We start from the raw sequence: 55,173 nt of genomic DNA on the forward strand, positions 1-55,173 counted from the left end.
CCCTCCAGCTCCAGGATGTACGGGCCCCCGCTGTGCCGGTCGGCGTTGGTGACCAGCTCGCTGACGACCAGCAGCAGCTCTCCGCCGGTGCGGCTGTCCACGGTGGCACACCACTCGGTCCGCAACTGCTCCAGGAAGCGCTTGGCGAAAGCGCGCGCGTCGGCGATGCATCCTGGTTCCCCGGTGTAGTGCGCCGCACGCCGAAGGGGTTCCACGGGTACGTCGAAACCACTCGGTATCACTGCCACTGCCACGCCCAGGTGTTCGGTCATGGTGTCTCTCTCGAAATGCCCGGTACGGCCTGTTGCCTGTGTTGCTCGTACCCCGGCTCGGCCCGCGCATTCCCCCGAATGCGTTCGCTGTGCGCGGCCCTGTTCCCGGCGTGCCACGACCGGGCCGGGCCTGCGCTTTCACGCTCAGGCCACGGGGACGACGAAGGCGGGCACGGTGCGCTGCATGCGCAGCGCGTCGACCGACTCGGCGAGGAGTTCGTACTCGGTGGTGTCGTCGCTCGCGGCGATCCGCACCAGGCGTCCGCCGGCCAGTTCGTCCGCGACCAGTTCCTGCCGTACGTCGTCCGAACACCAGGCGCGCAGCAGGGTGGGGACGTCGGCCACGGTGTCCGCGACGGGGACGAGGGCGCCCGCCGGGATCTTCTCACCCTCGGGGCTGGGGTCCAGGCGTTCGGCGATCCAGGAGGCGCGGTCCCTGAGCCACCACAGGGCGAGCGCGAGGGTGGGCGCGCGGTAGGTGCCGAGCGGTACGCCTACCCGCCGGCCGCCGCAGATCCCGTACGCGGTGACATGGCACAGGAATTCATCGTGCACGATCACTCCCCCGTTGCCTCGCCGGTGTGCCGACCGGTCCCTCTCTTTTCCGTGCGGCTCCTGTGCGGTGAAGTGCCACTGGCATTTCGAGTATCGCCACATCGGAAACACTGTCACCATGTCTTTCCGGCCACTCTCCTGGCATATGCGATGCCCCGATTCTGGCCGGATCATGTGACGCGTGGGAGTACCCCGCATTAGTTGGCGGATTATCGACCGTGGGCGGCGCATCGAGGCCCTGCTCGCCAGTCCCCACAAGGCAAGAGCCCAGGGGTGGAGGTCCCCTGGACTCTGTCGCGGCACCGCTTCGCGGGCGTGGCAGGAATTCAGCGCCGCCCGCGCCGGAATACGCGAAGAAATTGTGAAGGCGGAAAAAACCTCCGCCTCCCGCCGCTAGCGTTCCGGCGAGTTCAAGTCTGCACGGCGGCGTCGATACGGGCCACGGTGTCCGCGTCGAATTCCAGATTCCGGATGGCGCCCACACTGTCTTCCAGTTGCCGGGCGCTGCTCGCCCCGACAAGAGCGGAAGTAACCCGTCCGCCCCGCAGCACCCAGGCGAGGGCCATCTGGGCCAGGGTCTGGCCGCGCGAGGCGGCGATCCCGTTCAGCGCGCGGAGCCGGCCCACGAGGTCCTCGGTGACGGCGTCGGACTTCAGGAACGGGCTGTCGCCCGCCGCACGGGAGTCCTCCGGGATGCCGTCCAGGTAACGGCCCGTCAGCAGCCCCTGCTCCAGCGGGGAGTAGGCGATCGAGCCGACCCCCAGCTCGTCCAGGGTGTCCAGCAGCCCCTGCTCCTCCGGGCGCCGGTCGAGCAGGGAGTAGCGCGGCTGGTGGATGAGGAGCGGGGTGCCCAGCTCGCCCAGGATGCGTGCCGCGTCCCGGGTCTGCTCCGCCGAGTAGTTGGAGACGCCGACGTAGAGCGCCTTGCCCTGCTGGACCGCCGAGTGCAGCGCGCCCATGGTCTCCTCGAGCGGGGTCTCGGGGTCGAAGCGGTGCGAGTAGAAGATGTCGACGTGGTCCAGGCCCAGCCGGGTCAGGCTCTGGTCGAGCGAGGACAGCACGGACTTGCGCGACCCCCATTCCCCGTACGGGCCGGGCCACATCAGATAGCCGGCCTTGGTGGAGATGACGAGTTCGTCGCGGTACGGCGTGAAGTCGGCCTTCAGCGCCTCGCCGAGCGCGGACTCGGCGGCGCCGGGCGGCGGCCCGTAGTTGTTGGCCAGGTCGAAGTGGGTGATCCCGAGGTCGAAGGCGCGGCGCAGGATCGCGCGCTGGGTCTCCACCGGCCGGTCGGGCCCGAAGTTGTGCCACAGGCCGAGCGACAGTGCGGGGAGCTTCAGTCCGCTGCGTCCGGAGCGCCGGTAGGGCAGGCCGGTGTAGCGGTCGGGGTGGGCGGTGTACAACGCGACTCCATAAGGGGTTGGCACACGGTCTTCCCGGCGCCGGACGCGTAGGTGTCCGGCAGCCTCCTCCACTCTTCACCGGAGGCCGGTCAGCGGTCCAACAGAAGAATCCGATGGATTTCAGCGGCTAGGCTTCTCAATCATGGAACTGCGTCATCTCCAGCACTTCGTCGCGGTCGCCGAGGACCAGCACTTCACCCGGGCTGCCGAGCGGCTGATGGTCTCCCAGTCGGGGCTCTCGGCGTCGATCCGCGCCCTGGAGCGGGAGCTGCGGGCGCCGCTGTTCGTGCGCACCACCCGCCGGGTGACGCTGACCGAGGCCGGGCGGGCACTGCTGGTGGAGGCCGAGCGCATCCTCGCCCAGGTGCGCTCCGCGCACGAGGCGGTGGCGGCGGTGCAGGGAGTGCTGCGCGGCACGCTGGCGCTGGGCGCCGAGCAGTGCATCGCCGGGGTGCATGTGGCGGGGCTGCTGGCCGCCTTCCGCCGGGAGCACCCGGACGTGGAGATCCGGCTGCGGCAGAGCGGTTCGGGCGCGCTGGCGGAGGGGGTGTCGGCGGGCCGGCTGGACCTCGCCTTCGCCTACCGCGTCCCGGCCGACGGCGACCAGTTGCGCTCGGTGCCGCTGACCAGCGAGCCGATGACCGTGCTGTGCCATCCGGAGCACCGGCTCGCCGCACTCGGCGCGGTGCCGGACCCCGCCGCGCTGGCCGGTGAGGTGTTCGTGGACTTCCACCCGGACTGGGGGCCGCGCCGGGCCACGGACGCGGCCTTCGCGGCCGCCGGGGTGCGCCGTACGGTCGCCCTGGAGGTCAACGACGTGCACAGCCTGCTGGACCTGGTGGACGAGAACCTCGGCATCGCGGTCGTCCCCCGGCACTTCCGGCACAAGCGGACCTCGCTCACCGCGCTCCCGCTCAAGGGCGTCGACGAGGCCGCGTACGAGACGGTGGCCCTGCTGCCCCCGGAGCGCGCCACCAGCCCGGCCGCCCGCGCCCTGATCACCCTGCTGGGCACCCCGGAGACGGAACCCGGCGAAGCGGAGTGACGTCACGCTCTCGCGCCGGGGGCGGGGATGCGCGAGGGTGGGAACATGTACGCGAAGGAGATCCTCATCGAGGGCTACGACCGTATCCGGGACGAAGTCCACACCGTGCTCGCCGGACTCGGCACCGACGACCTGGACCACTCCCCCGCGCCCGGCGCGAACTCCATCGCCTGGCTGCTGTGGCATCTGAGCCGGGTGCAGGACGACCACATCGCCGACGCCTTCGGGCTGGAGCAGGTGTGGCTGGCCCGGGACTGGGCGGACCGCTTCGACCTGGAGCTGCCGCACCACGACACCGGCTACGGCCACACCCCCGAGCAGGCCGCCAAGGTGCGGGTCCCCTCGACGGTGCTGCTGGCCGGGTACTACGACGCGGTGCACGACCAGACCCTCGGCGTGCTGCGGGCGCTGGCCGCCAAGGATCTGGAGCGGGTGGTGGACGAGCGCTGGGAGCCCCCGGTGACGCTGGGCGTGCGCCTGGTGAGCGTCCTGTCCGACGATCTCCAGCACGTCGGACAGGCCGCCTACGTCAAGGGCCTGCTTCAGAGCGCCGAGGCGTAACCCGGCAGGATGACGTCCTCGATGAGCGCCTTGCGCTCGTCGAACGGGATGAAGGCGCTCTTGACCGCGTTCACGGTGACCGTGCGCAGGTCCTCGGCCGTCCAGCCCGCCTCCTCGACCAGCAGCGCCATCTCCCGGGTCATGGTGGTGCCGGAGACCAGGCGGTTGTCGGTGTTGAGGGTGACCCGGAAGCCGAGGTCCTTCAGCGCGGTGATGGGGTGCTCGGCGATGGAGGTGGCGCAGCCGGTCTGGAGGTTGGAGGTGGGGCACATCTCCAGCGCGATCCGGCGGTCACGGACCCAGCCGGCCAGCCGGCCGAGCTTGCCGTCGACGATGTCCTCGGTGATGCGGACGCCGTGCCCGAGGCGCTGGGCGCCGCACACCTGGACCGCCTGGTGGATGCTGGGCAGGCCGTACGCCTCGCCCGCGTGGATGGTGAAGGGCACGCTCTCGGCGCGCAGGTGCTCGAAGGCGGCCAGGTGGTCGGCGGGCGGGAAGCCGTCCTCGGCGCCCGCGATGTCGAAGCCGACGACCCCGGCGTCGCGGTAGGTGACGGCCAGCTCGGCGGCCTCGCCGACCCGGTCGAACATCCGCATGCCGCACAGCAGGGTGCCGACGCGTACCGGCGTACCCGCGGCGGCCGCCTTGGCCATGCCGGCCGCGAGGCCCTCCTGCACGGTCTCCACGACCTCGGCCAGGGTCAGCCCGGCGCGGGTGTTCAGCTCGGGGGCGTAGCGCACCTCGGCGTAGACGACGCCGTCGGCGGCGAGGTCGAGCACGTACTCCTCGGCCACGCGCAGCAGGCCCTCGCGGGTCTGCATCACGGCGAGGGTGTGCTCGAAGGTGCCTATGTAGCGGACCAGGTCACCGGAGCCCGCGGCCTCGACGTACCAGGCGGCCAGCTCGTCGGGGTCGGTGGTGGGCAGCGCGTGGCCGACCGCGGCCGCGAGTTCGATGACGGTGGCGGGGCGCAGGCCGCCGTCGAGGTGGTCGTGCAGGACGGCCTTGGGAAGCCGGCGGAGGGTCTCGGTGTCGATGCGGGGCGCGGTCATGGCGTGCTTCCTCGGCGGGTCGTGCGGATGGGATCGCGGACGGGGTTCAGGCGGCGGGCTGGAGCAGGTCCCAGCGGTTGCCGTAGAGGTCCTGGAAGACGGCGACCGTGCCGTACGGCTCGTGGCGGGGGTCCTCCAGGAAGGTCACCCCGTGGGCGGTCATGCGGGCGTGGTCGCGGGCGAAGTCGTCGGTGTGCAGGAAGAAGCCGACACGGCCGCCGGTCTGGTCGCCGACGCGGGCGCGCTGGCCGTCGTCCTTGGCGCGGGCGAGCAGCAGGCCGGTTCCGGCGCCCTGTTCGGTGCCGGGCTCCACCACGACCCAGCGCGAGCCGTCCGGGCGGGGCTCGTCCTCGGCCAGCCGGAACCCGAGGGCCTCGGTGTAGAAGCGGATGGCGTCGTCGTAGTCGTCCACGACGAGGGTGACCAGGGCAACGCGGCGCATCGGAGCCTTCCGGTGGGGGTGGTTAGCGGGAGAGGTTATACGTAAAACTACCGGGGCGCCAGTCTCCTCCGGAGAGGGGCCCGCCGGGGTGCTCCGCTACTGGTGGATGGCGTTCAGGCGGCCCAGTTCGCCGTCGCTGAGCCTCAGGGCGCCCGCCGCGATGTTCTCCGTCAGATGGGCGGGGTCGCCGGTGCCGGGGATGGCGAGGACGTGCGGGCCCTGGTGGAGGGTCCAGGCGATCCGGACCTGGGTGGGGCCGGCGCCGTGCGCCTCGGCGATCTCCGCGACCACCGCGTCCGCGTCGGCCGCGACCCGCTCGTGGGTGCCCCGTTCCCCGGTCTCCCCGGCGACGGAGAAGTACGGCACGAAGGCGATGCCGCGCTCCCCGCACAGCCTGAGCAGCTCCTGCCGCTGCGGGCCGGGGGTGTCGAGCCCGTACCGGTTCTGCACGGCGACCACCGGCGCGATGGCCGACGCCTCGTCCAGGTGCCGGGGTTCGACCGCCGAGACGCCGAGGTGCCGGATGAGGCCCGCCTCCCGCAACTCCGCGAGGGCGCCGAAGTGTTCGGCGATGGAGTCCTGGCGCATCCGGCGCAGGTAGACGAGGTCGAGGTGGTCGCGGCCGAGCTGGCGGAGGTTCTCCTCGACATGGCCGCGCAGCTGGTCGGGGCGGGCGGCGGTGCCCCAGGAGCCGTCCTGCTCGCGGAAGGGACCGACCTTGGTGGCGATGACCAGGTCGTCGGCGTAGGGGGCGAGGGCGGTGTCGATCAGTTCGTTGGCGGAGCGGAGGGAGGAGAAGTAGAAGGCGGCGGTGTCGATGTGGTTCACCCCGAGTTCCACGGCCCGGCGCAGGACGGCCAGCGATCTGGCCCGGTCGCCGGGGGTGCCCAGGTGGAAGGCGGCGTTGCCGGTCAGCCGCATCGCGCCGAGGCCGATACGGCGGACGGTGAGGTCGCCGAGGGTGAGGGTGCCGGAGGCTGCCGCGGTGATCGTTTCGGGGACCATCGACGGAGTGTGCCACAGGTGCCGGGCGGGGCGGCCGGGGTAGGAAAGGACGCATGACGATCACCGATCACCCGCTCGTCGCCCGCGCCCGTCTGCTCGCCTCGGAGCTGTTGGAGCCCGGGGCGGAGCGGGTGGACCAGGAGGGTGTGCCCGCGAGCCACATCGAGGCCGTGAAGCGGTCCGGGCTGCTGGGTCTGACCGCGCCGACCGAGTACGGCGGTTCGGCGGCGCCGTCCGCCGTGGTGCGGGAGGTCTCGGAGATCCTGGCCGGCGCCTGCTGCTCGACGTGGTTCGTCCAGTCCCAGCACCACACTCCCGTCCAGGTACTCGCGCGGGGTGAACCGGCCGCCCGCGAGAGCCTGTTGGGCCCACTGGCCCGGGGCGAGCTGCTGTCCGGCGTGGCCTACGCCCAACTGCGGGCCCACCCCAGGGCACCCGTGCGGGCCCGCCGTGACGGCACGGGCTGGCGCTTCGACGGGAGCGTCCCCTGGTGCACCGGCTGGGGCCTGAACGACGTACTCCTGCTGGCCGGCCTGACCGACGACGGCGAAGCGGTGTTCGCCTTCGTCGACGCCCGCGACCAGCCGGGCCTGCGTCCCTCGGCACCCCTGCGCCTGGCCGCCCTGACCGCCGCGCACACGGTCTCCCTGGAACTGGACGGCCTGCGCGTCCCCGGCGACGCGGTGGCCCTGCGCCTCCCGTACGCCGACTGGGCCCCCACCGACCGGGCGAAGACCCTCAACACCAACCCGGCGGTCTTCGGCATCGCCTCGGCGGCCCTGTCCCTGCTGGACGAGAGCACAACGGCCCCGCTACGGACCCACCTGGCGGACCTCCGCACCCGCGCCTACGCCCTCGCGGACCACCCCTCCCCGCTGGAGCGGGTGGCGGAACGCCTGGCGGTGCGGGCGGAGGCGTACGCGGCGCTGAACACCGCCACCACCGCGGCGGTCGTGGCGGGAGGCGGCCGCTCGATGTCCCTCACGTCCAAGGCCCAGCGCCTCGCCCGCGAGGGCATGTTCCTGCTGATCCAGGGTCAGACGACGGAGACCCGGCAGGCGCATCTGGAGGCGCTCACCCGGTGACGCGGAGTCCTAGTCGTCCGCGCGGCCCTCGACCACGACCAGGAAGGCGTCCGACTGGAGGTCCATGACCACCGTCGCGGGTTCGCCCTCGGCGCGGCGGGCGGCGGCGTACTCCTCGGCGGGCCAGGAGCCGCGCGGTGAACCTGCGGGGAAACGCTCCAGCACGGTCGAATTCATGGCGGCCACCTCCGGCGGAAGGTTCGGGCGGGTCACAAGACCTGTACCTCGTCGGCTGCCCGGCTATCGCGCCGACATGCCGGTGTACGCCGTCCGCCGCAACCGCATCCACTTGTGGCGCAGAGCGGGAAGGGATCACGGGGAGCCCGTGGCGGACCGCGGGCGGACACCGACGCCGAGGAGCCCGAGACGATGAACGACGACGAGCCCGAGGGCGGCCTGCGCTGCCTGGTGACCGGGGCGACCGGCTACATCGGGGGCAGGCTCGTGCCGGAGCTGCTCGCCGCCGGACACCAGGTGCGCTGTCTGGCCCGTACGCCGAACAAGCTGCGCGACCTTCCGTGGGCCGGTGACGTGGAGGTGGTGCGCGGCGATGTGACGGACCCCGACTCGCTGGCCGAGGCGATGCGGGACGTCGACGTGGCGTACTACCTGGTGCACGCGCTGAACAGCGGGGACGGCTTCGAGGAGACCGACCGGCGCGCGGCCCGGTACTTCGGCGAGCAGGCGAAGGCCGCCGGGGTGCGCCGGATCGTGTACCTCGGCGGGCTGACCCCGGCCGGGGTGCCGGAGAGTGAGCTGTCCCCGCATCTGCGCTCCCGGGCGGAGGTCGGGCACCTCCTGATGGCGTCCGGGGTGCCGACGGCCGTCCTGCGCGCGGCGATGATCATCGGCTCCGGCTCGGCCTCCTTCGAGATGCTGCGCTACCTCACCGAGCGGCTGCCGGTGATGGTGACGCCGAGCTGGGTGCACACCCGTATCCAGCCGATCGGCGTCAGGGACGTGCTGCGGCTGCTGGTGGGCTCGGCGACGCTGCCGGACGACGTGAACCGGGGCTTCGACATCGGCGGCCCGGACATACTGACGTACCGGCAGATGATGCTCAGGTACGCCCAGCTCGCCCATCTTCCGCGCCGGCTGATCGTGTCGGTGCCGATGCTCACACCGGGTCTGTCCAGCCACTGGGTGGGTGTGGTGACCCCGGTGCCCGCCTCCATCGCCCGTCCGCTCACCGAGTCGCTGCGGTACGAGGTGGTGTGCCGCGAGCACGACATCAGGCGCTATCTGCCCGACCCGCCGGGGCATCCCTTCGGCTTCGACGAGGCGGTGCGGCTGGCGCTGCGCCGGGTGCGGGAGGCGAAGGTGGTCACCCGCTGGTCCTCGGCGTCGGTGCCGGGCGCGCCGAGCGACCCGCTGCCGACCGACCCGGACTGGGCGGGCGGCAGCCTGTACACCGACGAGCGCGAGATGGTGGTGGACGCGCCGCTGGACCGGCTGTGGCGGGTGATCGAGGGGGTCGGCGGGGACAACGGCTGGTACTCCTTCCCGCTCGCCTGGAGCCTGCGCGGCTGGATGGACCGGGCGATGGGCGGGGTGGGCCTGCGCCGGGGCCGCCGGGACGCGGAGCGGCTGCGGGTGGGCGACTCGCTGGACTTCTGGCGGGTGGAGGAGATCGAGCCGGGCCATCTGCTGCGGCTGCGCGCCGAGATGCGGCTGCCGGGCCTGGCCTGGCTGGAGATGTACGCGGAGCCGTACGGCGAGGGCCGGAGCCGGTACCGGCAGCGCGCCGTGTTCCATCCGCGCGGGCTGGCCGGCCAGGCGTACTGGTGGTCGGTGTCGCCGTTCCACGCGATCGTGTTCGGCGGGATGGCCCGCAACATCGCGCGGGCCGCGGTCCATGGTCCGGTCCCGACGATGAAGAACCGGGGGCTCCGGAAGCGGGGCGTCAAGAACCTGGGGCTCCAGCACCGGAGGCTGAAGAAGCGGGCGCGGCGTTGACGTCCGCGTCCGTCCGGGGCGCTCGCCCGGAAGAGTCCACCGTTAGCATCCCCTGCTCCGGAGCCGCTCGATGAACACCTCGGTCGTCCTCTTCACCGCCGACCTGCGTCTGCACGACCATCCGCCGCTGCGCGCGGCCCTGGACGGAGCCCGGCGGGTGGTGCCGCTGTTCGTGCGCGACGACGGCATCGACGGCGCGGGATTCACCGCGCCCAACCGGCTGGCGTTCCTCGCCGACTGCCTGCGGGACCTGGACGCCGGGCTGCGCGAGCGCGGCGGCCGGCTCGTGCTGCGCTCCGGGGACGTGGTGGCGGAGGTGCTGAAGGTGGTCGCGGAGGCGGACGCCGACGAGGTGCATCTGGCCGCCGACGCCAGCGGCTACGCGCACCGCCGCGAGCACGCCCTGCGCGAGGCGCTGGAGGCGGACGGCCGCAGGCTGCACGTCCACGACACGGTGACGGCCGCCGTGGAGCCGGGCGCGGTGACGCCGACGGCGTCGGACCACTTCGCCGTGTTCACCCCGTACTTCCGCCACTGGTCGGGTCATTCGCAGCGCGACCCGATCGGGGCGCCCCGGAAGGTGAACGTGCCGGACGACGTCAAGTCCGAGGAACTCCCGTCCCGCGACGCGGTGTCGGGCACCTCGCCGGGGCTCGCGGAGGGCGGCGAGGCCGAGGGGCGCCGGATGGTGGCCGACTGGCTGCGCTCGGGGATCGAGGCGTACGAGGACCAGCACGACGACCTGGCCGGTGACGGTACCTCCCGGCTCTCCCCGCATCTGCATTTCGGCACCGTCTCCCCGGTGGAACTGGTGCACCGCTCCCGGCTGGCGGGCGGTGCGGGCGCGGACGCGTTCGTACGGCAGGTCGCCTGGCGGGACTTCAACCGGCAGTTGCTCGCGGTGCGTCCGGAGGCGTCGCACGCCGACTACCGCACCCGGCGCGACCGTTGGCGCACGGGCAAGAAGGCCGAGGCGGACATCGAGGCGTGGCGTCAGGGGCGTACCGGCTATCCGATCGTGGACGCGGCGATGCGGCAACTGCGGCACGAGGGCTGGATGCACAACCGGGGCCGGCTGCTCACCGCGAGCTTCCTGACCAAGACGCTGTACGTGGACTGGCGGGTGGGCGCCCGGCACTTCCTGGACCTGCTGGTCGACGGGGACGTGGCCAACAACCAGCTCAACTGGCAGTGGACGGCCGGAACCGGCACCGACACCCGCCCCAACCGGGTGCTGAACCCGACGGCCCAGGGCAGGCGGTACGACCCGGACGGCGCCTATGTCCGGCGCTGGGTCGAGGAGTTGGCGGACGTCGAGGGCAAGGCGGTGCACGAGCCGTGGAAGCTGAGCGGGTCGGAGCGGGCCAAGCTCGGGGACTACCCGGACCCGATCGTCGACCTCAAGGACGGGCTGGACCGGTTCCGGCACGCGCGCGGGCTGGAGTGAGGTCCCGGCCGGGCCCGGTGCCGTAGGCGGCGGTCAGGGTGTCGAGGGCGTCGGCGAGCCCGGTCGGACGGAGCATGCCGTGGCAGGAGCGGCCCGCCCAGCCGGGGCCGCCGAGCATCATCAGGGTCTGGCTCCGGGCACCGCGTACGCCCCACTCGACGTCCGCGATCTGCCTCGCGAGGGGCAGGCTCGCGGTGGCGCGGGACTGGGACCACAGCACGACGGCGGCCGGGCCGAGGCGCCGTACGGCGGCGGCGAGCGCCTCGGCGGGGACGGCGCTGCCGAACATCCTGGTGGGGACGCCGTGTTGGACCAGTGCGGCGTTCAGCGCCTCCAGCGGGAGGGTGTGCTGTTCGCCGGGGGCGCAGGCGAGCAGCACGGGTCCGGTGACGGGGGTGCCGGCCGGGCCGAGGCGGGGGGTGTGGCGGCGCAGGGTGGTGGAGACGTGCCAGGACAGCAGGTGCTCCACCTCGATGTAACGGTCCCCGGAGGAGACCCACTTGCGGCCCACGGCGTGCAGGGCGGGCGCCATCACGTCCTGCCAGGCGACGGTGATGCCGTACTCGGTGACCACGCCGTCGAGTTGCTCCTCCACGGCCGGGGCGTCCAGGCGGACGGCAGCACGGGCCAGCCCGCGGCACTCCTGGCGCACGTCGCCCAGCGGCAGGGCGCCGGGCGCGCGGGAGCGGGACGCGGGGGCCGGGGTGCGTCCGGCAGGGGGGCGGGTGGCGTCGCGCGCGGTGCGGGCGGCCTCGGCGGGCGGCACGCCGGAGGAGGTCAGCCGGCACATCGCCTCCAGCACAGCAACGTCGTCCGGGGTCCAGCGGCGGTGTCTGCCGTCGGCGCGGGCGGCGGGGCCCAGGCCGTAGCGGCGGTCCCAGGAGCGCAGGGTGGTGGGCGACACCCCGAGCCTGCGGGCCAGGGCGCCGGTGGTCAGTCCGGCGCCGGCGGATTCGTCGTCCATACCCCGACAGTACGCCAGGAACGACGCAGAAACGATGCGAGTTGTCGGCGTCCGGCGCCGGCTCGCACGATGTCCTGACCGTCCCACCCGAGGAGCCAGGTCATGACCTCCCACCCGTCCCCGCCCGCCACCGCCGCGCCTCCCGTGGCCCCGGCCGGGGACGGGTGCGGCGACGAGGAGCTGGCGCGGGGCCTGGTCGCGGGGGACGAGGACTGTCTCGCGGCCGTGTACCGGCGCTGGTCCTCGCTGGTGTACGCCCTCGCCCGCCGCGCGCTGGGGAACGCCGGTGAGGCGGAGGACGTGACCCAGCAGGTGTTCCTGGGGGTGTGGCGGGGCCGTGCGGGCTACCGGCCGGAGCGGGGCCCGCTGGGCGGCTGGATCGTCGGCATCACCCGGCGCAAGATCTTCGACGCGCTGGCGGCGCGCGCCCGGCGCGGCGAGCTGGTCGCGGCAGCCGCGTCCCTGTCCCGCACCGAGACCGCCGCCGACCCCGAGACGGTGCTCGACCGGCTCCTGGTCCGCCGCGAACTCGGCCGGCTGCCCGCCGCCCAGCGCCGGGTGCTCTACCTCGCCTTCTACGAGGACCTCACCCAGCCGCAGATCGCCGCCCGCACGGGCTGGCCGCTCGGCACCGTCAAGAGCCACGCCCGCCGGGGCCTGCACCGGCTGCGCTCCGGGATCGAGCGCCGGGAACCGCTGGAGGCGGCCGTCTGAGCGGGGGGCGAATCCCGGTCGAATTACTGCCCGAACCCCCCTACACATACGGGAATAAAAGGCGCAGTATGGATGGATACGCGATACGCGGCACTCCACCGCAGGCCCACCGGACGCGGTCGAGTCCGCTCGGTTCGACGGAAGGAGGACCGTACGCAGACTCCCACCGACAACGAAGGACGCGAGGCCGGTCCGCCGGAGCGGGCCGGCCTCCTCGTGCGCGCGGGCGGCGCGTCCTGGCCGGAGGTCTTTGACACGGTTCGCGGCGCTTTCTAGCTTGAGCCGGGCCATAGCGTTCCTTGACCTCTCGAGGCTGGAGACCGCCCTGTCCGCTCGCCCCGCCCCCGGCCGCCGCCTCGCGACGGCCGCCGCGCTCCTCGGTCTGATCGGCACTCTCACCACCACCGCCTGGGCGGCCCCGAAGGACCGCGCCGCCGCGCCGCTCCCGGCCGCCGGAGCGACACACGTCCCGGACACGGCGGGCTCCGCCACCCCGCTCACCTCCTTCGCGCTCCAGTCCACCGCGAAGGTCGGCGACCCGGCGGCCACCGTCTCCTCGCCCGGCTACCCGGCGCGCGGCTGGCACCACGCGGGCCCCCGCTCCACGGTCCTCGCGGCCCTGCTGGCCGAGGGCCGCTACCCGGACCCGTTCCGCTCGACCAACCTGAGCAGGATTCCGAAGGCCGACTTCAAGGTGCCCTGGTGGTACCGCTCCGACTTCACCGTGGACGACACCTCCCGGCGCACCCGGCTCGACTTCAGCGGGGTCGTCCCGGCCGCCGAGGTGTACGTCAACGGCCACCGGGTGGCGACGGACGCGCAGGTCAAGGGCGCGTACACCCGGCACGAGCCGGACATCACGCCGCTGGTGCGGCCCGGCCGGAACACGGTCGCCTTCCGGGTGCGGCCCAACGATCCGAACCGGGACCTGAGCATGGGCTGGCTCGACTGGCTCCAGCCGCCCCCGGACCAGAACATGGGCCTGGTCCGCGACGTGCTGGTCCGGCGCGGCGGGCCGGTCTCGCTGGGCGACGCCCATGTGGTGACCAAGCTGGCCGTGCCCTCGCTGGCCACCGCCGACCTGACCGTGAGGGCACGCGTCCGCAACGACACCGGCCGACCGGTCACCGCCCTGGTCACCGGCAGCGTCGCCGGGACCACGCTCACCCGCCGGGTCGCCCTCGCCGCACACACCTCGCGCGACCTCGCCTTCTCCCCCGCCGACACCCCGGGCCTGCGTCTGCGGTCCCCGCGCGTGTGGTGGCCCGCCGGAATGGGCGGCCAGCCGCTGTACGGCCTGCGGCTCACCGCCTCCGTCGCCGGTGCCGTATCCGACACCGCGCGCCAGAGCTTCGGCATCCGTGACGTGCGGGCTCCCCTGGACAAGGACGGCGCCCGCCAGTACCGGATCAACGGACGCCCGCTGCTGATCCGGGGCGGCGGCTGGTCGCCGGACCAGTTCCTGCGCTGGGACCGGGGCTATGCGGAGGACCGGCTGCGGTACGTCCTCGACCTGGGGCTGAACACGGTCCGGCTGGAGGGGCACATCGAGCCGGACGAGTTCTTCGACCTGGCCGACCGGCTCGGCGTGCTCACGCTGCCGGGCTGGGAGTGCTGCGACAAGTGGGAGGGCCAGACCAACGAGGACGGCTCCGGGGAGAAGTGGGACGCGGACGACCACGCGGTGGCGAAGGCGTCCATGGCCGCCGAGGCGGCCCGGCTGCGCGCCCACCCGAGCGTCCTCTCCTTCCTGATCGGCAGCGACGCGGCACCGGACGCCACCATCGAGAAGAACTACCTGGACGCGCTGAGGTCCGCCGACTGGCCCACCCCGGTCGTCCCGGCCGCCTCCGACAACTCCTCGCCCAAGCTCGGCAGTTCGGGCATGAAGATGAGCGGCCCCTACGACTGGGTGCCGCCCGCCTACTGGTACGCCAAGCGCGAGGGCGGGGCCACCGGCTTCAACTCCGAGACCAGCGCGGGCCCCAGCATCCCCACCCTGGACACCCTGCGCCGGATGATGACCCCGGCCGAGCTGGACACCCTGTGGCGCACCCCGGCGGCCAAGCAGTACCACCGCTCACCCTCGGCGGTCTTCTCCACCCTCAAGCTCTACAACGACGCCCTGACCGCCCGTTACGGCGCCCCGGCCGGCCTCACCGACTACGTGCGCAAGGCGCAGCTCGCCCAGTACGAGAACGTCCGCGCCGAGTTCGAGGCGTACCGGCGCAACGCCCACGACGCCGACAAGCCGGCCACCGGGATCGTGCACTGGATGCTCAACAGCGGCTGGACCTCGCTGCACTGGCAGCTCATGGACCGCTATCTCGACCAGAACGGGGCCTACTTCGGCGCCAAGAAGGCGGGCGAGCCGCTGCACGTCCAGTACTCCTACGACGACCGCTCGGTGGTCGTCGTCAACGACCGCCACTCCCCCGCCACCGGCCTCACCGTGCGGGCCACCCTCACCGACCCGGACGGCACCCCGCGCCACGACCGCACCCTGACCGGGCTGCGCGTGCCCGGAGACGGCGCCCACGGCACCGCGTTCACGCTGCCGAAGGACCTCGGCGGCACCTCCCGGACCCACCTGCTGCGCCTGGTGCTCACCGGCCCGGACGGCTGGGAGGTGAGCCGGAACGTGTACTGGCTCTCCACCCGGCCCGACACGCTCGACTGGGCGCACACCGACTGGTACTACACCCCGACGACCGCCTCCGCCGACCTCAAGGGCCTCTCCACCATGGCGCGGGTACCGGTGTCGGCCACCGCCGCCACCCGCTCCTCGGGCGCGCTGTCGACCACGACGGTGACCCTGCGCCGTACCGGCGGCGGCCGGACGCCCTCAGTGCTGACGGACGTCCATCTGGTCGACGCGAAGGGCCGGCCGGTACTGCCGGTGCGCTGGTCGGACAATCAGGTCGGCCTCTGGCCGGGCGAGTCGGTGACGCTCACCGCCACCTACCGCACGGCGGACCTGCGCGGCTCGTCGCCCCGGGTGCGGGTCTCCGGCTGGAACACCCCGGAACGGACGGTCCCCGCGTCCTGAGATCCCCCTCCCCGGCCGCGTCGACGATCGCCGCCCCGGGCACTCTCCCGGTGGGAGTTCCCAGGGGCGGCGCCGGAGTGGACTGGCATCGTCCGCAGGGGGCATCCGCCAGATCAGCAGGGGCCGAGACCACTAGGGGTGGACATGGAGATTTCAGGACTCATCAGCGCCATCATCATCGGCATAGTGATCGGCGTGCTGGGCCGGCTCGTCGTGCCCGGTCGCCAGCACATCGGTGTGATCGTCACCATCCTCGTCGGCATCGTGGCCGCCCTGCTGGGCACGGCGATCGCGGCGGGCCTGGGGGTCGCGGACACCGACGGGCCGGACTGGATCGAGTGGCTGATCCAGATCGCGCTGGCCGCCGTCGGCATCGCCGCGCTGGACCGGACGGTGGGCCGCCGCCACTGAGGTCACCTCTTGTACAGGTACGGCGTCGTGGTGGTCAGGGCGTGCAGCCCGAGGCGTTCCAGAACCGGGCGGCTCATGGCGGAGGCGTCCACCTGGACATGACGGCAGCCGTGGGCGGCGGCGACGCGGGTGCGGTGGGCGACCAGGGCGCGGTACAGGCCCCGGCCCCGCCACTCCTCGACGGTGCCGCCGCCCCAGAGTCCCGCGAAGTCTCCGCCCGGCACCAGTTCCAGCCGGGCGGAGGCCACCGGCTCCTCCCCGGCCAGCGCGACCACGGCGAGGACCGTGCCGGGGCCGGCCGCGAGCCGGGCCAGCAAATGGTCGCGCAGGGCGGTGCCGTCGGTGCCGAAGACCCTCTCGTGCACCGCCACCACGAGGCCGACGCCCGCCGCGTCGGCGGCCCGGACCAGGCGGACGCCGTCCGGGAGCCGTTCCTCCAGGGCGAGTCGTGCGATCTCGCCGACCATCAGCGTCTCGGGCTCCTCGGCCCGAAACCCCGCCGCGCTCAGCCGCTCGCCCAGATCCTCCGGCCCGTCGTGGCCGTAGAGCTTCCACTCGAAGTCCCGGCCCAGGCCCGTGAAGTACGCGATCTGCTCCTCGATCGCGCGATCCGCGCCGGCCGCGTCGAGGCCGGACCAGACGACACCGTTCCAGCCCCGCTCGCCCGCGACCTGGCGCACCACGGCACCCGCCCGCTCGATCCGGGCGCCGGGCGCGTCGGGTCGGGCGCCCTGCCGCATGTCCAGGTCGTAGCGGGCGAGTACCGCGGCGTGATCCATGCGGCCACTCCAGCATCCGGGCCGGGTCCGGACAACGGGATTACCCCGAACGAGCCCTGCGGTCAGCCCAGTTCGAGCGTGGCGATGCCGAACACCCGCTCGGCGGCGTGCTCGCGGACGGGCCCGGTGTACATACGGGCGGTCTCGAAGGACGGGGTGAGGCCGGCCGCGAGGACCATCTCGACGCCCGCCTCGTTCGGTTCGGGCACGTCGATGGCGATCTGCCGGCCGGCGTGGTCGGCGGTGAGCGCGGCGAACAGGGCGCGCGCGTCCTCGGGGGTGTCTGCGAAGAGGGGGCCGATGCGCAGGCAGTCCGCGCCGGGACGGATCACGCCGTAGCCGGTGAGGTGCTCGCCCTCGTGGCGTACGTAGGTGTGGTGGCCGGGGGCGGTGAGCCACTCGGCGAGGAAGCGGGGACGGTCGGCCGGGGTGCACGCACCGTCGTAGCGGGTGATGGCGTCGAGGTCGCCGGGCTGGGCGTGACGCACTCCGAGGGGCGGCTCGGCGGCCGGGGCGGGGCCGGTGTAGCGGGCGGTGCGGTGGGCGAGTTCGAAGCCGGAGCGACGGTAGTTGTCCTGCTGGTCCACGACGCCGTCCAGGCCGACGGTGCGCTCCTCGGCGTGGGCGAGCGCGGTCTTCCAGGTGGTGAGGCCGTAGCCGTGTCCGCGCAGGTCGGGGCGGACGAGGTAGCAGCCGAGAAAGGCGTAGTCCGTGCCGTAGTTGACGACGGAGATCGCGGAGACCGGCTCGCCGTCGATGCGGCCGAGGAAGAAGCCCTCGGGGTCCTGGGCGAAGAAGGCGGGGCCGTCGGAGAGTCCCGGATTCCAGCCTTCGGCCGCCGCCCAGCCGCTGATCACCGGCCAGTCGTCCAGGGTGGCCTGGGTGACGGTGAACTCCTGAGGGGCCGGTGACGTCATCGCTGCGCTCCGTTTCCGGGGGGGGCGGGGGGTCGCTCGCGCCGCATCCTTCCTGATCGGGCGGCCTCGCGTCACGCCGGGACCGCCCGGGTGCCGCCCGTACCGTGCCGAGGCACTACAAAGGCCCCACCGAGTGGTGCTGGGTCGGTGGGGCCGTGTGGTGGAGCGGGATCAGACCCTGCTGCCCGGGCGGTTGCGCCGGTACAGGGCCGCGCCCGCCACCAGGAAGGCCGCGCTGCCGGCCAGCGCCGGGGCCGCGAAGTCCGCTCCGGTGTGCGCCAGGCTGGGCGGCGTCTCGTGGGTGGGCGGCACCACGGTCTTCGGCGGCGCCGGGGGCTGGTGCTTCGGCGGGGCCGGGGGCTGGTGCTTGGGCGGCGCCACCGGCGGCGGGGTCGGCGCCTCGGAGTGGTTCTCGCAGTTGTTGCCGAAGGCCGGGTTGAGGGCCCCGACGACGTCCACGCTGTTGCCGCAGGCGTTCACCGGGATGTCGATCGGCAACTGGAGGCCGTTGCCGGAGAGCACGCCGGGCGAGCCCTGGGTGACGCTGTGCGCGGTGGCGCCGCCACCCCCCACGTTGCCGGCCCGGGTGCCGCCGGCCTTGCTGCCACCGGTACCGCTGCCCCCGGCCTTGCTGCCGGAGCCGCCGCCGCTCACCGCGCCGCCGTTGTCGGAGCCGGTGTTCGCGCAGGAGTTGCCGAAGGCCGGGTTGAGGAGTCCGACCACATCGACACTGTTGCCGCACACGTTCAGCGGGACGCTGACCGGGGCCTGGACTGTGTTGCCGGAGAGCACCCCGGGCGAGCCGACAGCGGCGCCGTCGGCGGTGGCACCACCAGCCGCGAAAGCGGCGGAGACGGGCATGGCCATGGCCATCGCACCGGAGGCGGCGGCGACGCCGATCACACCGTTTCGGGTAGCCCGTTTCATAGGTTCCCTGCCTTCCAGAAGTCGTAGCGGGCAGCCACCCGCACCACATAGAACGCGCACGGACCGTTCGGGTTATGGCCTGTGCGGCTTTCACCCGTTCGGGGGGCACGATCGTTCGAACCGCACGTCAAGCCGTTGTCGCGCCATCCACGCGGATAGGTGGACCGTTCACCCGGCCGGAGGAGGTGATCCCGCTCGCCCCGGACCGGAGGTGACGCCCGCACGGCCGGGAGGCGGCCGGTGCGGGGCCCGCTTATGGTGAGGACGGCGCCGCCCCTGTTCAGTGCGGTGGCGCCCTGGGAGGCGAGCGATGCCGGCCAAGGTGAAGCAGCAGTCCAGACGGTCCGCCGTACGGCGTGGCGCGGGTGCGGGAGTGCTCGCCCTGGCGCTGGTCGGCGCGAGCCTGCCCGTGGCGGTGGCCGCCGAGTCCCGGTCCGGCCAGGCCGACCGGCCCGGCATGGCCCGCTTCTACGAACAGAAGGTCGCCTGGGGCCGCTGCACGGGCCCGGACATGCCGAGGGATCTCCAGTGCGGCAAGGTGACCGTCCCGCTGGACTACGCGCACCCCACGGTGGGCACCCTCGATCTTGCGCTGGCCCGCTACCGGGCGACCGGCTCCGGGCACCGCGCGGTGCTGCTGAACTTCGGCGGGCCCGGCGCCTCGGGGGTGAACCAGCTCGCGGCCGGCGGCAAGGAGTTCATGGACCTCACCAACGGCTCCGACGTGGTCTCCTTCGACCCGCGCGGGATAGGCCGCTCCTCCCCCGTGAGCTGCGGCGTGGGCGAGGAGCCCCCGTCGGACTCCTCGGGTTCGTCGGACTCGGCGGATGCCGGTGTCGACGTCAGCAGCCCGCAGCAGCTCATGACCCTGCTCCGGCAGTCCGCCCAGTTGTGCGCCAAACACTCCGGACCGGTGCTCAAGCACATGGGCACGGTGGACGCGGCCCGCGACATGGACGTCATACGCCAGGCCCTCGGCCAGAAGAAGCTGGACTACCTGGGCTTCTCCTACGGCACCCGGCTCGGCGCGGTGTACGCGGCGCAGTTCCCGCACAAGGTCGGCAGGATGGCCCTGGACGGCGTGGACACGCTGACCGAACCGCTCTCGGAGCAGGGCCTCGCGGGCGCCCAGGGACAGCAGACGGCGCTGGAGGGCTTCCTGGACTGGTGCGTGACGGACATGGGCTGCCCGTTCGGCCAGGACCGGCGGGCGGCGGAGGGCCAGGTGCTCCAGCTCGTGCGCTCGCTGGACGCGAACCCCGTACCGACCGACTTCGGCGGCACCCTCTCCGGGCAGGATCTGGTGGGCGCCATCGGGCAGGGCCTGTACAGCAAGGAGCTGTGGCCGTCGCTGGAGCGGGCGCTCGCCTCGCTGGTGGAGGACGGCGACGCGCGCCGGGTGCTCAGCTTCGCCTCGGGCGGCGCCGGGCTGCCGACGCGGGCGAGCGGGTCCGGCAAGAACGACGGCGGGCTCACCGATCCGGGACAGGTGCCGATCGACAACCTCACGGCCGCGCTGATGGCGGTGAACTGCGCGGACGACCCCGACCGGCCCTCCGCCGCCCGCCTCACCAAGGACCTCACCGACCTGCGCGCCTCCTACGACGCCGCGTCCCCGGTCTTCGGCCGCTACCGGCTCACCCAGCTGCTGATGTGCTACGGCCGCCCCAAGGGCACCGACTACATCAGGGACTCGGTGAAGGACGTACCGTCCTCGCGGATACTGCTCGTCGGCACGCGCGGGGACCCGGCGACGCCGTACCGCTGGGCCGAGGAGACGGCGCGGCGGCTGGGGTCCTCGGCCGTGGTGCTCGACAACAAGGGCGACGGGCACACCGGTTACGCCTCGTCCAAGTGTGTGCACCGCAAGGTCGACGACTTCCTGATGTACGGCACCCTGCCGCCCAACGGCAGCTCGTGCCCGGCGGACGGGAAGGCGTGGAGCTCCACCGTGTCGACGGACCCGTGAGCGGCGGGACCCCTGAGCGAAGGGTGACGGCGCAACTGCGCGGTCATGTCCGGCGTCACACCGGGTAGGCGCGGCCCCAGCCCGCCGACCGGACCCGATCACGACAGGGGGACCTCGCTCATGCGTATCCGTACCGTCCACACCGTGCCCGTCCTGGCCGCCTCGGCCGCGCTGCTGCTGGCCGCCGCGCCCGGCCAGGCGGCACCGCGGCACCAGGCCGCGCCCGCCCGCTGCGCCGCGAAGGCGCTCGACATCCAGGCCAAGGCGGTGAAGGGGAAGACGACCGTCGTGCGTTTCTCGGTGACCAACACCGGCTCGCGCGCCTGTCTCGTGGACCGGGTGCCGACGATCACCTTCGGTGAGCTGGACGGCGCCGCGCTGCCCACGCCCGAGGGCGGCCGGGGCACCTACCGGCTGGACGCCGGCAAGACCGCCTACGGGGCGGTGCGCACCATCGGCAACCCGTCCGACCCGGAGGCACGGCGCTCCCCCTCGCTCGGGGTGTCGGCCTCGGCGTCCCAGTACGGCCGTGACTTCACGGCCGCGCGACTGGGCACCGGGAGGGACGTCCGGGTCTGGGAGCCGGTGACGACGTGGTGGCAGCCGACGCGCGCGAAGGCGGACAAGGCGATCGGCCTCGGCTGACCCATAGGAACAGACGAGCGGCGAACACCTGCCCGAGCACCGCGCCGGGTCAACACATATGGACCAAATCCCTTACGGAGAATACGACTTGACCGACGCGGCGCTTGGCCTCCGGGACCACACGGACCACTCTCGGAAGACTCTGGCATATGCCCGAAGCACCCTCGTATCGCGTGTTGCCAAATGCCTTACGGGGCATCGCGGGCTGTGCCACAGTCGTAGCGGTTCTTCCCTTCCCCTGGTCCCACCGCCCCCTCGGAGTGCGTCATGCCGCCCCCAGTCTCCGCGGACAGCCCGCCCGCAGGGCATCCCGAGGGCGTGCCGTCCGGCCGGGCGGAGTGGGGACTGCTGACCGACGAGGCCGACTGGTCGGTGGAGCTGTACCGCATACTCGGCCTCGACCCGTCGGTGCCCGCGCTCAGCCTGGACGAACTGCCGGTGCTGGTCCACGAGGAGGACCGTCCGCGCCTCACCGCGATGGTGACGGGCTGCCTGGTGGACGCCCGGCCGATCGACGGCGAGTTCCGTGTGCGGCGGCCCGACGACTCGGTGCGGACCGTGCACATGAGGGGCGAGCCGGTGCTGGGCACGGACGGCGGCGCGGTCTCCATGCGGGCCGTGATCCGGGACGTGAGTGAACTCCGGTCTCACAGAGGGTCGTTGAGCGCCGTTGCGTCGGCTCTCGATCTCGCGACACAGCACACGCCCGGCGCACCGCCCGTCACGGTGGCGGCGGCCCGGTCCGGGTGGGCCGTCCCGCTGCTGTTCCGCGACGGGACGGGCCGCCGGCTCACCGCACCGGACGACCCGCCACCGGGCGCGAACTGCCCTTACGGGCAGGCCGAACTCACCCTGCGACCGGGCGACTTGCTCCTGCTGCCCACCGAGCGGCTCAGTGAGCCGGACGTGACACGCCTGCTCGGCCTCGGTCCACGCCTGAGCACGGCCGGTACCGCGCGGGAGTGCCTGCGCATGCTGGCCGGGGAACTGGGCGCGGGTCAGGACGGCGACGCCGGTGTGCTCGTCGTCAGGGTCTCCGGGTGACGCGCGGTCCCGTGACTACGCCGGTGCCGAGCCCGTGTTGCGGCTCCGGGGCCTGGGCAGGGCCTGCCTGATCTCCTCCCGCAGTTCCCCGACCTTCGGGTAACTCGCGTACTCGGCGGTGAGCCGGTACATCTCGCGCAGACGGTCCCAGGTGCGGCGGGAGGAGTTGGCTCCCATCGCCATGAGTGCCAACCGGGCGTACCGGTCGGCCTGTTCGGGGTCGTCCGCTATGAAGCAGGCCGAGGCCATGGAGAGATGGTCGAAGATCTTCGACCGCTCCCGCCCGTCGACCCTGAGCGCCAGTGCCTTCTGGGCGTAGTGCTGGGCGTGCACGGCAGCGCTCGGGTCGTGCTCGGCGAGCGTGCGGTAGGCCAGGGCCTGCATGCCGTACAGATCCTCGTCCTTGAAGGTCTGCATCCAGTCCGGCTGCCGGCTGTCGTGGCGGTCGGAGACGAACAGGTCCTCGGCCTGGCCGAGGGTGCGGCGCATGGCCTGGCCCTTGCCCATGGCCGCCTGCGCCCACGCCTCGATGGTGTGGAACATGGCCTTGGTTCTGGGCTGGAGCTCCTCCCCCGAGCCGGACTGGGCCAGCTTCATCAGGTCCATGGCGTCGTCCGGGCGGCCCAGATGCACCATCTGGCGGGCCGCCCGCGACAGCGCCTCCCCGGCGCGGGGGCGGTCGCCGCCCTCGTGCGCGGCGTGCGTGGCGATGACGAAGTACTTCTGCGCCGTGGGCTCCAGACCCACGTCGTGGGACATCCAGCCCGCCAGGACGGCGAGGTTGGCGGCGACGCCCCACAGGCGCCGCTGGAGCTGGGGTGGATGGTGGTAGGCGAGCATGCCGCCCACCTCGTTGAGCTGGCCCACGACCGCCTTGCGCTGGAGGCCGCCGCCGCGGGCGGCGTCCCAGGCCCGGAACACCTGGACCGAGCCCTCCAGTTCCTCGACCTCCTGAGACCCGATGGGGGCGGCCTCGTAGCGGTCGAATCCGGCGGGTTCCGCGTGCAGTGGGTTGTCGAGGACGGGGGCGTCGGCCCGGAGCGTGGGGTCGGTGTGCAACCAGTCGTGCATGGCGCTGCTGAGTGTGGCTCCCGCGGCGAGCGCGGCACCCGCGCCCACCAAGCCGCGTCGGTTGAGCATGAGGTCCATTCCCGTGAATTCGGTGAGGACCGCGGCGGTTCGTTCGGGCGCCCACAGCACGCCGTCGGGATCTTCTCGTTTCCCGTCGCCCTGCCGTTTCCCCGCACGCCCGTGCCGTACCAGACCGAGATCCTCCATGGTCACGACACGGCCGAGACGCTCGGTGAACAGAGCCGCCAGCACCCTCGGCACCGGATCGCGCGGGATCTCTCCCATGTCGATCCAACGCCGTACCCGCGAGGTGTCCGTCGACAGTTGGGGGTGGCCCATGGCCGCCGCCTGCCGGTTGACCATCCGCGCGAGTTCGCCCTTGGACCAGCCGGCCATGCCGAACAGGTCCGCAAAGCGGGTGTTGGGTTGTCCGCTCACGTCAAGCCCCCAGGTTCTCGGCTGAGTTGACAGTAGCCCCGTGCAGGTTGCCGGGCGACTATTCGCCAGGGTTCGCCAGGGTGCGCCAGATGGTGTGCCAGTGGACGTCGGGTGTCAGGTAGGAGTGCGCCACCCCGGCCCGGCCGCCCAGGGACACTCCCCAGGGTGTGCCAGGGACGGACGGGACCGGGTGGGCGCACGGCTCGTGACAAGCGACGCACAGGCAGGCACAGCAGGCACACGAAGGGATCTGTATCTCCCATGTACGCAGCATCGTCCTCCGTGTCCGCCCCGCCCCGGCCACCACGTCCCCGCCCCGTGGGCGGCGGACCGTATCTGGACCCGGCGGCGCGACCCGGAACACCCCTCCTGGGCGTGGGCCGGGCACCACGCGTTCCCGGGCAGCCCGGCTCACAGCCGCTCAGCGGCAGGCTGGACCTGTCCGGCCCCCAAGGCACCCAACTCCGCACCGCCATCGCCTCGGTGCAGCGGATCTGCCCGGAGTTCGCCCCGGTGCAGGTACTGCGCCGCAGCCCACGGTCCGTCACCTTCGTGGGGACGACCGGCCGCAGTACGGCGGTGGCCAAGTGCCTGCTGGACCACACACCCACGGCGGCGGAGCGGGTCCGGCACGAAATAGCTGCCTACCGCTCCTTCGTCCGGCACCGCCCGCCGGTGCGCGTGCCGCGGCTCATCGCGGCCGACCCGGACAACTGCACGCTGGTGATCGAGCGGATGCCCGGCCGGGTGGCCTCGCACCGCCGCCACCCGCTGGAGGCACCCCCGCGCGGGGACATCCGGGCCGCGCTCGGCGCGATCTGCCGGCTGAACGCCTGGCGGCCCCCGGCGGGCACCTTCGGCGCGCCGCTGGACTACGCGGACCGCCTCTCCCGCTACCACGAGCTGGGCCTGCTCACCGACCGCGACCTGGGCGACCTCCAGAAGCTGCTGCACGGCATCGCGCACACGGCCGGCCGCCAGGGCATGGGCCAGTTCTGCCACGGTGACGCGCTGCTCTCCAACATCCTGATGTCCCCGGCCGGCCCGGTGCTGGTCGACTGGGAGCACGCCGGCTGGTACCTGCCGGGGTACGACCTGGCCACCCTCTGGCTGGTCCTCGGAGACGCCCCCGAAGCGCGCCGCCAGATCAGCCAGCTCGCCCAGTCGGGCGGCCCGGCCTCGCGCGACGCCTTCCTGGTCAACCTGATGCTGGTACTGACCCGGGAGATCCGCGCCTACGAGACCGCCGTACAGCGCTCGATGCACGGCACTCCGCCGGCCCCGGTCCCCTCGGGTGCGGCTCCCTCCGGCGAGGAGCAGCGGCTGCTCCTGCGGAGGCTGCACGACGACTGCCACATGGCCCGCCGGGCGGTGCGCGCGGCGGTCGGCACCCGCTGAGGCGGGACTTGAGCACCGCGGTGCGCCCGAGCGGCGGCGCATCGCGGTTCCGGGTGCCGGGCCTGTGGGGCGGGGGGTCACTGGTATACGCCACTGACGCCCCGCAGGCCCGCGCCCCATCAGCGCGAAACTCGCCCGAAACCCTGTGTGACGTGGGAAATCATTCTCCCGAGGGCATCATTGACGGATCGTCGGCAAGCCGGTACCACTGACCCAGCTCGGCGCCGCCCGTCCCGCCACGCCCCGCCCGTCACAGGAGGCCGCATTGCGAGGATTCGCCCCCGACCCGTCGTCCGCACCCGGCGTCAGACGCCTGAAGCGGACCGCCGGAACGCTCGCCACGGCCGCCCTGGTGCTGCCGCTGCTCGGCGCCGCCCCGGCCGCGCCCACCACTCCCCCGGACGGCCGGCTCCAGCGCGCCTTCGGCAGCGCGGCCGCCGAGTACCGCGTGCCGCGGAGCATCCTGCTGGCCGTCTCCTACCTCCAGTCCCGCTGGGACGCACACGCCGGGGCGCCCAGCGTCAGCGGCGGCTACGGCCCGATGCACCTCACCGACGCGCGTACCGCGCTGGCCGCGACCGAGCACCACGCGGAGGGCACCGAGGACGCCCGGGGCGACGACGCCCGCCCCGCGCTGCACCCCAAGGCCGGGGCGCCCGCTCTGGAGAAGCTGCCCGCCCGGCTCACCACCCTGCGGCGGGCGGCGGAGCTGACGGGCCGTCCGGCGGCCGAGCTGCGTACCGACCCGGCGGCCAACATCGCCGGCGGCGCCGCGCTGCTCGCGTCCGCGCAGCGCGAGCTGGGCGAGCCGCTCAGCGCCGACCCGGCGGCCTGGTACGGCGCGGTGGCCCGCTTCTCCGCCGCCGACGACACGGCGACGGCGGCCGCGTACGCGAACGACGTGTACGAGGTGCTGCGCACCGGCGAGCAGCGCACCACGGACGCCGGCCAGCGGGTCGAGCTGAAGGCGAGCCCGCAACTCAACCCCGACACATCCCAGTTGAAGCGGACCGGCCTGCGCACCGCGCCCGCCGGTGACGTCGAGTGCCCGAGGTCGGTGTCCTGCGTGTCGGTCCCGGCGCCGTACGAGGAGTTCGGGGACGCCGACTACGGCAACCACGACCTGGGCCTGCGTCCGGCCGCCCAGCGGGTGAAGTACATCGTCATCCATGACACCGAGGGCGGCTGGGACGGGGTGATGAACCTGATCCAGGACCCGACCTATGTGTCCTGGAACTACACGATCCGCTCGACCGATGGGCTGATCGCCCAGCATGTGAAGGCGAAGGACGTCGCCTGGCATGCGGGGAACTGGGATGTGAACGCCCGCTCCGTGGGCATCGAGCACGAGGGTTTCCTCACCGCCCCGGACACCTGGTACACGGAGGCGATGTACCGCTCCTCGGCCCGGCTGGTGAAGTACCTGTCCCGCGCGTACGGCGTGCCGCTGGACCGGCAGCACATCCTGGGCCACGAGAACGTGCCCGGCCCGACCGCCTCCACCATCCCCGGCATGCACACCGACCCGGGCCCGTACTGGGACTGGCGGCACTACTTCCAGCTGCTCGGCCACCCCTTCGAGCGCACCGGCACCAGCCGCTCCGGCCTGGTGACGATCCTGCCGGACTACGCGGCCAACCAGCCGGTGTACACGGGCTGCACGACGAAGGGCGAGCCCTGCCCGGCGCACGGTTCGGGCGAGGTGCGGCTGTACTCCGACCACGACGTGAACGCGCCGCTGATCAAGGACATCGGCCTGGGCACCGAGCCGACCGACGGGGTCAACGACCTGTCCTCGCGGGTCTCCACCGGCCAGCAGTACGTGGTCGCGGACCGCTGGGGCGACTGGACGGCGATCTGGTACCTGGGGCAGAAGGCGTGGTTCAGGAACCCGCACCGCGAGCCCACCGCCGTGCCCGCGTCCGGGTTCACGATCACCCCGAAGGCGGGTCTGGCGAGCGTCCCGGTGTACGGCCGTGCCTACCCCGAGAAGGAGGCGTACCCGGCGGGTGTACCGGCGCAGTCGGTGGTGCCGCTGCCGTACACGATCCCGGCCGGGCAGAAGTACGTCGTCGGTGACCGGATGCCGGGCGAGTACTACTACTCGGTCACCTTCACCGAGGACTCGCACCGGGTGATCACCGGCAAGGACCGGTACTACGAGATCCAGTACGGCCACCGGGTCGGGTTCGTCCGCGCGGCGGACGTGGACCTGGCGGCCGGCCGCCGCTAGCGGGACGAGCGGGGCCTCAGCCCTGCTGGAACAGCTCCGCCGGGAGCGGCTTCAGCAGGGCGTACAGGTCGTCGGTGATGGGGCGGTCCCAGGCGGCGATGGTCACCAGGACGCCGTCGCTGCGGTCGAACTGCACGCAGGAGATCCGGCCCTCGGAGAGCTTGAGGCGGCGGACGATCAGCAGGTTGTCGCCCTGGAGGACGGGGGTGTCCTCGGAGCCGACGACGGTGACCTCCTCCTCGTTGTCCAGCGCCAGCAGGAGCTGGGCGACCTCGAAGGGGATCTCGCCCTCGGTGGTCTCACGGGCCGGGGAGCCCTCGGGGAGGTTGCCGATGATCATGGCGGGGCCACGGCCGCCGAACAGGTCGTAGCGCAGGAAGACGCCCTGGCAGCTTCCGTCGGGGGCGGGCAGCAGGCCCGCGCCGAGGTTGCCGGGCCAGTCGCCGGGGTCCATGGCCAGCACGTCGAAGTCTGGTCCGGCGGGAGTGGCGCTGCGGCGGCGGAGGAACGACATGCCGCCAATGGTACGTGCCCGGAGGGCCCCGGCGGCGTGCGGGAGCCCTCCCGGCACGGCCCGGCGCGGGCTCATTCCTCGACGGGAGCGGAGGGTACGACGGCGACGGGGCTCGCCGCGTGCAGCAGGACCGCCTGGGTGACCGAGCCGAGCATGCGGGTGGGTGCGAGCAGCCGGCGCCGGTGGCGGCCGACGACGACCAGATCGGCGCCCGCCGAGAGGGCGACGAGGTGTCCGGCGGCGTCGCCCGGCAGCGCCTCGGCCGCCGCGTCGACGCCGGGGTACTGGGCGCGCAGCGGGTCGAGGAACCCCTCGGCGAGGACACGGGTCTCGCTCTCCACGGCGACCTGGTCGATGGGCGGCGGCACGAGCTGGCCGGGGGCGGACCAGGTCTGTACGGGCCACGGGTAGGCGGCGACGACCTGGAGGCGGGCGCCGAGCAGTGACGCCTCGGCGAAGGCGAAGCCGAGGACGCCGTCGTCGGGGCTGTCGACGTGCAGTCCGACGACGACACGGGGGCCGGGCTCGGCCGGGGGTTCGGCGTGCACCTCGCGGCCGGGGCGGGGGACGACGACCACCGGGCACGGGGTGTCGCGGGCGGCGGCGACGGAGTTGGAGCCGAGCAGCAGGCTGGCGAAGCCGCCCCGGCCGCGCGAGCCGAGGACCAGCAGCTGGGCGTCGGCGCCGAGTTCGGGCAGGACCGCGCCGGGTACGCCCTCGACGGCCACGTACTCCACGGTGGGCAGGTCGGGCAGCGCGGCGAGCCGGTCGCGGACCTCGTCGAGCACGGGGTCGCCGCTGTCGTCGGGCGGGCCGGCGACGAGGATGTCGGCCTGGCCCCAGGCGGCGTACTGGCGCACATGCACCACGCGCAGCGGTGCGACGCGGCGGCGGGCGGCCTCCAGGGCCCAGTCGAGGGCGCGCAGGCTGTCCTCGGAACCGTCGACCGCGGCGATGACCGGCACAGCGCTCATCGTTCCTCACCTCCCGGGACGCGGCCTCCCCCGTGCCGGGTCGGGCCTCTTGTCGGGGCCAGCCTCGCTCAGGCGACGCCCGGCTGCGGGCGCGGCGGGGCGCGTGTTGGGCAATAGCGGCCGGAACACCCCCGGTCGGCTCCGGTCCCGGGCGGTCCGGTCCCGTCAGGTGAGGTCGAACTCGCCCTCGCGGGCCCCGGAGACGAAGGCGCCCCATTCGGCGGGGGTGAAGATCAGGGAGGGGCTCTCGGGGCGGCGGCTGTTGCGCATCGCGACGAAGCCCTCGACGAAGGCGATCTGGACATCGCCCCGGCCCCCGCTGCTGGACTGCCAGTCGGCCCCGCTGAGGTCCAGGTCCGGCTTGTCCCAGCCCGTGAGCGACTGCTGCTGGATGGTGCTCTCGGCCACGTCCGTGCTCCTCCCATTACGTCGTCCGCGGCCAGCCTAGCGACCGGCCAGGACGCCGCACAGGCCACGTGAGGGGGACCTTGTGGCGGGTGGGTGTACGCGGCCGCCGGGTCGCGCACGGAAAAATCCCGGCCCGCCTCTTGCCCGGGGCCCGGCGGCCTGAATTACTGGCCTCGGCAAGATCGACCGAATGATCGGTCGTCCGTATTGCGTGTCGTGCCGCGTGCCGGATCGCGTGTCGTGCCACGTGTCGCGAGCGAAAGGAAGCCCCGATGGCGGAGAAGACGGACCTGCTGGACGCGGGCGAGCGGCTCGGGCCCGAGGAACTGCGGGAACTCCAGCTGGAGCGGCTGCGCGCCTCGCTGCGGCACGCCTACGCCCATGTGCCGTTCTACCGCGAGTCCTTCGACAAGGCGGGGGTACGCCCGGAGGACTGCCGCTCGCTGGCGGATCTCGCGCACTTCCCCTTCACCACCAAGGCGGACCTGCGGGCGAACTACCCGTACGGGATGTACGCGGTGCCCCGCGAGCGGGTGCGGCGGCTGCACGCGTCCAGCGGGACGACGGGGCTGCCCACGGTGGTGGGCTACACCGACAACGACCTTTCGGTGTGGGCGGACATGGTGGCCCGCTCGATCCGGGCGGCGGGCGGGCGGCCCGGTGACATCGTCCATGTGGCGTACGGCTATGGATTGTTCACCGGAGGACTGGGCGCGCACTATGGCGCCGAGCGCCTGGGGTGCACGGTGGTGCCGGCGTCCGGGGGCATGACCTCCCGGCAGGTGCGGCTGATCCAGGATCTCGGGCCGGGCGTCATCATGGTCACCCCCTCCTACATGCTGACGCTGCTGGACGAGTTCGAGCGGCAGGGCGTGGACCCGCGCTCGACCTCGCTGCGGGTGGGGGTGTTCGGGGCGGAGCCGTGGACGGAGAGCATGCGGCGGGAGATCGAGGAGCGGTTCGCCATCGACGCCGTGGACATCTACGGCCTGTCGGAGGTGATCGGTCCGGGCGTGGCGCAGGAGTGTGTGGAGACCAAGGACGGTCTGCACGTGTGGGAGGACCACTTCTATCCGGAGGTGGTGGACCCGATCACCGGTGAGGTGCTGCCGGAGGGCGAGCGGGGCGAGCTGGTGTTCACCTCGCTCACCAAGGAGGCCATGCCGATCGTCCGTTACCGGACGCGGGACCTGACCCGGCTGCTGCCGGGGACGGCGCGGGTGTTCCGGCGGATGGAGAAGATCACCGGGCGCAGCGACGACATGGTGATCCTGCGCGGGGTCAATCTGTTCCCGACCCAGATCGAGGAGATCGTGCTGCGCACCCCCGGTGTGGCGCCGCACTTCCAGCTCCGGCTGACGCGGGAGGGGCGCATGGACGCGCTCACCGTACGGGCGGAGGCGCGTCCGGGTGCCACGCCGGAGGTGCGGGAGGCGGCGGCCCGGTCGATCGCGGCGGCGGCGAAGGACGGCATCGGGGTGTCGGTGTCCGTGGAGATCGTGGAGCCGGAGTCGCTGGAGCGCTCGGTGGGCAAGATCCGCCGGATCGTGGATCTCCGCCCGCGCTAGCCGAGCCGGTCGCGCAGCTCCCTCTTCAGGATCTTGCCGCTGGCGTTGCGCGGGAGGCCGGGCACGAAGTGCACGCGCTTGGGGGCCTTGAAGGCGGGGAGCCGCTCGCGTACGTGGGCGATCAGCGTCTCCTCGGTGACCTCGCCCCGGGGCACGACGACGGCGGTGACGGCCTCGATCCAGCGCTCGTCGGGCAGCCCGATCACGGCGGCCTCGGCGACCGCGTCATGCGTGTAGAGGGCGTCCTCGACCTGCCGGGAGGCGACCAGCACGCCACCGGAGTTGATGACGTCCTTGACCCGGTCGACGATCGTGAAGTAACCGTCGGCGTCGCGTACCGCGAGGTCGCCGGAGTGGAACCAGCCGTCGCGGAAGGCGTCGGCACTCTCCTCGGGCTTGTCCCAGTAGCCCTCGCAGAGCTGGGGCGAGCGGTAGACGATCTCGCCGGGGGTGCCGGCGGGCACCTCCGCGCCCTCCTCGTCGACCACGCGGGCGTCGACGAACAGCACGGTGCGGCCGCAGGAGTCCAGGCGGCCCTTGTGTTCGTTCGGGGCGAGGACGGTGGCGAGCGGGCCGATCTCGCTCTGTCCGAAGCAGTTGTAGAACGCCAGCCTGGGCAGCCGTTCGCGCAGCTTCTCCAGAACGGGCACCGGCATGACCGAGGCGCCGTAGTACGCCTTGCGCAGGCCGCCGAGGTCGCGGTCGGCGAAGTCGGGGCGGCCCGCGAGCGCGATCCATACGGTGGGCGGCGCGAACAGGCTGTCGCAGCGGCCCTCTTCGATCAGGCCGAGCAGGCGGTCCCCGTCCGGGGCGTCGAGGATCGTGTTGGTCGCGCCGACGGCGAGGTAGGGCAGCAGGAAGACGTGCATCTGCGCCGAGTGGTAGAGCGGCAGCGCGTGCACGGGGAGGTCGCCGGCGCTCAGGTCGAGGGCGGTGATGGCGCTGAGGTACTCGTGGACGAGCGCCCGGTGGGTCATCATCGCGCCCTTGGGCAGCGCGGTGGTGCCGGAGGTGTAGAGCAGCTGGACGAGGTCCTCGGTGCGCGGCTCGGGCCCGTCGTACGGTTCGGCGCCGGCCAGTTCCGCGAGCAGGGAGCCGTCGGTGTCGCGCAGCGGGAGGGTGCGGGTGCCGGCCGGGAGCCGGCCGGCGAGGGCCGGGTCGGTGAGGGTGAGGGCGCTGCCGGACTGGTCGAGCAGGTAGGCGAGGTCGGGACCGGTGAGGTTCTGGTTGACCGGCACGTGGACGAGGCCCGCGCGGGCGCAGCCGAGGAAGGCGATGAGGTAGGCGTCGGAGTTGTGGCCGTAGGCGGCGACCCGGTCGCCCTTGTCCAGGCCCTGGGCCAGCAGCAGGGCGGCGGCGCGGGAGACGGCGTCGTCGAGTTCCGCGTAGGTCCAGGTGCGGTCGCCGTACTTCAGCGCCACGCGTGCCGGGGTGCGGCGGGCGCTGCGGCGCAGCACTCCGTCGACGGTGCTGCCGTGTCCCTGTGTCATGAGAGCCGATCCTCGGGCCGGCCGCTCCCGAGGTCAAGATCTTCGGCTGCCGGGGTCACTCCCCCAGCACGGCCATCGCCGCGTTGTGTCCCGGCACCCCGCTGACCCCGCCGCCGCGCACCGCGCCCGCGCCGCAGAGCAGGACGCCCGCGTGCCGCGTCTCCACGCCCCAGCGGCCGGTGCCCTCGTCGGCGTAGGGCCAGGTGAGGGGGCGGTGGAAGATGTTGCCGCCGGGCAGGCCGAGGTCGCGGTCGAGGTCGAGCGGGGTCTTCGCCTCGATGCAGGGGCGGCCGTCGGCGTCGGTGGCCAGGCAGTCGGCGAGGGGTTCGGCGAGGTGGGCGTCGAGCTGGGCCAGAGTGGACTTCAGGAGTTCCTCGCGTACGGCGTCGTTGTCCTGGGCGAAGAGGCGGGCGGGGGTGTGCAGGCCGAAGAGGGTGAGGGTCTGGTAGCCGCGCTCGGCGAGATGGGGGCCGAGGATGGTGGGGTCGGTCAGGGAGTGACAGTAGATCTCCGAGGGCGGCGCGCTGGGGAGTTGGCCCGCCGCGGCCTGGGCGCGGGCGGTGGCGAGCTGCTGGTAGCCCTCGGCGATGTGGAAGGTCCCGGCGAACGCCTCGCGCGGGTCGACGGAGCTGTCCTTCAGCCGGGGCAGCCTCTTGAGCAGCATGTTGACCTTGAGCTGGGCGCCCTCGGCGGGCTCGGGCGCCGGGTCGCCGGTGAGGGCGGCGAGTTCGCGCGGGGAGGCGTTGACCAGGACGTGCCGGGCGGCGACGACACCCTCGCCGTCGGCGGTGCGGTAGGTGACCTCGGCGGTGCGGCCGTCGGTGTCGACACGGACGGCCTCGTGCCCGGTGACGATCTCGGCTCCGGCCGCGCGGGCCGCGTCCGCGAGGGCGTCGGTGAGGGCGCCCATGCCGCCGACGGGCACGTCCCAGGCGCCGGTGCCGCCGCCGATGACGTGGTAGAGGAAGCAGCGGTTCTGGGCGAGGGAGGGGTCGTGGGCGTCGGCGAAGGTGCCGATCAGCGCGTCGGTGAGGACGACACCCCGGACGAGGTCGTCGTGGAAGTTCTCCTCGACGGCGACCCCGATCGGTTCCTCGAACAGGGTCCGCCAGGCTGCCTCGTCGCCGACGCGGGCGCGCAGTTCGGCGCGGGTGGGCAGCGGTTCGGTGAGGGTCGGGAAGACGCGGCGGGCGACTTCCCCGGTCATGCCGTAGAAGCGCTGCCAGGCGGTGAACTCGCGCTCGTCGCCCGTCAGTTCGGCGAAGGCGCGCCGGGTGCGCTCCTCGCCGCCCCCGACGAGCAGTCCGGTGGCCCGGCCGCCGCGCTCGACGGGGGTGTACGAGGAGATGGTCCGGCCCCGCACCCGGAACGTCAGCCCGAGATCCCGGACGATCTTGTCCGGCAGCAGGCTGACGAGGTACGAGTACCGCGACAGCCGCGCGTCCACCCCGGCGAAGGGCCGGCTGGACACCGCCGCACCCCCGGTGTGCCCGAGCCGCTCCAGCACCAGGACCGAGCGCCCGGCACGCGCCAGATAGGCGGCCGCGACCAGTCCGTTGTGTCCCCCGCCGACGATGACGGCGTCGTAGGTCCGGGTTCCCTCGTGTGCAGGCATGGTTCTTGGTAGCACGGTTGATCTTCGCCGGGTAGAGGGCTAGTCGGTGCAGCTCACCCCATCCCTGCTGCCGTCGGCGTTCGAGCCGACCGTGACCTCGTATCCGATGCCCTTGCCGGGGTCGGGGACGGGGGACCAGGCGTCGAGGTGGAAGCCGACGTCGAGCACCAGGTAGCGCCCGTCATCGGTCCGGGTCCAGCAGGCGGCGCCGGCCTGGGGGGCGGGTCCGGTGTGCCAGCCCTGGGCGGCGGCGATGCGGGTGTAGTGGTCGATGACGGCCTGACGGGTGCCGGGAAAGGCGTAGACACGGCCCGCGTGCAGCCAGGCCGGGCCCGCGCTGTCGTCGTCGCAGCCCGTGGAGACGCCCGCGTCACGGTAGTTGGCGGGGTCCGAGGCGCCGTCGGGGGGCGAGGACAGCACCTTCTGTGCGGCGAGGTCCTTGCGCGCGGCACCCGAACCGTCGCAGCTTCCGCCGCTGTCGACGAGGGAGCAGCCGGTGAGGAGGGCGGCGGGCAGGACGACGGCCACGGCGAGCGCGGTGCGACGGAAGGCGGGGGACAACTCTGCTCCTGGGGACGGCTGTTGGGCGTGGTCCGAACAGTCTCGCGCAGTGCGTCCTCCAAGGACCCTAGCGGGGCACGCGCCCCGGAGCAGGCCGGGCTCCCGGCCCCAGGCGGGTCACCGCGTGCAGCAGGTGCCGGGGCGGGGTCCGGCGGCGCAGGGAAGCGGGGATCGCGCGCAGGAGGGTGCCGGTGGTGCGGAGGTGGCGGGTGACCGTGGTGGGCGGGGGTGCGGGGCGGCCGTAGAGGGCGTGGGCCCAGGCGGGGAGGGAGTCGTAGGCGAGGGCGGCGACGTGGCGCCAGAGGAGGGCGCGGGCCGGGACGAGGAGGGGGTGGACCGGCGGGCGGCGCAGGAAGTCGTCGACCTCGCGGGCCTCGGGTCCGGCGGCCAGTTCGGGGCGGACCTTCTCGAAGTAGGCGTCGAGCGCCGCCCGGTCGGCGGGGACCTCGGCCGGGTCCAGGCCGACGAGACGGGCGCCGGCCCGGTGCTCGGCGAGGTAGCGGTCGGCCTGGGCGCCGGTGAAGGGGAAGCCGGAGCGGCGCACCACCTGGAGGTAGGACGCGATCTCGGCGCAGTGCACCCAGAGCAGCAGCTCCGGCTCGCCGACCCCGTACCGCTCACCGGTGTCCGGGTCGGTCGCGGTCAGCATGCCGTGGATCTTGCGTACCCGCTCCCCGGCCCGCTCGGCGTCCTCGGTGGTGCCGTAGGTGGTGACGCCGACGAAGTCCGCCGTGCGCAGCAGCCTGCCCCAGGCGTCCCGGCGGAAGTCGGAGTTCTGCAGGACACCGCGCACCGCGCGGGGGTGGAGGGCCTGGAGGTAGAGCGCGCGGATGCCGGCGATCCACATCATCGGGTCGGCGTGCAGCTGCCAGGTCACCGAGGCCGGGGTGAACAGACCGGGGTCGCGTCCGCGCGCGTCGTCCATGCCCGCAGGCTACGCCGCGCGTCCGGCGCCGGAACAGGGTCAGGCGGCGAGGGCCGCCATGAAGTCCGTGCACGCCTGGGCGCAGGTACGGCAGGCGTTGGCGGCGTTCTCCGCGCCGGGCTGGCCGTCGAACGCCTCGGCCGCCTCGACACAGAGCGAGCGGCACCATTCGAGCTGGAGCCTGATCTCGTCCTCGGTGCCCTCGCCGTCCGCGCGGCCCTCCTCGGAGAGCGCGCGGCAGGTGGTGTCGCACACCTCGGCGCACATGATCCCGAGGCGCCGGGCGCGCTCCTGCCCCGCGGTGCCGTACGAGCCGACGAGGCTGGCGCGCACCGCGCAGGCCCGCGCGCAGTCGGAGCACGCCTGGGCGCAGGCGAAGCGGTCCTCCAGGAACTGGTAGAGCTGGTCTCGTGAAGGGTGGGGCGGAGGTGTCACAGGGGGCGGGTAGCCGTGGTGCGGCGGCGTAAACGCGTGGGCGGCGGCCCGGTGGGCGCCGAGACCCGCCTGGGACACCCCGTGCGCGGGCGACCACCCATCGCGTCCGGTTCGCCCCCTTTGTGCGGGGTACTCAGCTGTTATGGACACCGCGATGACACAGTTGGCGGCACCGAGCGGGCTCATCAGCCTGGTGCTCTTCGTCGTGGCCGTCGGCGTGCTGGCGTTGCTCGCGGGCGGCTTCTGGATCAACAGCCGGATCAAGGACAGGGAGCCGCCCCGCCCCAGCGCCGAGGAACAGCCGCACCTTCCGCCGGAGGGTGTGACCCGGGAGATACAGGAGAACCGGGAACCCGACGAGATCCCGCGCACCCCCAAGGGCGGCCGTGCGCTGCTGCCCTACGAACTCAGCAACATGGGCACCAAGCCCAGCGAGAAGAAGGACCGGCCACGTTGGAGCAAGGGGTCCAGCGGCTCCTTCGGCGGGGGCGGACTGGGCGCCCACTGACTCGGTCCACGTAGAACCGGGACCGCCTCAGCGTGGCCGTGCGTCGAGCGCTTCGACGTGGGCCACGTTGCGGCGGTCCTCCTCGTCTTCGCTGGGCGCGGCCGCGAACCAGGCGTCGAGGATCTCCTTCAGCAGCGGCTCCGAGGTGAGCCGCAGACTGAGGGCGAGGACATTGGCGTCGTTCCAGCGGCGCGCACCCTCCGCCGTGGCGGCGTCCACGCAGAGCGCGGCCCGCACGCCCGGCACCTTGTTCGCGGCGATCGAGGCGCCGGTGCCGGTCCAGCAGCACACGACCGCCTGCTCGGCCGCGCCCTCGGCCACCTCCCGCGCGGCGGCCTCCGAGCACACCGCCCACTGCGGGTCGGCCCCCGCCCGCAGCGCGCCGTGCGCGCGCACCTCGTGACCCCGCTCGCGCAGCTCGGCCACGAGGAGACGGGCCACCGGTTCGTCCATGTCGGAGGAGACGGAGATCCGCACGGGTCACCCCTTTTCCGTTTCGCCTGCTCAGGCACCCCACGCTACCCAACTCGGCCCTGGATGCCGACAGATGGGATGGACGGCACCGCGCTTACTTTGAGCAGCCTTGCCTGAGTTGACCGGTTTCCGGAGCGGTGGCCGGTGGGATCAGGGGAACCGTCGGGGCGGGACGTCCTGGCACGCCCGGTCAGGGGTCAGGCGCGGCGTGTCGCGCTCGGCGCGGGGTTCGGCTGTGTGCACCAACTGGGGGAAGCCCTGGTGCCAGTGCTGATCGGCGTGGTCATCGACCAGGCCGCGGCCGGCCGGGACGCCGGGCGGCTGCTGCTGTGACTGGCCGTGCTGGCGGTCATGTACGTGTGTCTGTCCTGGAGCTTCCGGCTGGGCGCCCGCTCGGGTGAGCGCGCCGCCGAGGAGGCCGCGCACACACTCCGGTTCGCGGTGGTGCGCCGGATGCTGGACCCGCGCGGCGGCGCGGAGGCGGGGCTACTGCCCGACGAGCTGGCGAACGTGGCCACCGAGGACGCCGAACGGGTCGGCGCGGTCAACATGGCGCTGATGAGCGGGCTGTGGGCGGTCGCGGGCATCGCGGTGAGCGCGGTCGCCCTGCTGGTGACGTCCGTACCGCTGGGCCTGATCATGCTGCTCGGCACGCCGGTGCTGCTGTGACTCGGGCATCTGCCGAGCAAGCCGCTGGAGCGGCGCAGCGAGGCCGAGCAGGACCGCGCCGCGCGCGCCTCCGGGGTGGCCGCCGACCTGGCGTCCGGGCTGCGTGCGGGTGCTCAAGGGGCTGGGCGCACAGCGGGCCGCGGTCGAGCGGTACCGCCGTACCAGCAGGGTGTCGCCGGCGGCGACGCTGCGGGCCGCGCGCGCCGAGTCCTGGCAGACCGGGCTGGTGCTGGCCCTGACGGGCGGCTTCATCGCGCTGACCGCCCTGGTGGGCGGCCGGCCGGCCCTCGAAGGGTCGCTGTCGCTGGGCCAGTTGGTGTCGGCCGTGGGTCTGGCGCTGTTCCTGCTGGGCCCGTTGGAGACCTTCGCCTGGGTGAACGCCGAGCCGGCACAGGGCGGTGCCTCGGCCGCCCGGATCGCCGGGGTGCTGTCCGCCGCGCCCGCCGTACGTGGGGGCGAGGACGCGGTGCCGGAGCCGGTGCGCGAGCCGCTCAGGCTGCGCGGGATACGGCTCGGTGGCCCGGACGGGGTGGATCTGGAGCTGCCCGCCGGGCGCCTGACCGGGATCCACACCAGGAAATGCCACCGCGCTAACTAAAGTTAGCCTTACCTTATTTTTGCGTCACCATCCCGCGATGTGGCCGTCGAATCAGGCGAGTTGATCCCGATTAGGGCTGACAGTTTGTTGAATTCACGCAAGGAATTCTTTGACATGGACTGTTCAGGTCGGCGAATGGTGGGCCAAGCTGACCCCGCTTCGCAAACCCCGCGAGGCTTGCTGGGCCCCACACTCCGGAGGTCTTCCATGCGCCGTCCCCACGCCGTCTCCCTCGCCGCAGCCGGTGCCGCTCTGGCATTCCCCGCGGTGCTGGCACTCGCCAGTGACGCCTCGGCGGCGCCCGCCGACAAGCCGCAGGTGCTCAGCTCCTGGACCCAGACCAGCGCCGCCAGTTACAACGCCTGGCTCTCCGCGCGCGGCAACCAGGGCGCCTGGGCCGCCTACGGCTTCGACTGGTCGACGGACTACTGCAGCTCCTCCCCCGACAACCCCTTCGGCTTCCCCTTCCAGACCGCGTGCGCCCGCCACGACTTCGGCTACCGCAACTACAAGGCCGCCGGCACCTTCTCCGCGAACAAGTCCCGTATCGACTCCGCCTTCTACGAGGACCTCAAGCGCGTCTGCAACAACTATTCCGGCGCCACCAAGACCTCCTGCAACTCGACGGCCTGGACCTACTACCACGCGGTCGACATCTTCGGCCTGAAGGGCGCGGACACCGCCCGCTCCTGAGCGACACCGCCGGGCACGCCATGAGCTGGCGTGCCCGGCGGGCAGTACAGGGAAGGTCCGGTCGCTCCTACATCTGGAAGTGCGCCTTGACCGGATAGTGATCCGACTGCCCGACGTCAGGCGTCACGTCGCACGCCGAGATGGTGGCGGACGACGGCCCGAACAGGTAGTCGATCTTGATGCTCCGGCCGTCCAGCGGCTTGGTCACCTTGCCGTCGCGCACCCGGGCGGTCTCCCCCTCGTCGCATTCCTTGTCCGCCGCGTAGGCAGAGGTCACGACATCATGGGGAGTGTCCGGCGAAGTGGAGTCCGGCGGGACGGAGTTGAAGTCGCCTCCGTAGACGGTCCGGTAGCCGGCCGGGGTGTAGGAATGAACGATGTCCTGCAGCAGGGCACCCTGTTCCCGGCGTTTCCCGCCGGCCGGGTCCTCCTCCGCCCCTCCGGAGCTGAAGTGGGCGGTGCAGAACTGCAGGGCGTCACCGGGGAGAACGGCACACAGGGCGGTCCGCTGCTCCATGCGCACCCACTTGTCGCCGATGGTCTGGTTCTGCGGCGACGGCAGGTCGTACGACGTGTACCAGACGTTGGAGTCCGGCACCGCGAGGGCGATTCCGTACGCACCCCGGTCGGTCGACCCGGCACACGTCTTGGCGGCGTTCACGGACGAACCGTCGACGGTGTACTTGATGGGGGCGAAGCGTACGTCCCATCCTGTGCCCGTCTTGGTCTCCAGGGCCTTCTCGATCTCCTTGGCGTGCGCCTCGCAGAGTTCCTGGAGGAAGACGGCCCGGTACTGCCTGGCCTGCGCGTCGGAGCCCAGCCGGGCGGCGACCTGGCTTCCCAGGCTCGCGCCTCCCACCCCGTAGTTCTGGCACCCGTCGTTGTTGTTGGCGCACACGTTCCAGGTCATCACCTGGAAGTCGGCCGCCGGAGCGGGGGAAGCGGGGCTGGGGCGCCCCCCGTCGTCGCTCGCGTTCTCCTCACCGAGAAAGACGAGCTGGAACTTCTGCCACGACCCCACCGAGTCCGCCCGCGCCCTCAGCAGACCGTTGTCGTCACCGGGATCCTGCATCTCGGCGGTCACGTACTTGTAGCCGTCGTTCGTCCATGCCTTCAGGGCGTACGTACCGTCCGACTGCTGCTCGAGGTGGAGCTTCTCCCACTCGCCGACGGTCGTGCCCCGGGCCCGGAGCAGATTCGCATGAGTGCCGGTGTCGTCGCGCTCCGTCGAGACATAGTTCCCGTTCGCCTCCGAACGCAGAGTGGTGGTCCACCCCTTGTCGTCGGTGTGGAGCGTGAACTTCTCCCAGGAACCCAGCTCGTCGGTGGAGGACACGCTCTTGCGCGCGCGCAGCATGCCCTCCCGGTCACCGCCGCTGGTGACCTGGGCCGATACATAAAGGCCGTTCCCACCAACGGACTTCAGCGCGTACTTGTCGCCGGCCGTCACCGGCACCGGCCGCGATGCCGCCTGCGCCTGCACCGCCGACATCGCGATCACAGCGAACAGAGCGGTGCACAGCACCGCCACCCGGCTCACTATCTGTTTCATCAACCCCCGCCTAAGAACCTTGAACGGTCAAGATCAGTCAAAGAGCGGACCGTACAGGGCACCCCGGTGGGGGAACAAGATCTGAGCCGCGAGCCTAAGCCCCGGCGAACCGCGCCAGCAGCAGCGCGACATCGTCCGCCGAGGTGTGGTCGACCGTGTCGAGGAGCATGTCGCAGGTCTGGCCGAGGGAGCCGGTCGCCCGCTCCAGCGTCCGGCAGAGGGTGTGCAGGCCGACGTCGATGGCGTCGTACCTCGTCTCCACCAGGCCGTCGGTGTACAGGGCGAGCAGGCAGCCCTCGGGCAGCTTGACCTCCAGCGTGCCGAAGGGCACTCCGCCGACACCCAGGGGCGCGGCGGTGGGCACGGTGAGGAGCGTGGCCTTGCGGCCGGGCTGGACGAGGACCGGCGGAAGGTGGCCCGCGCTGGAGAAGGTGCAGGTGCCGCGCCGGGGGTCGCAGACCGCGTAGACGCAGGTGGCGAAGGACTCGCTGAGCGTGGCGGCGGTCTCGTCCAGGTGGCCGAGCAGTTCGGCGGGCGGCAGGTCGAGCCGGGCCAACGCCCGCGTGGTGGTGCGCAGTTGACCCATGATGGCGGCGGCCCGCACACCGCTTCCCATCACGTCGCCGACCACCAGGCCCACCTTGCCGTCGCTGAGCGGCAGTACGTCGTACCAGTCACCGCCGACCTCGGTGCCGCTGCCGGCGGGACGGTAGCCGGCCGCGATCTCCAGCCCCTCCGGCTGGTCGGGCGGGGTCTGCGGGAGCAGGCTGCGCTGGAGGGTGAGCGCGGTGTCCCGCTCGCGGCCGTACAGCAGGGCGTTGTCCACGCTGATGGCGGCCCGTCCGACGATCTCGCACACCATCTGCAGGTCACGGCTGTCGAAGGGGCGGGTGTTGCCCGTGCGGTACAGGCTGAGCACGCCGAGCACCGTGCCCCGCGCGACCAGCGGCGCCACGAGACAGCTGCGCACGCCCGCCTTGCGGAGCGCCGCGACGGCCTGTTCGTCGCCCGCGATCCGGCGCAGCGTGGCGGAGTCCACGCGCGGGATCATCGCCGGGGTGCCCTCCCGGACGCTGCGGCGCATCATCGGGGCCGGTTCCTCGGTGTCGAGGTCCTCCCACAGCGTGGCGCCGCCCATGTCGTCGTCCGGGTCGGCGGGGGCGACCGCGACGGTGCCGAACCGCGCCTGGTCACCCGGCGCGGTACGCCGTCCGGTGGCGACGGACTCCAGCAGGTCGACCGTGGCCAGGTCCGCGAACCGGGGCACGACGGCCTCGGCCAGTTCCCGCGCCGTCTGCCGCAGGTCGAGCGTGCTGCCGATGTCGGCGCTGGCCTCGGAGAGGGTGGCCAGGTGCCGGTGCGCGGCGGCGATCTCGGCGGCGGCGAGGTGGCGGGCGGTGACGTCCACGACGGACACCGCGACGCCCAGCACCTTCCCGCGCCGGTCCTCGATCCGGTAGTACGACTCCGACCAGGCGTGGTCGTGGTCCGGGTCGGCCGGGACGCGGCCGATGGTGCGGTGGTCGAGGATCGGCTCGCCGGTGCGCAGCACCCGCCGCATCGCGGACTCGATGGCCTGGGTGTCCACGCCCGGCAGCGTGTCCTCCAGCCGCCGTCCGACGACCTCCTCCTCGGTCACGCCGTTCGCGGTGGTCAGGGCGTCGTTGATGCGCATCCAGCGCAGCTCGGTGTCGAAGACGGCGAGGCCGACGGGCGACTGGTTGATCAGCAGCTCGGACAGGGCGAGGTCGCTCTCCACCCGGCGCACGGTGTCGACGTCGGCGGCGAGCGTCAGGCCGAGCACGTTCCCGTCGGGGTCGTGCAGACGGCCCTTGCGGTATTCGACCGAACGGGTCGAACCGTCCTTGTTCCGGGCGAGGAAGACCCCCGCGAAGCTGGTGCCGACCCGCGCCTGCCGGAACAGTTCGCGGATGCGCTGGACGTCCTCGGGCAGGGCCAGCAGGTCGGCCATGGACCGGCCGAGCGCCTCGGCCGCGTCGTAGCCGAACAGCTGCTCGGCCTCGGGGCTCCACAGCACGATGCGGCCCTGGGCGTCCGTGACCACGGCGGAGGCGTGCAGCAGGTCGAGCACGCCGCCGGGCACCCTGACCGCCCGGTCCCCGGCCGGGCCGGGCCCGTGGTCCCACAGGTCCTTGGCACCCATACCTGTCGCCTTCCCGTCGACCGCCCCGGTACCGGTACACAGGGCGCGTCTTTTGCATCAGCTCGTACCACTATGCCGTGCCCCCTCGAACCGCTCCTGCTCGAACGGATCGGGGTACCGGGCCGGGCGGACCCGGGTACCAGGCCGACCGGACCCCGGTACGCCCCTTGTGTTAGCGTGAAACTTTTGCACGGTAGTGACGGCCGGTGACCCGCCCGTCCGGTCGCCGTACCTCGTCCTACCGGGCCTTCCTCGGTACCTCCCCTCTTGCGGAAGGCTTGTCATGAACCACCCGGACCCCGCCGAGTCGCAGCCGTCGGTCACGTCGTTCGCCGGCCTGGACCTGCCGCCCGCGGTGCAGCGCAAGCTCGCCGAACTGGACGTGCGCGAGCCCTTCCCGATCCAGGCGGCCACGATCCCCGACGCGCTCGCCGGCCGCGACATCCTGGGACGCGCCCGCACCGGTTCCGGCAAGACCCTCGCCTTCGGCCTTCCGCTGCTCGCGCGTACGGCGGGCCGCCGGGCCGAATCCAAGTACCCGCTGGCCCTGATCCTGGTACCCACCCGTGAGCTGGCCCAGCAGGTGTCCGAGGCGCTCACCCCGTACGCCGCCGCGCTGGGGCTGCGGATGGCCGCGGTGGTCGGCGGTATGTCGATCGGCCGCCAGATCGCCGCGCTGCGCGACGGCGCCGAGGTCGTCGTCGCCACCCCCGGCCGGCTGCACGACCTCGTCGAGCGCAAGGCGTGCCGCCTGGACCGGGTCCGCATCACCGTCCTCGACGAGGCCGACCAGATGTGCGACATGGGCTTCCTGCCGCAGGTCACCGAGGCGCTGGAGCAGGTACGGCCCGACGGTCAGCGCATGCTGTTCTCCGCGACTCTGGACGGCGACGTCGACGGCCTGGTCCGCGACCACCTCCAGGACCCGGCCTCGCACTCGGTCGACCCCTCCGCGGGCGCGGTCACGACGATGGACCACCACGTCCTCGTCGTGCACGGGCCGGACCTGTACGCCGTGACCACCGAGATCGCCGCACGCGACGGCCGGGTGCTGCTGTTCCGGGACACCAAGCACGGCGTCGACCAGCTCACCCGGCATCTGCGAGCCAGCGGGGTACAGGCGGCGGCCCTGCACAGCGGCAAGTCCCAGCCCCAGCGCACGCGGACCCTCGCGCAGTTCAAGGACGGCCAGATCACCGCGCTGGTGGCGACCAACGTCGCGGCGCGCGGCCTGCACATCGACGACCTCGACCTGGTGGTCAACGTCGACCCGCCGGCCGACGCCAAGGACTACCTGCACCGCGCGGGCCGTACCGCGCGCGGCGGCGGCTCCGGCAGCGTGGTCACGCTGGTGCTGTCCGGCCAGCGGCGCGAGCTGAGCCGGGTGACGTCGGAGGCGGGTGTCGAGCCGACGGTCACCAAGGTGCGATCCGGCGAGGCCGCGCTGACCCGGATCACCGGCGCCCGCAGGCCGTCGGGGACTCCGCTCGACGGCGGTCCCTACTCGCGCCCCAAGAACACCAACGCCCCCTTCCGGGGCATCGGCTCCAGCAAGGACACCTCCGGCGGCCGCCCGTCCCGCAAGACGAGCGAGGCCCGCAAACTGGCGGAGGCCCGGCGGGCGGCGCAGGTACGTCGGGGGCGCTGATCGCTCCGCGGGCGGGGCGGGTGGGGCGGGGGCGCCGAGCGGTTCGCCCAGGCCCGACGGCCGGCGCAGCTGGGCGGCGCCGTCGAGTGGTTCGCCCAGGCCCAGGCGGCCGGCGCAGCTGCGGCGAGGCGTCGAAGAGCTCGTAAAGGCCCGGCGGGCGGCGGATGTCCGGCGCACGGTGAGGCGCTCGCCGTGAAGCGCGAGCGGCGCTGGCCCGGCGCGGGCCGACTCAGACGCGGGTCAGCCGGTGCAGGGCCCAGTCGACCATGGGTGCGTAGACCAGTGGTACCGGTACCGGGGCCGTCAGGTGGACGGCGACCCGGGTACCAGTACCCTGCGGCCGCATGGTGTGTCCCACCAGTACCGGGATACCGAGGAAGTTGACCTTCCAGGCCCAGGCGCCCTTCGCCTCGTCGACCTCGGTGACCTCGAACCGCCCGCGCAGGAACCCCGCGACCTCGACCTCGCCCCGGGCACCCGGACGGATGACGTCGCCCTCCGTGCGGACGGCCCGCAGATGCGGCGCCCAGTGGGCCCACTTTTCGTAGCGCGCGTACCGCTCCCAGACCACATCGGGCGCAGCGGGGCCCGCGACCGTGACGGTGTGCCGCATGACAGTCCTCCCAGCGATGTCCGGCCCAATGTACGAGGACGGACGGGAGGACGCGCGGCGAGCGGGACGCGGCCGGGCATCGGCCCCATCCAGCCCACGAGCGCCCTAGTTGCCGCCGCGCGACTTGCGGGCGTGTTCCGGGGTGGGCGAGTCGATACGGCCCGAGCGGCCCTGGAGGCGGGGGTCGCTCGCGTTCACCACGCCCACTGGGGAACCGCTCTCGATGACGGCGACCTGGCGGACCGCGTTCTCCTCCATCAGCCGGGCGACGTTGTCGAGACCGTCGTCGATATCGACGGTGACGAGACCCTCGCGCACCACCTCGGCGACGGTCATGTTCTCGGCGTCGGCCGCCTCCGCGAGCGCGCGTACCACGAGATCGTGATCGCTGACGAGGCCGCGCAGGGCGCCGCCCTCCACCACCAGCACGACGTCGACCCCGTCGTCACGCATCGTCCGCGCCACGGACGTGACCGACTCCCGGCCGTCCACCGTCGTGGGGTTCCCCGTCATGATCTCGCGCACGCTGTCCATCGCCACTTCCTCCTTGATCGGCCACGGTCCTACGCCCCACCGTGTACCCCGCGAAGCGTCCGGACCCCCGCGCCGGGGTGCGAACGGGCTAGCGTCCGGCCAGGGTGGTAGGACGCCACCCCCTCCCTGAGGAGCCCCCATGAACGCCTCCGGCAAGGACCGTCCGGCCAAGGGCGACAAGGTCGCCTGGAGCACCCACGGAACCGAGACCACCGGCAAGGTCGAAAAGAAGATCACCGAGCGCACGGAGGCCGCCGGCCGCACGGTCGACGCCTCCCCCGAGGAGCCGCAGTACGAGGTCCGCAGCGACAAGTCGGGGCAGACGGCGGTGCACAAGCCTGCGGCGCTGAAGAAGAAGGGGAAGTCGTAGCGGGGCGGCGTTGGCGCCAACTCCCGCGGACGGGTTTCAGCGGGCATGTGAGCACTAATTGGACATTGTTGCGATTCACCCTCCGGCGCGGGCATCGACGGGCACTATGTGTGCCAGCAGCAACACGCTTCGTGTAAGGAATCAAGGAGCACAAGTGTCCAAGCAGTTGCCCGTCTCCGCCGAGCCGGAGGATGGACCGGGCCAGAAGGCAGGGCGCAGGGGAGCGGTGCGCTACCTTCAGAACGAGGCAGCGCCAGGCGCCGCACGCAAGGTGCTGGGCAACGCCTTGCGCCTGAGCCGGGAATGCGCCGGCCTGAGTCTGGGTGAGGCGGCCGGTCGCCTCGGAGTGTCTTCCTCGAAGGTGAGCCGGATCGAATCCGGTATGCACTCGCCCAAGGAGCGTGAACTACCGGAGTTCTTCGGGACTTACGGGATCACGACTCCAGAGGAGCAGGGAAATCTGCGAGAGCTGGCAGCGGCCGCCCACCGGCCCACGTGGTGGCAGCCTTGGTCCACAGTGACGCCGAAGTACCTTCAGGCCGTGGTCAGCTTCGAGGACATGGCAGACCGGGTCAGGTCCTTCGAACCCACTTATTTGCACGGCCTGCTACAGACTCCGGAGTACGCCCGAGCGCTGATCGAACGAGGCCGTGGCTCTGCGAGCACGTATGACGAGCTGGTCAGGTTCCGCGCCAAACGCCAGGAGCAGTTCGCTGCCTCGGACAAGAAGTTGCTCTGCGTCGTCGACGAGGCCACACTCGCTCGTTCCGTCGGTTCAGCGGCCATTATGCGCGGCCAGTTGCAACATCTGATCGACCTGACGCACAACCCCCGGATTCAGCTTCGCCTCGCCCCTCTCTACGACTTCGACGTGCACGTCGAACTCGGCCCGACGACTATCTTCGACTTCGCCGGCCGCCTTCTCCCTACGATCGTCTTCACCGAGGGTTATGACGGTGGCCTAGTCATTGAGGACGAGGCAATGGTGGACCGGCGTGTGAAGGCGTTCGACGCGCTCGCCGCCAACTCGCTGGACTCCCACGCCATGCGAAGGCGGCTGAAGGCCATGCTGACCACGAGTCGCTACTGAAGCCTCTTCCGCCCGACCCCCGCGTACAACGACACAAGCCGATCACTGAGCACTCCCGGCCCGCTCCCCACCTCTGGATGCCATTGGTGGGCCAGCACGACTCCTGGGTCCACGAGTTCGAGGCCCGCGAAGAACCGCTCGACCTCGTCCCGGCTGCGTACCTGTGCCGGCGTCCCCCGTTGGACGTACGTGTCGATGACGGCCGCCCACGTGTCCGGGGCGAAGTCGCCCGTGCAGTGGGTGAGGCTGAGGTAGGAGCCGGGGGCGAGGTGGTCCATGAAGCGGCGGACGATGCGGTAGGGGTCGCGGTCGTCGGGGATGAAGTGCAGCAGCGCGTGGAGGCTGAGGACCACCGGCTTGCCGAGGTCCACGACACCCTCGGCCTTCACCGCGGCGAGGACCGCGTCCGGATCGGTGGCGTCCGCCTGGACGTAGCCCGTGCGCCCCTCGGGAGTGCCGGCGAGCAGCTCGTCCGCGTAGACGAGCACGATGGGGTCGTTGTCGATGTACATGACCCGGCTCTCCGGCGCGACACCCTGGACCACCTCGTGCAGGTTGGGCGCGGTCGGGATACCGGTACCCACGTCGATGAACTGCCGCATGCCGCACCGCTGGGCCAGGTACCGCGCGGCACGGTGCATATAGGCGCGGTTCACCCGGGCCACGGTCTCGATCGCGGGGAACAGCCGGATCACCGCCTGGGCGGCTTCCCGGTCCACGCTGTAATTGGTCTTGCCGCCCAGGTAGTAGTCGTACATCCGCGCACTGTGGGGCTGGTCCTGCCCTAAGAACACGTCGCCGCTGTCCTGCTCGTGCCCGTGTGCGGCCTGGTCCCCCACTGTATTCCCTCCCAGGCATCCACGCTCACCCGTCCTCGCCAGGGGCGGAATGCACTTGCATTGTCCCTATCCATACCGACCGTTCAGCACCGATGTCCAGAGGTGAACGGTATTCGCAGCTTCCCGAGCGAGCCCGTGCCAAATTGACGCCGCGCAGGGGGCCGATACGGGTACTCGATCCGGGTACCGGATCCAGGTACTACCAGGAGACACCGGCCGGCCGGGCGGCCGGCACCTCCCTCACCCTCGTCAGAGTTCGCCGCGGTCGAGCGCGGCGGCGAACGCGGCCGCGGTCCCCCTGGAGACCGCCATGACCGGGCCGTTCCGGGTCTTGGAGTCACGGAAGAGCACCTGGTCGCCGGACGGCCGCGCGATCTCCACGCACGACCCCTCCGGCAGGCTGTACGAACTCTTCTGCCACGCGACGCCGGCGCCGTCGGCGCCGCGCCGCTCCACAACCGTCGGTTTCCTCACCGGACGACCTCCTGCGGTGAATGAACTCCCCGTTGCCGGGCTGCAATTGCATCCCGGCCCAGACGATGAGAGGTTGACCGTTCGCAGCGCCATGTATGCGTGCGGCAATCAACAATGTCTCGATTCAACTGTCGTCCTCTCGCATGCAAGTGCGCCGCACGGGCGGCCGCTTTGCTTTCACTTCCAGCCCGATCGAAACGGACGGGGGAATATGCACCGGGCATGGAGTATGCGGGGGGCATTCGTACAGTCATAGCGGAGAAGGCGAGCCGGGTCGCGGCACCGGGGCTCTCAACTGGAACAGACGGGGCGCACTGACAGGGCGCACTCTCACCGAAATCGAACGTGGCTCCCAGGGGTGACAGATTATCCCTCTGGCAATTCGATGGCCACGGCGTGAGAAATTCCGCATTCCACTGCCCAACTGGGTTTCACACGGCCTTAGTTCGACCTAACGTCCCGTCGTGCTCGGCGACGTGTCGAGCGGCATGGGGCCCCGGCGCATGATTTTGGCGGTCAGCGGCCGGGGCCCCGTATCCACGACTCCTCCTAGGAGGCCCGCGATGACCCCCTCCCCTCGGCAGCGGCGCCGTAAACCGCGCCACGCCCGCCCCCGGCCCGCACGCTGGGGCCGGCGGTGCCCGCTCTGTCTCGTCGACGCGCTGGAGGCCGCCGTCGGGCCCGCCGGGCAGCTGTTCCTCGCCCACCGGGCCGAGCACTGGCTCGCCGCGACGGGTGCCTGTCTGGTGCTGCTGCGCATGGCCGGACAGCGCTGCCCGCACGCCGCCGGCGCGCCCACCCAGCTCACTGCCGGGGTGGAGCGCCCCGAAGGTTCCGGCGCCCGCGAGGCCCACGATGCCCGCTGAATCCAGCCACGCCGCGAACAGCGCGGCCCACATCGGGCACGTCATCGAGCGGGTGCGCAGGCAGGCCCGCGTCAGCCCGGAAGCCCTGGCCCACAAGACCGGTGCGGGCCTCGGTCACATCGCCGACGTCCTCGCCGGGCGACGCTTCCCCAGCCGTCGCTTCATCATCAGCTGCGCCAGGGCGTGCGGCGCCGATCCCCAGGTGCTGCTCATGGTCTGGGAGGACGAGCACGACCGCCCGCGTACACCACCGCGGTGAGCTTCGGCCACGTATCGGTGATTCATCTGGATTCCTCACCCGTCGTCCGGTCGGCGGTCTACCGTGAAGTCACGCCGCGCGGACCGTCGCGGCCCCGTGAGAGGAGTCCTGTGTCATCACCTTGCGATCCCTCGGAAGCGCCCGTCGGCGACGTGGGTGGAGCGCTCCTGATGATTGACTCTCGGCTCCAGGCGATCTACGACGAAAAGGCTGAGGTCGATCCCGAATACCAGCGGCTGCTCGACCAGTTCGCCGCGTCCCTGGGCCCCTCGGGGCTGGACGCGCTGCTGGACGGCACCTGCACGCTGATCTATCTGTACATGAAGTGGCTGCGGCTGGCCTGCGAGGCGCACGACCAGGACGTCATCGAGACCGTGGTGCCCACCCTCGTGGGCACGATGCGCAAGATGCCGCAGACCTTCCGTCCCGAGGTCATCCCCATCATGGCCGGGCTGCTCATCTCCTCGGGCCTCGGCCTGAGCCCGAGCCTGTGGCGTGCGCAGTACGGGCGTTGGACCGACGCCGAGATGAATCCGCTGGAGGGTACGGCGGTTCTGCTCGCCGAGCACATCAACCGGATGTCCAACGACCGTGACTTCGCCACCCGCATGGTCACCGACGCCCTGAGCGGCGCGGACAAGGAGTAGGCGGACAAGGAGCAGGGCGACACACCGGCTCAGGGCAGCCCCGTACGGGAGCTGCCCTGAGCGCTGGTCACTTGCGCCAGAACAGGTGGTGCGTCACCCCGCTCGAACTGGGGACGACGTCCAGGTGGAACCGGTCCAGCAGTTCGTCCGGGGACTCCCAGAGCCGTACGCCCGAGCCGAGCTTCACCGGCGAGACGGCAACGTGCAGGATGTCGACGAGGTCGGCGTCGAGGAACTCCCGGATGGTGGTGGCCCCTCCCCCGATCCGTACGTCCTTGCCCTGTGCCGCCTCCTTGGCCTGCGCGAGCACTTCCGCCGGTTCGCCCTCCACGAAGTGGAACGTGGTGTCGGAGAGCGTGATCGAGGGCCGCTTGTGGTGCGTCAGCACGAACACCGGTGTGTGGAAGGGTGGTTCGTCACCCCACCAGCCCTCCCACTCCAGGTCCTCCCAAGGCCCGCGCTGCGGGCCGAACTTGTTCCGCCCCATGATCTCCGCGCCGATGTTCCGCGCGAAGTCCCGCGTGAGGTAGTCGTCCAGCCCGCGGCTCCCGCCCCCGTCGGTGCGCATCGGCCAGCTCGCCGTGGCCCCGGCCCACGAGAACAGCCTCCCGGGGTCCACATGCCCGAACGGCCTCTCCAGCGTCTGATCCTCCCCGGCCGCGATCCCATCACTGGACACCGTGAAGTTCTGCACCCGCACTAGCTGACCCACTCGCTCCTCCTGGGCGGTCGACAACAGTGGTGAGACTGACGGGGCCAGTGAAACTCATCGCGGCCCGTCGGCGAGGGATCAACCCAGTTCCCCGAGGGCCGCGTTGGCGCGCTCGGTGACCAGGGCGAGCACGCGGCCGGTGGCGGCGAGGTCCGCTGCGGGGATACCGCCCCAGACGCGTGCGGTGATGGGAGCGGTCTCCTCGGCGACGGTGGCCATCAGCTCGCGGCCCGCGTCCGTGGGGCGAAGGTGCGCGCCCTCCTCGGCGAGGAGGCGCCTGGTGAGCAGTTCGTCGAGGGTGGCGTGGATGCCGGCCGGATCGGCCTTGAGGGAGTGCTCGACCTGGGCGGCGAGGGCGTCCGGAGTCTGCGGGGTCTCGGCGGTGATGGCGGCACGCAGGGCGACCTGCTGCTGAAACGTCATGCCGTGCCGGGCTAGGACGCGCTCCAGCACGCCGCGAGCGGCGTAGTGGGCCAGAGCGAGGTCACGGGCGCCGGTGACGGGTCCGGGGGTGGTCATGAGGGTGCCCCCTGAGCGTTCTCGTCGTCGGATACGGGTGTCGCGAGAGGTGCGTCGAGCAGCGTTGTCAGCTCACTGGTGAAGGTCCGCGCTCGCGGGACGTCGAGACCCCCGAGCGGCTCCATCAGCCGCTGAAGCAGTTCCTGGACCGCGTCGATGGCCCGCCCGGTGACGGCGTAGCCCTGCTCGGTGAGCTGGAGCTGTACCGCGCGCGGGTCACGGGGGTCGCGGGTGCGCTCGATCATGCCGGCGGACTCCAGGGCACGCGCCAGCTTCGAGACGTACAGCGCCTCCAGGCCGGTGTGGTCGGCGAGTTGACGCTGACTGGGGCGCTCGCCCGTGCGCCGCAGGCCGTACAGGGAAGCGACCAGCGAGTACTGGGCGTGCGTGAGACCCAGCGGTGCCACCGCGCGGTCGACGGCGACACGCCACTTGTTGGCGAGCCGCCACACCAGGAAGCCGGGCGTGGGACCCGGTGAACCGTTGTCCATGACCTATAGAGTACATAGCTACTATGTACATGGCTACTATCTTGTGCAAACCACCCGGCACTGGGTCATGGCCGTCCGCGAACCTCGCCTACAGAACCGCCAGCCGGTCCAACAGCCTTTCCGCCTGCTGGATTTCGGTGCTCAGCGGGTGGTCCTCGGCCACATGGGGAAGGCCCGCCGAGGCCAGGGCGAAGGCGTGGCGGAGGGGGGTGTCGGGGAGTTCGGTGCCGGAGATGCGCAACGCGCGCACCGCGCCCAGGAGTTCGCAGGCCAGGACGGTGCGGTAGGCGGCCGTGGCCGCGACCGTGCTGCGCACCGCGTGGGTGGAGAAGCTGGCGTGGTCCTCCAGGCCCCGGGAGATCACGGCGGTGCCGAGGGTGACCGGGGAGGCGGCGTGGCGGAGGGTGCCGAGGGCGTCGTGGGCGACGTATTCGAGGATCATGACGCCGGAGCTGCCCGCCGGGCCCTCGGCGAGGAACGGCGGGAGGCCGCTGAGGTCGGGTTCGACGAGGTCGCTGAGGCGGGCGGCGGACAGCTCGGCGGTGTGGTGGAGCGCGGCGCGCAGGTAGTCGAAGGCGAGGGCGACCGGCGCGGTGGAGAACTGGCCGTGGTGGAAGGCTTGTCGGGTCTCCGTGTCGATGAGCGGGTTCTCCGCCGCCGCGTTGATGTCGACCTCAAGCACCTGTTCCACATGCGCGGCAGCCTCCAGCGCGGGCCCCTGCACCTGGGGGAAGGCCCGCAGGCCGAAGGGGTCCTGGAGGCGCCGGCCGGGCGGCAGGTCGCCGCCCGAGGTGAGCAGCCGGCGCAGCTCGGCGGCGCACCGTACGGCGCCGGGATGCGGCCGTGAGGCGTGCACGCGCTCGTCGTACGCCTCCGCCGAGCCGCCCAGCGCGCAGAAGGTCAGCGCGGTGACGACATGGCTGGCCGCGAGCAGCCGGGACAGGTCGTGCCAGGCGAGGACGGCCTCGGCGAGGGTCGCGGCGTTGCTGGAGATGAAGGCGAGCGCGTCGCCGGGGCTGATGGCCACCGGGTCGATGCCGCCGGACTCCCAGGGCAGTTCGCCGGCGAGGGTCAGCGCGATCTCGGCCAGCGCGGTGAGGTCGCCGGTGCCGATCGCGCCACGGGTGTGCACGAGGGGCAGCGCGCCGACCCGCAGGGCCTGTTCCAGGGCCCGGAGCAGCCGGGGGTGCACTCCGCTGCCGGCGGCGGCGAGCTGGTTGAGGCGTACGGCCATCACCGCGCGCACCGCGTCGTCGGGCAGCGGCGCGCCGGTGCCGCCGGCGTGGCTGCGCAGCAGGCGCAGGCCGTGCAGGTCGGCGCCGTCGGGGTCGACGACGATGTGGCGGTTGGCGCCGACACCGGTGGTCCGGCCGTACACCGCGCCCTTCGCGCCCAGCTCCACGGCCAGTTCGTAACTCTGTTCCGCCCTGGTCAGCGCGTCGGGCGCGAGCTTCGGCCACGCGCTGCGCCGGGCGACGCGGACCACGTCGGCGCACCTCAGTCCGGCGCCGCTGATCAGGATGCGGCTGGAGTCGGTCATCGCCACCCCTCTTGACAACAGTTCATTCATTCCTGCGAATAGCATGTAACTATTGATTCATCGCGCTGGCAAGAACCCCGCCGGCGAATCCCGCCGGCGAGAAGGAGAACCTGGTGCCCCGGTCGCTGCACGAGCTGCTCACCGCGCACCGCCTCACGCCCGCGCAACGGCGCATCGCCAGCTACCTGGCCGAGCGTCCGCGCGACGCCGCCGCGCTCACCAGCGCCGAGCTGGCCGAGCACGCGCAGGTGAGCCAGCCGTCGGTGACCCGTTTCGTCGCGCTGCTCGGCTTCGACGGGTACGGGGAGTTCCGGCGCTATCTGCGAAGCGCGACCACCGAGCCGGTGCTGGAGCGCGGCGGCAACAAGTTCCAGGCCGCCGTCGACGCCGACCTGCGCAACCTGGCCGCGCTGCGGGCCCAGCTCTCCGACGAGGCCCGGCTGCGGGCCATCGCCGAGCGGCTGATGGCTTCGGTTCCGCTGGTCGTCGTGGGGTACCGCGTGTCGGCCGCGCAGGCCGCCTCGTTCGCCTACCTTGCCACCAAGATCCATCCGGATGTCCGGCTGCTGACCGATTCGGGCAGTGTGTTCGGCGACCATCTGCGGCACGCCCACCGGTGTGGCGCCCAAACACTGGTGATGGTCGCGCTCCCCCGCTACCCGCGGGAGTGCGCGGCCGCGCTCCAACAGGCTCGCACGCTGGGCCTGCACACGCTTCTGATCACGGACCGGCTCGTCACGGCGCTCACCCCGCTCGCCGACGACGTGCTGAGCGCGGGAGTCGCCTCCGAGTTCGTGTTCGACTCGCACGCCGCGGTCGTCTCGCTGACCGTGGCACTGGTGGAGGCGATGGCCGACGCGGCCGGTGCCTCGGCCCGGCAACGACTGGAAGGTTTCGAAGACTATGCCGCAGAGCAAGACCTCTTCCTCCGGGAGTGACAATCCCGGAGGCTCGGGGAGCGACGAGGCGGCGACGGCGTTCGACGACGCTCCCCTCAACCGTTTCCATCTGCGCATCACGGCGCTGACGTTCTGCGCCAACTACTCCGACGGCTATGAACTCGGCATCATCAGCATCGCCCTGCCGTTGATCGCCCAGCAGCTGGGGTTCGGCTCCGTGTGGGAGGGGCTGCTCGGCGCCGCGGCGCTGATCGGCATCTTCCTCGGCAGTGTGGTCGTCGGCTGGGGTGCGGACCGGATCGGCCGCCAGCGTCTTTACACGTACAACTTCCTGCTCATCGCGGTCGCGTCGGCCGCCGAGTTCTTCGTGACCGGGCCCACCCAGTTGTTCGTCCTGCGTCTGCTGATCGGTATCGGCATCGGCGCCGACTACGCGCTGGGCCCGACGCTGGTCGCCGAGTTCGTACCGCGCCGCTACCGGGGCGGGCTGCTCGCGTCCCTGACCGTCATGTGGACGGTGGGGTACGTGGTGGCGTTCTTCCTCGGCAACTGGGTGGTCGGTCTCGGGGGCGAGGCGTGGCGGTGGCTGCTCGCGTCCAGCAGTGTGCCGGCGCTGGCCGTGGTGCTGCTGCGGCTCGGAGTGCCGGAGTCTCCGCGCTGGCTGGTCGCGCGCGGGCATCTGGAGCGGGCGCGGGCCGTGGTGCGCCGGCTCGGTGGCGACGAGGACGCGGTCGCGTCCCTGGTCGCGCACGCGCACACCACCGCCGACCGTCCCCGGGCGCGCTACCGCGACCTGTTCGGCCCCGAGTACTGGCGGCGGACGGCGTTCGGCGTCATCTTCTACAACGCCCAGGTGGTGCCGTACTTCGCCATCTATACGTTCCTGCCGCTGGTGCTGGCCAAGATCGGGGTCGGCGAGGAGGACACCACCAGCGACGGCATCCTGAACCTGTTCCTGCTGGGCGGCAGCGTGGCGGGCCTGTGGCTGGTGGCGAAGATGACCCGGCGCGGGCTGACGATCTGGTCCTTCGTCGTCCTGATCGCCGCGCTCGCCCCCATGGCGGTGTGGCCCGACGCGCCGAAGGGGCTGCTCTTCCCGCTGTTCCTGCTCTTCACGTTCACCATGTCGGCGGCCGTCAACC

The 55,173-nt window shown here is 72.3% G+C and carries 54 protein-coding genes and 2 pseudogenes (2 of these 56 cut by a window edge); 25 read left to right on the top strand and 31 right to left on the bottom strand.

The features are described from left to right. From D0Z67_RS00735 to mgrA, 3 genes are all read right to left on the bottom strand, one after another. On the bottom strand, positions 1-272 hold the 5' portion of the coding sequence (locus tag D0Z67_RS00735; RefSeq protein WP_031180636.1) for an ATP-binding protein. It extends 187 nt beyond the left edge of the window; only the first 272 of its 459 coding nucleotides appear in the window; its start codon is at positions 270-272; the stop codon falls past the left edge of the window. Between the two features lie 144 nt (positions 273-416). Beyond that, positions 417-827: a hypothetical protein gene (locus D0Z67_RS00740; RefSeq protein ID WP_031180635.1), complete on the bottom strand. Its 411-nt coding sequence runs from the start codon at positions 825-827 to the stop codon at positions 417-419. Between the two features lie 410 nt (positions 828-1,237). Then, entirely contained in the window at positions 1,238-2,230 is a 993-nt protein-coding gene (mgrA, locus tag D0Z67_RS00745) for an L-glyceraldehyde 3-phosphate reductase (RefSeq protein WP_031180634.1), read from the bottom strand. 142 nt (positions 2,231-2,372) lie between these two features. On the opposite strand from mgrA, the gene D0Z67_RS00750 reads away from it, so the two are divergent. Together D0Z67_RS00750 and D0Z67_RS00755 are read left to right on the top strand one after the other, a co-directional pair. Beyond that, complete coding sequence (locus D0Z67_RS00750; RefSeq protein WP_031180633.1) at positions 2,373-3,275, top strand: LysR family transcriptional regulator; 903 nt, start codon at positions 2,373-2,375, stop codon at positions 3,273-3,275. A 45-nt stretch (positions 3,276-3,320) separates the two neighbouring features. After that, on the top strand, positions 3,321-3,836 hold the full coding sequence (locus D0Z67_RS00755) for a mycothiol transferase (protein ID WP_031180632.1): 516 nt from the start codon (positions 3,321-3,323) through the stop codon (positions 3,834-3,836). On the opposite strand, the gene D0Z67_RS00760 is transcribed toward D0Z67_RS00755, so the two are convergent. The 3 genes from D0Z67_RS00760 to D0Z67_RS00770 form a co-directional block, all read right to left on the bottom strand. Further along, complete coding sequence (locus tag D0Z67_RS00760; RefSeq protein WP_031180631.1) at positions 3,818-4,888, bottom strand: adenosine deaminase; 1,071 nt, start codon at positions 4,886-4,888, stop codon at positions 3,818-3,820. The genes D0Z67_RS00755 and D0Z67_RS00760 overlap by 19 nt on opposite strands. 46 nt (positions 4,889-4,934) lie before the next feature. Further along, entirely contained in the window at positions 4,935-5,330 is a 396-nt protein-coding gene (locus D0Z67_RS00765; protein WP_031180630.1) for a VOC family protein, read from the bottom strand. A gap of 96 nt (positions 5,331-5,426) precedes the next feature. Next, positions 5,427-6,335: an aldo/keto reductase gene (locus D0Z67_RS00770; protein ID WP_031180629.1), complete on the bottom strand. Its 909-nt coding sequence runs from the start codon at positions 6,333-6,335 to the stop codon at positions 5,427-5,429. A gap of 53 nt (positions 6,336-6,388) precedes the next feature. Between D0Z67_RS00770 and D0Z67_RS00775 the strand changes: the two genes are divergently transcribed. After that, entirely contained in the window at positions 6,389-7,420 is a 1,032-nt protein-coding gene (locus tag D0Z67_RS00775; protein ID WP_031180628.1) for an acyl-CoA dehydrogenase family protein, read from the top strand. Between the two features lie 9 nt (positions 7,421-7,429). On the opposite strand, the gene D0Z67_RS29585 is transcribed toward D0Z67_RS00775, so the two are convergent. After that, positions 7,430-7,597 (bottom strand): hypothetical protein, encoded by a 168-nt coding sequence (locus tag D0Z67_RS29585; protein WP_165507337.1) that lies wholly within the window; start codon positions 7,595-7,597, stop codon positions 7,430-7,432. Positions 7,598-7,789: 192 nt separating this feature from the next. Here D0Z67_RS29585 and D0Z67_RS00780 point away from each other — a divergent pair, with 192 nt between their 5' ends. Continuing rightward, positions 7,790-9,376: an SDR family oxidoreductase gene (locus D0Z67_RS00780; RefSeq protein ID WP_051887580.1), complete on the top strand. Its 1,587-nt coding sequence runs from the start codon at positions 7,790-7,792 to the stop codon at positions 9,374-9,376. Between the two features lie 70 nt (positions 9,377-9,446). Next, complete coding sequence (locus D0Z67_RS00785) at positions 9,447-10,823, top strand: cryptochrome/photolyase family protein (protein WP_031180626.1); 1,377 nt, start codon at positions 9,447-9,449, stop codon at positions 10,821-10,823. On the opposite strand, the gene D0Z67_RS00790 is transcribed toward D0Z67_RS00785, so the two are convergent. Further along, the gene (locus tag D0Z67_RS00790) at positions 10,777-11,787 is read right to left on the bottom strand and encodes a MerR family transcriptional regulator (protein ID WP_051887578.1); all 1,011 of its coding nucleotides are present in this window, start codon (positions 11,785-11,787) and stop codon (positions 10,777-10,779) included. The two genes, D0Z67_RS00785 and D0Z67_RS00790, sit on opposite strands and share 47 nt — an antisense overlap. A gap of 102 nt (positions 11,788-11,889) precedes the next feature. Here D0Z67_RS00790 and D0Z67_RS00795 point away from each other — a divergent pair, with 102 nt between their 5' ends. The 3 genes from D0Z67_RS00795 (at position 11,890) to D0Z67_RS00805 (ending at position 15,961) form a co-directional block, all read left to right on the top strand. Continuing rightward, positions 11,890-12,501: a sigma-70 family RNA polymerase sigma factor gene (locus D0Z67_RS00795; protein ID WP_031180624.1), complete on the top strand. Its 612-nt coding sequence runs from the start codon at positions 11,890-11,892 to the stop codon at positions 12,499-12,501. Between the two features lie 325 nt (positions 12,502-12,826). Further along, positions 12,827-15,550 carry a glycoside hydrolase family 2 protein gene (locus D0Z67_RS00800; RefSeq protein WP_031180623.1) on the top strand — a complete coding sequence of 908 codons (2,724 nt, stop codon included), beginning with the start codon at positions 12,827-12,829 and terminating at the stop codon, positions 15,548-15,550. Between the two features lie 144 nt (positions 15,551-15,694). Next, a complete protein-coding gene (locus D0Z67_RS00805; protein ID WP_031180622.1) occupies positions 15,695-15,961 on the top strand; it encodes a GlsB/YeaQ/YmgE family stress response membrane protein in 267 nt (88 codons plus the stop codon). A 2-nt stretch (positions 15,962-15,963) separates the two neighbouring features. On the opposite strand, the gene D0Z67_RS00810 is transcribed toward D0Z67_RS00805, so the two are convergent. The 3 genes from D0Z67_RS00810 to D0Z67_RS00820 form a co-directional block, all read right to left on the bottom strand. Beyond that, a complete protein-coding gene (locus tag D0Z67_RS00810) occupies positions 15,964-16,740 on the bottom strand; it encodes a GNAT family N-acetyltransferase (protein ID WP_031180621.1) in 777 nt (258 codons plus the stop codon). A 62-nt stretch (positions 16,741-16,802) separates the two neighbouring features. Further along, on the bottom strand, positions 16,803-17,657 hold the full coding sequence (locus D0Z67_RS00815; RefSeq protein ID WP_031180620.1) for a GNAT family N-acetyltransferase: 855 nt from the start codon (positions 17,655-17,657) through the stop codon (positions 16,803-16,805). A 171-nt stretch (positions 17,658-17,828) separates the two neighbouring features. Continuing rightward, positions 17,829-18,584 carry a chaplin gene (locus D0Z67_RS00820; RefSeq protein WP_031180619.1) on the bottom strand — a complete coding sequence of 252 codons (756 nt, stop codon included), beginning with the start codon at positions 18,582-18,584 and terminating at the stop codon, positions 17,829-17,831. Between the two features lie 310 nt (positions 18,585-18,894). Here D0Z67_RS00820 and D0Z67_RS00825 point away from each other — a divergent pair, with 310 nt between their 5' ends. The 3 genes and pseudogenes from D0Z67_RS00825 to D0Z67_RS30645 all read left to right on the top strand — a co-directional run. Further along, complete coding sequence (locus D0Z67_RS00825) at positions 18,895-20,553, top strand: alpha/beta hydrolase (RefSeq protein WP_031180618.1); 1,659 nt, start codon at positions 18,895-18,897, stop codon at positions 20,551-20,553. A 120-nt stretch (positions 20,554-20,673) separates the two neighbouring features. Then, the gene (locus D0Z67_RS00830; RefSeq protein ID WP_031180617.1) at positions 20,674-21,198 is read left to right on the top strand and encodes a DUF4232 domain-containing protein; all 525 of its coding nucleotides are present in this window, start codon (positions 20,674-20,676) and stop codon (positions 21,196-21,198) included. Between the two features lie 327 nt (positions 21,199-21,525). Next, positions 21,526-21,882: pseudogene (locus tag D0Z67_RS30645) on the top strand (PAS domain-containing protein); the annotation flags it as partial. Positions 21,883-22,257: 375 nt separating this feature from the next. Here the strand turns inward: D0Z67_RS30645 and D0Z67_RS00840 are convergent. Next, on the bottom strand, positions 22,258-23,751 hold the full coding sequence (locus D0Z67_RS00840; RefSeq protein WP_031180615.1) for a DNA-binding protein NsdB: 1,494 nt from the start codon (positions 23,749-23,751) through the stop codon (positions 22,258-22,260). 261 nt (positions 23,752-24,012) lie between these two features. On the opposite strand from D0Z67_RS00840, the gene D0Z67_RS00845 reads away from it, so the two are divergent. Then, positions 24,013-25,149, top strand: a complete 1,137-nt coding sequence (locus D0Z67_RS00845; RefSeq protein ID WP_031180614.1) for an aminoglycoside phosphotransferase family protein — start codon at positions 24,013-24,015, stop codon at positions 25,147-25,149. A gap of 265 nt (positions 25,150-25,414) precedes the next feature. After that, positions 25,415-27,382: an N-acetylmuramoyl-L-alanine amidase gene (locus D0Z67_RS00850; RefSeq protein WP_031180613.1), complete on the top strand. Its 1,968-nt coding sequence runs from the start codon at positions 25,415-25,417 to the stop codon at positions 27,380-27,382. 16 nt (positions 27,383-27,398) lie between these two features. Here the strand turns inward: D0Z67_RS00850 and D0Z67_RS00855 are convergent, their stop codons facing one another. The 3 genes from D0Z67_RS00855 to D0Z67_RS00865 all read right to left on the bottom strand — a co-directional run bounded on the left by D0Z67_RS00855 (position 27,399) and on the right by D0Z67_RS00865 (position 29,278). After that, on the bottom strand, positions 27,399-27,896 hold the full coding sequence (locus D0Z67_RS00855; protein ID WP_031180612.1) for a hypothetical protein: 498 nt from the start codon (positions 27,894-27,896) through the stop codon (positions 27,399-27,401). 71 nt (positions 27,897-27,967) lie between these two features. Continuing rightward, positions 27,968-28,870: a universal stress protein gene (locus D0Z67_RS00860; RefSeq protein ID WP_031180611.1), complete on the bottom strand. Its 903-nt coding sequence runs from the start codon at positions 28,868-28,870 to the stop codon at positions 27,968-27,970. Positions 28,871-29,035: 165 nt separating this feature from the next. Next, positions 29,036-29,278: a DUF397 domain-containing protein gene (locus tag D0Z67_RS00865; RefSeq protein WP_031180610.1), complete on the bottom strand. Its 243-nt coding sequence runs from the start codon at positions 29,276-29,278 to the stop codon at positions 29,036-29,038. Between the two features lie 272 nt (positions 29,279-29,550). Here D0Z67_RS00865 and paaK point away from each other — a divergent pair, with 272 nt between their 5' ends. Continuing rightward, positions 29,551-30,846 carry a phenylacetate--CoA ligase PaaK gene (gene paaK, locus D0Z67_RS00870; RefSeq protein ID WP_031180609.1) on the top strand — a complete coding sequence of 432 codons (1,296 nt, stop codon included), beginning with the start codon at positions 29,551-29,553 and terminating at the stop codon, positions 30,844-30,846. On the opposite strand, the gene D0Z67_RS00875 is transcribed toward paaK, so the two are convergent. The 5 genes from D0Z67_RS00875 to D0Z67_RS00895 all read right to left on the bottom strand — a co-directional run bounded on the left by D0Z67_RS00875 (position 30,843) and on the right by D0Z67_RS00895 (position 35,872). Then, positions 30,843-32,336, bottom strand: a complete 1,494-nt coding sequence (locus D0Z67_RS00875; RefSeq protein ID WP_031180608.1) for an acyl-CoA synthetase — start codon at positions 32,334-32,336, stop codon at positions 30,843-30,845. The two genes, paaK and D0Z67_RS00875, sit on opposite strands and share 4 nt — an antisense overlap. A gap of 55 nt (positions 32,337-32,391) precedes the next feature. Beyond that, positions 32,392-33,951 carry a phytoene desaturase family protein gene (locus tag D0Z67_RS00880; RefSeq protein ID WP_031180607.1) on the bottom strand — a complete coding sequence of 520 codons (1,560 nt, stop codon included), beginning with the start codon at positions 33,949-33,951 and terminating at the stop codon, positions 32,392-32,394. A gap of 39 nt (positions 33,952-33,990) precedes the next feature. Then, complete coding sequence (locus tag D0Z67_RS00885; protein ID WP_037774653.1) at positions 33,991-34,512, bottom strand: hypothetical protein; 522 nt, start codon at positions 34,510-34,512, stop codon at positions 33,991-33,993. A gap of 67 nt (positions 34,513-34,579) precedes the next feature. Beyond that, positions 34,580-35,437, bottom strand: coding sequence for an oxygenase MpaB family protein (locus tag D0Z67_RS00890; protein ID WP_031180605.1), 858 nt, complete (start codon positions 35,435-35,437; stop codon positions 34,580-34,582). Between the two features lie 39 nt (positions 35,438-35,476). Continuing rightward, positions 35,477-35,872 carry a four-helix bundle copper-binding protein gene (locus D0Z67_RS00895; protein ID WP_031180604.1) on the bottom strand — a complete coding sequence of 132 codons (396 nt, stop codon included), beginning with the start codon at positions 35,870-35,872 and terminating at the stop codon, positions 35,477-35,479. A 154-nt stretch (positions 35,873-36,026) separates the two neighbouring features. Here D0Z67_RS00895 and D0Z67_RS00900 point away from each other — a divergent pair, with 154 nt between their 5' ends. Further along, positions 36,027-36,380, top strand: a complete 354-nt coding sequence (locus tag D0Z67_RS00900; RefSeq protein WP_107059553.1) for a DUF6479 family protein — start codon at positions 36,027-36,029, stop codon at positions 36,378-36,380. 27 nt (positions 36,381-36,407) lie between these two features. Here D0Z67_RS00900 and D0Z67_RS00905 read toward each other — a convergent pair whose 3' ends face one another. Then, entirely contained in the window at positions 36,408-36,857 is a 450-nt protein-coding gene (locus D0Z67_RS00905; protein ID WP_031180602.1) for an RpiB/LacA/LacB family sugar-phosphate isomerase, read from the bottom strand. 141 nt (positions 36,858-36,998) lie between these two features. Here D0Z67_RS00905 and D0Z67_RS00910 point away from each other — a divergent pair. Further along, positions 36,999-38,091 (top strand): annotated as a pseudogene (locus D0Z67_RS00910) (ABC transporter transmembrane domain-containing protein); the annotation flags it as partial. Between the two features lie 237 nt (positions 38,092-38,328). Further along, positions 38,329-38,814, top strand: a complete 486-nt coding sequence (locus D0Z67_RS00915; RefSeq protein WP_031180601.1) for a phospholipase — start codon at positions 38,329-38,331, stop codon at positions 38,812-38,814. Positions 38,815-38,881: 67 nt separating this feature from the next. On the opposite strand, the gene D0Z67_RS00920 is transcribed toward D0Z67_RS00915, so the two are convergent. Together D0Z67_RS00920 and D0Z67_RS00925 are read right to left on the bottom strand one after the other, a co-directional pair. Continuing rightward, entirely contained in the window at positions 38,882-40,366 is a 1,485-nt protein-coding gene (locus D0Z67_RS00920; protein ID WP_131589600.1) for an endonuclease/exonuclease/phosphatase family protein, read from the bottom strand. Between the two features lie 94 nt (positions 40,367-40,460). Then, positions 40,461-42,530 carry a SpoIIE family protein phosphatase gene (locus tag D0Z67_RS00925; RefSeq protein WP_031180599.1) on the bottom strand — a complete coding sequence of 690 codons (2,070 nt, stop codon included), beginning with the start codon at positions 42,528-42,530 and terminating at the stop codon, positions 40,461-40,463. Positions 42,531-42,813: 283 nt separating this feature from the next. Here D0Z67_RS00925 and D0Z67_RS00930 point away from each other — a divergent pair, with 283 nt between their 5' ends. Further along, entirely contained in the window at positions 42,814-44,178 is a 1,365-nt protein-coding gene (locus tag D0Z67_RS00930) for a DEAD/DEAH box helicase (RefSeq protein ID WP_031180598.1), read from the top strand. A 229-nt stretch (positions 44,179-44,407) separates the two neighbouring features. On the opposite strand, the gene D0Z67_RS00935 is transcribed toward D0Z67_RS00930, so the two are convergent. Both D0Z67_RS00935 and D0Z67_RS00940 read right to left on the bottom strand, forming a co-directional pair. Continuing rightward, on the bottom strand, positions 44,408-44,791 hold the full coding sequence (locus D0Z67_RS00935; protein ID WP_031180597.1) for an SRPBCC family protein: 384 nt from the start codon (positions 44,789-44,791) through the stop codon (positions 44,408-44,410). A gap of 105 nt (positions 44,792-44,896) precedes the next feature. Continuing rightward, positions 44,897-45,325 (bottom strand): CBS domain-containing protein, encoded by a 429-nt coding sequence (locus tag D0Z67_RS00940; protein ID WP_051887573.1) that lies wholly within the window; start codon positions 45,323-45,325, stop codon positions 44,897-44,899. 139 nt (positions 45,326-45,464) lie between these two features. On the opposite strand from D0Z67_RS00940, the gene D0Z67_RS00945 reads away from it, so the two are divergent. Then, positions 45,465-45,695 carry a hypervirulence associated TUDOR domain-containing protein gene (locus tag D0Z67_RS00945; RefSeq protein ID WP_031180595.1) on the top strand — a complete coding sequence of 77 codons (231 nt, stop codon included), beginning with the start codon at positions 45,465-45,467 and terminating at the stop codon, positions 45,693-45,695. Between the two features lie 154 nt (positions 45,696-45,849). After that, positions 45,850-46,785, top strand: coding sequence for a helix-turn-helix domain-containing protein (locus D0Z67_RS00950; RefSeq protein WP_031180594.1), 936 nt, complete (start codon positions 45,850-45,852; stop codon positions 46,783-46,785). On the opposite strand, the gene D0Z67_RS00955 is transcribed toward D0Z67_RS00950, so the two are convergent. Both D0Z67_RS00955 and D0Z67_RS00960 read right to left on the bottom strand, forming a co-directional pair. Next, positions 46,779-47,579 carry an SAM-dependent methyltransferase gene (locus D0Z67_RS00955; protein ID WP_037774746.1) on the bottom strand — a complete coding sequence of 267 codons (801 nt, stop codon included), beginning with the start codon at positions 47,577-47,579 and terminating at the stop codon, positions 46,779-46,781. The genes D0Z67_RS00950 and D0Z67_RS00955 overlap by 7 nt on opposite strands. A gap of 294 nt (positions 47,580-47,873) precedes the next feature. After that, on the bottom strand, positions 47,874-48,098 hold the full coding sequence (locus D0Z67_RS00960; RefSeq protein ID WP_031180592.1) for a DUF397 domain-containing protein: 225 nt from the start codon (positions 48,096-48,098) through the stop codon (positions 47,874-47,876). 563 nt (positions 48,099-48,661) lie between these two features. On the opposite strand from D0Z67_RS00960, the gene D0Z67_RS00965 reads away from it, so the two are divergent. The 3 genes from D0Z67_RS00965 (at position 48,662) to D0Z67_RS00975 (ending at position 49,870) form a co-directional block, all read left to right on the top strand. After that, on the top strand, positions 48,662-48,964 hold the full coding sequence (locus D0Z67_RS00965; protein WP_031180591.1) for a hypothetical protein: 303 nt from the start codon (positions 48,662-48,664) through the stop codon (positions 48,962-48,964). After that, a complete protein-coding gene (locus D0Z67_RS00970) occupies positions 48,954-49,223 on the top strand; it encodes a helix-turn-helix domain-containing protein (RefSeq protein WP_051887571.1) in 270 nt (89 codons plus the stop codon). The genes D0Z67_RS00965 and D0Z67_RS00970 overlap by 11 nt, the downstream gene beginning before the upstream one ends. Before the next feature lie 110 nt (positions 49,224-49,333). Continuing rightward, positions 49,334-49,870, top strand: a complete 537-nt coding sequence (locus tag D0Z67_RS00975) for a hypothetical protein (RefSeq protein WP_031180589.1) — start codon at positions 49,334-49,336, stop codon at positions 49,868-49,870. Between the two features lie 67 nt (positions 49,871-49,937). Here D0Z67_RS00975 and D0Z67_RS00980 read toward each other — a convergent pair whose 3' ends face one another. From D0Z67_RS00980 to D0Z67_RS00995, 4 genes are all read right to left on the bottom strand, one after another. Next, positions 49,938-50,582: a dihydrofolate reductase family protein gene (locus D0Z67_RS00980; protein WP_031180588.1), complete on the bottom strand. Its 645-nt coding sequence runs from the start codon at positions 50,580-50,582 to the stop codon at positions 49,938-49,940. 78 nt (positions 50,583-50,660) lie between these two features. Beyond that, positions 50,661-51,101 (bottom strand): hypothetical protein, encoded by a 441-nt coding sequence (locus D0Z67_RS00985; RefSeq protein WP_031180587.1) that lies wholly within the window; start codon positions 51,099-51,101, stop codon positions 50,661-50,663. Then, on the bottom strand, positions 51,098-51,592 hold the full coding sequence (locus D0Z67_RS00990) for a MarR family winged helix-turn-helix transcriptional regulator (protein WP_031180586.1): 495 nt from the start codon (positions 51,590-51,592) through the stop codon (positions 51,098-51,100). Before D0Z67_RS00990 ends, D0Z67_RS00985 begins: the two co-directional genes overlap by 4 nt. Before the next feature lie 88 nt (positions 51,593-51,680). After that, positions 51,681-53,132, bottom strand: coding sequence for an aromatic amino acid ammonia-lyase (locus D0Z67_RS00995; protein ID WP_031180585.1), 1,452 nt, complete (start codon positions 53,130-53,132; stop codon positions 51,681-51,683). A 113-nt stretch (positions 53,133-53,245) separates the two neighbouring features. On the opposite strand from D0Z67_RS00995, the gene D0Z67_RS01000 reads away from it, so the two are divergent. Next, positions 53,246-54,070: a MurR/RpiR family transcriptional regulator gene (locus D0Z67_RS01000; RefSeq protein WP_051887569.1), complete on the top strand. Its 825-nt coding sequence runs from the start codon at positions 53,246-53,248 to the stop codon at positions 54,068-54,070. Next, positions 54,036-55,173, top strand: the 5' portion of a protein-coding gene (locus tag D0Z67_RS01005; RefSeq protein ID WP_051887567.1) for an MFS transporter. Its footprint extends 233 nt past the window's final position; the window shows 1,138 of its 1,371 coding nt (coding positions 1-1,138); it begins with the start codon at positions 54,036-54,038; the stop codon falls past the right edge of the window. The genes D0Z67_RS01000 and D0Z67_RS01005 overlap by 35 nt, the downstream gene beginning before the upstream one ends.

This window comes from Streptomyces seoulensis (assembly GCF_004328625.1).
Taxonomy (GTDB): domain Bacteria; phylum Actinomycetota; class Actinomycetes; order Streptomycetales; family Streptomycetaceae; genus Streptomyces; species Streptomyces seoulensis.

Coding starts and splice junctions, on each gene's coding strand:
- D0Z67_RS00750 (WP_031180633.1), top strand. CDS start 2,373: ATGGAACTGCGTCATCTCCAGCACTTCGTCGCGGTCGCCGAGGACCAG.
- D0Z67_RS00755 (WP_031180632.1), top strand. CDS start 3,321: ATGTACGCGAAGGAGATCCTCATCGAGGGCTACGACCGTATCCGGGAC.
- D0Z67_RS00760 (WP_031180631.1), bottom strand. CDS start 4,888: ATGACCGCGCCCCGCATCGACACCGAGACCCTCCGCCGGCTTCCCAAG.
- D0Z67_RS00765 (WP_031180630.1), bottom strand. CDS start 5,330: ATGCGCCGCGTTGCCCTGGTCACCCTCGTCGTGGACGACTACGACGAC.
- D0Z67_RS00770 (WP_031180629.1), bottom strand. CDS start 6,335: ATGGTCCCCGAAACGATCACCGCGGCAGCCTCCGGCACCCTCACCCTC.
- D0Z67_RS00775 (WP_031180628.1), top strand. CDS start 6,389: ATGACGATCACCGATCACCCGCTCGTCGCCCGCGCCCGTCTGCTCGCC.
- D0Z67_RS29585 (WP_165507337.1), bottom strand. CDS start 7,597: ATGAATTCGACCGTGCTGGAGCGTTTCCCCGCAGGTTCACCGCGCGGC.
- D0Z67_RS00780 (WP_051887580.1), top strand. CDS start 7,790: ATGAACGACGACGAGCCCGAGGGCGGCCTGCGCTGCCTGGTGACCGGG.
- D0Z67_RS00785 (WP_031180626.1), top strand. CDS start 9,447: ATGAACACCTCGGTCGTCCTCTTCACCGCCGACCTGCGTCTGCACGAC.
- D0Z67_RS00790 (WP_051887578.1), bottom strand. CDS start 11,787: ATGGACGACGAATCCGCCGGCGCCGGACTGACCACCGGCGCCCTGGCC.
- D0Z67_RS00795 (WP_031180624.1), top strand. CDS start 11,890: ATGACCTCCCACCCGTCCCCGCCCGCCACCGCCGCGCCTCCCGTGGCC.
- D0Z67_RS00805 (WP_031180622.1), top strand. CDS start 15,695: ATGGAGATTTCAGGACTCATCAGCGCCATCATCATCGGCATAGTGATC.
- D0Z67_RS00810 (WP_031180621.1), bottom strand. CDS start 16,740: ATGGATCACGCCGCGGTACTCGCCCGCTACGACCTGGACATGCGGCAG.
- D0Z67_RS00815 (WP_031180620.1), bottom strand. CDS start 17,657: ATGACGTCACCGGCCCCTCAGGAGTTCACCGTCACCCAGGCCACCCTG.
- D0Z67_RS00820 (WP_031180619.1), bottom strand. CDS start 18,584: ATGAAACGGGCTACCCGAAACGGTGTGATCGGCGTCGCCGCCGCCTCC.
- D0Z67_RS00825 (WP_031180618.1), top strand. CDS start 18,895: ATGCCGGCCAAGGTGAAGCAGCAGTCCAGACGGTCCGCCGTACGGCGT.
- D0Z67_RS00830 (WP_031180617.1), top strand. CDS start 20,674: ATGCGTATCCGTACCGTCCACACCGTGCCCGTCCTGGCCGCCTCGGCC.
- D0Z67_RS00845 (WP_031180614.1), top strand. CDS start 24,013: ATGTACGCAGCATCGTCCTCCGTGTCCGCCCCGCCCCGGCCACCACGT.
- D0Z67_RS00855 (WP_031180612.1), bottom strand. CDS start 27,896: ATGTCGTTCCTCCGCCGCCGCAGCGCCACTCCCGCCGGACCAGACTTC.
- D0Z67_RS00860 (WP_031180611.1), bottom strand. CDS start 28,870: ATGAGCGCTGTGCCGGTCATCGCCGCGGTCGACGGTTCCGAGGACAGC.
- paaK (WP_031180609.1), top strand. CDS start 29,551: ATGGCGGAGAAGACGGACCTGCTGGACGCGGGCGAGCGGCTCGGGCCC.
- D0Z67_RS00875 (WP_031180608.1), bottom strand. CDS start 32,336: ATGACACAGGGACACGGCAGCACCGTCGACGGAGTGCTGCGCCGCAGC.
- D0Z67_RS00880 (WP_031180607.1), bottom strand. CDS start 33,951: ATGCCTGCACACGAGGGAACCCGGACCTACGACGCCGTCATCGTCGGC.
- D0Z67_RS00890 (WP_031180605.1), bottom strand. CDS start 35,437: ATGGACGACGCGCGCGGACGCGACCCCGGTCTGTTCACCCCGGCCTCG.
- D0Z67_RS00900 (WP_107059553.1), top strand. CDS start 36,027: ATGACACAGTTGGCGGCACCGAGCGGGCTCATCAGCCTGGTGCTCTTC.
- D0Z67_RS00915 (WP_031180601.1), top strand. CDS start 38,329: ATGCGCCGTCCCCACGCCGTCTCCCTCGCCGCAGCCGGTGCCGCTCTG.
- D0Z67_RS00920 (WP_131589600.1), bottom strand. CDS start 40,366: ATGAAACAGATAGTGAGCCGGGTGGCGGTGCTGTGCACCGCTCTGTTC.
- D0Z67_RS00925 (WP_031180599.1), bottom strand. CDS start 42,530: ATGGGTGCCAAGGACCTGTGGGACCACGGGCCCGGCCCGGCCGGGGAC.
- D0Z67_RS00930 (WP_031180598.1), top strand. CDS start 42,814: ATGAACCACCCGGACCCCGCCGAGTCGCAGCCGTCGGTCACGTCGTTC.
- D0Z67_RS00935 (WP_031180597.1), bottom strand. CDS start 44,791: ATGCGGCACACCGTCACGGTCGCGGGCCCCGCTGCGCCCGATGTGGTC.
- D0Z67_RS00940 (WP_051887573.1), bottom strand. CDS start 45,325: ATGGACAGCGTGCGCGAGATCATGACGGGGAACCCCACGACGGTGGAC.
- D0Z67_RS00945 (WP_031180595.1), top strand. CDS start 45,465: ATGAACGCCTCCGGCAAGGACCGTCCGGCCAAGGGCGACAAGGTCGCC.
- D0Z67_RS00965 (WP_031180591.1), top strand. CDS start 48,662: ATGACCCCCTCCCCTCGGCAGCGGCGCCGTAAACCGCGCCACGCCCGC.
- D0Z67_RS00970 (WP_051887571.1), top strand. CDS start 48,954: ATGCCCGCTGAATCCAGCCACGCCGCGAACAGCGCGGCCCACATCGGG.
- D0Z67_RS00985 (WP_031180587.1), bottom strand. CDS start 51,101: ATGACCACCCCCGGACCCGTCACCGGCGCCCGTGACCTCGCTCTGGCC.
- D0Z67_RS00990 (WP_031180586.1), bottom strand. CDS start 51,592: ATGGACAACGGTTCACCGGGTCCCACGCCCGGCTTCCTGGTGTGGCGG.
- D0Z67_RS00995 (WP_031180585.1), bottom strand. CDS start 53,132: ATGACCGACTCCAGCCGCATCCTGATCAGCGGCGCCGGACTGAGGTGC.